The sequence below is a fragment of the Nonomuraea sp. NPDC048892 genome (genome assembly GCF_040649735.1).
Classification (GTDB): Bacteria; Actinomycetota; Actinomycetes; order Streptosporangiales; family Streptosporangiaceae; genus Nonomuraea; species Nonomuraea maheshkhaliensis.
The window spans coordinates 930,035-984,863 of record NZ_JBEZFZ010000001.1 but is presented as its reverse complement, the minus strand read 5'-3'; the positions used below and the strand labels follow the sequence as shown (position 1 = coordinate 984,863).

55 protein-coding genes and 1 pseudogene (1 of these 56 only partly in view) are annotated in these 54,829 nt (G+C 71.6%); 27 read left to right on the top strand and 29 right to left on the bottom strand.

The window, feature by feature from the left end:
• The 3 genes from AB0C28_RS04825 to AB0C28_RS04815 form a co-directional block, all read left to right on the top strand.
• Positions 1–448 carry the final stretch of a glycosyl hydrolase family 28-related protein gene (locus AB0C28_RS04825; protein ID WP_358073095.1) on the top strand. 1,358 nt of this gene lie to the left of the window's left edge, so only the last 448 of its 1,806 coding nucleotides appear in the window; the start codon falls outside the window, past its left edge; it ends in the stop codon at positions 446–448.
• A 48-nt stretch (positions 449–496) separates the two neighbouring features.
• On the top strand, positions 497–1,504 hold the full coding sequence (locus AB0C28_RS04820) for a GDSL-type esterase/lipase family protein (RefSeq protein ID WP_358073094.1): 1,008 nt from the start codon (positions 497–499) through the stop codon (positions 1,502–1,504).
• A gap of 577 nt (positions 1,505–2,081) precedes the next feature.
• Positions 2,082–2,753 (top strand): hypothetical protein, encoded by a 672-nt coding sequence (locus tag AB0C28_RS04815; RefSeq protein ID WP_357838401.1) that lies wholly within the window; start codon positions 2,082–2,084, stop codon positions 2,751–2,753.
• Between the two features lie 121 nt (positions 2,754–2,874).
• Here the strand turns inward: AB0C28_RS04815 and AB0C28_RS04810 are convergent, their stop codons facing one another.
• The 3 genes from AB0C28_RS04810 to AB0C28_RS04800 all read right to left on the bottom strand — a co-directional run bounded on the left by AB0C28_RS04810 (position 2,875) and on the right by AB0C28_RS04800 (position 5,920).
• On the bottom strand, positions 2,875–3,633 hold the full coding sequence (locus AB0C28_RS04810; protein WP_358073093.1) for a hypothetical protein: 759 nt from the start codon (positions 3,631–3,633) through the stop codon (positions 2,875–2,877).
• A 247-nt stretch (positions 3,634–3,880) separates the two neighbouring features.
• Positions 3,881–4,900 (bottom strand): NADPH:quinone reductase, encoded by a 1,020-nt coding sequence (locus AB0C28_RS04805; RefSeq protein ID WP_358073092.1) that lies wholly within the window; start codon positions 4,898–4,900, stop codon positions 3,881–3,883.
• 66 nt (positions 4,901–4,966) lie between these two features.
• Positions 4,967–5,920, bottom strand: coding sequence for an aldo/keto reductase (locus tag AB0C28_RS04800; RefSeq protein ID WP_358073091.1), 954 nt, complete (start codon positions 5,918–5,920; stop codon positions 4,967–4,969).
• 91 nt (positions 5,921–6,011) lie between these two features.
• Between AB0C28_RS04800 and AB0C28_RS04795 the strand changes: the two genes are divergently transcribed.
• Positions 6,012–6,614 carry a helix-turn-helix domain-containing protein gene (locus AB0C28_RS04795; protein WP_357838413.1) on the top strand — a complete coding sequence of 201 codons (603 nt, stop codon included), beginning with the start codon at positions 6,012–6,014 and terminating at the stop codon, positions 6,612–6,614.
• 44 nt (positions 6,615–6,658) lie between these two features.
• Here AB0C28_RS04795 and AB0C28_RS04790 read toward each other — a convergent pair whose 3' ends face one another.
• The 4 genes from AB0C28_RS04790 to AB0C28_RS04775 form a co-directional block, all read right to left on the bottom strand.
• The gene (locus AB0C28_RS04790) at positions 6,659–9,931 is read right to left on the bottom strand and encodes a BTAD domain-containing putative transcriptional regulator (RefSeq protein ID WP_358073090.1); all 3,273 of its coding nucleotides are present in this window, start codon (positions 9,929–9,931) and stop codon (positions 6,659–6,661) included.
• A 115-nt stretch (positions 9,932–10,046) separates the two neighbouring features.
• Positions 10,047–10,913 carry an NlpC/P60 family protein gene (locus AB0C28_RS04785; protein ID WP_357838418.1) on the bottom strand — a complete coding sequence of 289 codons (867 nt, stop codon included), beginning with the start codon at positions 10,911–10,913 and terminating at the stop codon, positions 10,047–10,049.
• Between the two features lie 265 nt (positions 10,914–11,178).
• Entirely contained in the window at positions 11,179–11,583 is a 405-nt protein-coding gene (locus AB0C28_RS04780; protein ID WP_346110801.1) for a hypothetical protein, read from the bottom strand.
• Entirely contained in the window at positions 11,580–12,719 is a 1,140-nt protein-coding gene (locus tag AB0C28_RS04775) for a molybdopterin-dependent oxidoreductase (protein WP_357838421.1), read from the bottom strand. The genes AB0C28_RS04780 and AB0C28_RS04775 overlap by 4 nt, the downstream gene beginning before the upstream one ends.
• Before the next feature lie 186 nt (positions 12,720–12,905).
• Between AB0C28_RS04775 and AB0C28_RS04770 the strand changes: the two genes are divergently transcribed.
• On the top strand, positions 12,906–14,723 hold the full coding sequence (locus AB0C28_RS04770; RefSeq protein WP_358073089.1) for an MOSC and FAD-binding oxidoreductase domain-containing protein: 1,818 nt from the start codon (positions 12,906–12,908) through the stop codon (positions 14,721–14,723).
• Here the strand turns inward: AB0C28_RS04770 and AB0C28_RS04765 are convergent, their stop codons facing one another.
• The 4 genes from AB0C28_RS04765 to AB0C28_RS04750 all read right to left on the bottom strand — a co-directional run bounded on the left by AB0C28_RS04765 (position 14,724) and on the right by AB0C28_RS04750 (position 17,096).
• Positions 14,724–15,239, bottom strand: a complete 516-nt coding sequence (locus AB0C28_RS04765; RefSeq protein ID WP_358073088.1) for a peroxiredoxin family protein — start codon at positions 15,237–15,239, stop codon at positions 14,724–14,726. It lies immediately after the preceding gene.
• Positions 15,240–15,312: 73 nt separating this feature from the next.
• A complete protein-coding gene (locus AB0C28_RS04760; protein WP_357838429.1) occupies positions 15,313–15,534 on the bottom strand; it encodes a hypothetical protein in 222 nt (73 codons plus the stop codon).
• The gene (locus AB0C28_RS04755; protein WP_358073087.1) at positions 15,531–16,190 is read right to left on the bottom strand and encodes a sigma-70 family RNA polymerase sigma factor; all 660 of its coding nucleotides are present in this window, start codon (positions 16,188–16,190) and stop codon (positions 15,531–15,533) included. The genes AB0C28_RS04760 and AB0C28_RS04755 overlap by 4 nt, the downstream gene beginning before the upstream one ends.
• Before the next feature lie 24 nt (positions 16,191–16,214).
• The gene (locus tag AB0C28_RS04750; RefSeq protein ID WP_357838435.1) at positions 16,215–17,096 is read right to left on the bottom strand and encodes an SDR family oxidoreductase; all 882 of its coding nucleotides are present in this window, start codon (positions 17,094–17,096) and stop codon (positions 16,215–16,217) included.
• Between the two features lie 86 nt (positions 17,097–17,182).
• Here AB0C28_RS04750 and AB0C28_RS04745 point away from each other — a divergent pair, with 86 nt between their 5' ends.
• On the top strand, positions 17,183–17,761 hold the full coding sequence (locus AB0C28_RS04745) for a helix-turn-helix domain-containing protein (RefSeq protein WP_357838438.1): 579 nt from the start codon (positions 17,183–17,185) through the stop codon (positions 17,759–17,761).
• Here the strand turns inward: AB0C28_RS04745 and AB0C28_RS04740 are convergent.
• The 5 genes from AB0C28_RS04740 to AB0C28_RS04720 form a co-directional block, all read right to left on the bottom strand.
• Positions 17,707–18,927, bottom strand: a complete 1,221-nt coding sequence (locus tag AB0C28_RS04740; RefSeq protein ID WP_357838440.1) for a histidine kinase — start codon at positions 18,925–18,927, stop codon at positions 17,707–17,709. The genes AB0C28_RS04745 and AB0C28_RS04740 overlap by 55 nt on opposite strands.
• Before the next feature lie 96 nt (positions 18,928–19,023).
• Positions 19,024–19,455: a DUF5980 family protein gene (locus tag AB0C28_RS04735; RefSeq protein ID WP_357838443.1), complete on the bottom strand. Its 432-nt coding sequence runs from the start codon at positions 19,453–19,455 to the stop codon at positions 19,024–19,026.
• Between the two features lie 103 nt (positions 19,456–19,558).
• Positions 19,559–20,464, bottom strand: a complete 906-nt coding sequence (locus tag AB0C28_RS04730; protein ID WP_358073086.1) for an alpha/beta hydrolase — start codon at positions 20,462–20,464, stop codon at positions 19,559–19,561.
• Positions 20,465–20,685: 221 nt separating this feature from the next.
• On the bottom strand, positions 20,686–21,009 hold the full coding sequence (locus AB0C28_RS04725; protein WP_357838448.1) for an STAS domain-containing protein: 324 nt from the start codon (positions 21,007–21,009) through the stop codon (positions 20,686–20,688).
• Positions 21,010–21,362: 353 nt separating this feature from the next.
• Positions 21,363–21,944, bottom strand: coding sequence for a hypothetical protein (locus AB0C28_RS04720; protein WP_357838451.1), 582 nt, complete (start codon positions 21,942–21,944; stop codon positions 21,363–21,365).
• A 266-nt stretch (positions 21,945–22,210) separates the two neighbouring features.
• Here AB0C28_RS04720 and AB0C28_RS04715 point away from each other — a divergent pair, with 266 nt between their 5' ends.
• Entirely contained in the window at positions 22,211–23,743 is a 1,533-nt protein-coding gene (locus AB0C28_RS04715; RefSeq protein ID WP_358073085.1) for a PQQ-dependent sugar dehydrogenase, read from the top strand.
• Here AB0C28_RS04715 and AB0C28_RS04710 read toward each other — a convergent pair.
• Positions 23,712–24,956 carry a serine/threonine-protein kinase gene (locus AB0C28_RS04710; RefSeq protein ID WP_358073084.1) on the bottom strand — a complete coding sequence of 415 codons (1,245 nt, stop codon included), beginning with the start codon at positions 24,954–24,956 and terminating at the stop codon, positions 23,712–23,714. The genes AB0C28_RS04715 and AB0C28_RS04710 overlap by 32 nt on opposite strands.
• A 252-nt stretch (positions 24,957–25,208) precedes the next feature.
• Here AB0C28_RS04710 and AB0C28_RS04705 point away from each other — a divergent pair, with 252 nt between their 5' ends.
• The 4 genes from AB0C28_RS04705 (at position 25,209) to AB0C28_RS04690 (ending at position 29,067) form a co-directional block, all read left to right on the top strand.
• Positions 25,209–26,114 carry a sugar ABC transporter permease gene (locus AB0C28_RS04705; protein ID WP_346108386.1) on the top strand — a complete coding sequence of 302 codons (906 nt, stop codon included), beginning with the start codon at positions 25,209–25,211 and terminating at the stop codon, positions 26,112–26,114.
• On the top strand, positions 26,111–26,953 hold the full coding sequence (locus tag AB0C28_RS04700; RefSeq protein WP_357838461.1) for a carbohydrate ABC transporter permease: 843 nt from the start codon (positions 26,111–26,113) through the stop codon (positions 26,951–26,953). The genes AB0C28_RS04705 and AB0C28_RS04700 overlap by 4 nt, the downstream gene beginning before the upstream one ends.
• A gap of 26 nt (positions 26,954–26,979) precedes the next feature.
• Positions 26,980–28,374 (top strand): ABC transporter substrate-binding protein, encoded by a 1,395-nt coding sequence (locus AB0C28_RS04695; RefSeq protein WP_357838463.1) that lies wholly within the window; start codon positions 26,980–26,982, stop codon positions 28,372–28,374.
• A gap of 144 nt (positions 28,375–28,518) precedes the next feature.
• Positions 28,519–29,067 carry a YciI family protein gene (locus AB0C28_RS04690; protein ID WP_358073083.1) on the top strand — a complete coding sequence of 183 codons (549 nt, stop codon included), beginning with the start codon at positions 28,519–28,521 and terminating at the stop codon, positions 29,065–29,067.
• A 96-nt stretch (positions 29,068–29,163) separates the two neighbouring features.
• Here the strand turns inward: AB0C28_RS04690 and AB0C28_RS04685 are convergent, their stop codons facing one another.
• A complete protein-coding gene (locus tag AB0C28_RS04685; RefSeq protein WP_358073082.1) occupies positions 29,164–29,931 on the bottom strand; it encodes an SDR family oxidoreductase in 768 nt (255 codons plus the stop codon).
• Between the two features lie 52 nt (positions 29,932–29,983).
• On the opposite strand from AB0C28_RS04685, the gene AB0C28_RS04680 reads away from it, so the two are divergent.
• From AB0C28_RS04680 to AB0C28_RS04665, 4 genes are all read left to right on the top strand, one after another.
• Complete coding sequence (locus AB0C28_RS04680; RefSeq protein WP_358073081.1) at positions 29,984–30,343, top strand: metalloregulator ArsR/SmtB family transcription factor; 360 nt, start codon at positions 29,984–29,986, stop codon at positions 30,341–30,343.
• 207 nt (positions 30,344–30,550) lie between these two features.
• A complete protein-coding gene (locus AB0C28_RS04675) occupies positions 30,551–31,306 on the top strand; it encodes an SDR family oxidoreductase (protein ID WP_357838475.1) in 756 nt (251 codons plus the stop codon).
• Between the two features lie 123 nt (positions 31,307–31,429).
• Positions 31,430–31,861, top strand: a complete 432-nt coding sequence (locus tag AB0C28_RS04670; protein WP_357838478.1) for a cupin domain-containing protein — start codon at positions 31,430–31,432, stop codon at positions 31,859–31,861.
• Between the two features lie 27 nt (positions 31,862–31,888).
• Positions 31,889–32,650 carry a methyltransferase domain-containing protein gene (locus AB0C28_RS04665; RefSeq protein WP_357838481.1) on the top strand — a complete coding sequence of 254 codons (762 nt, stop codon included), beginning with the start codon at positions 31,889–31,891 and terminating at the stop codon, positions 32,648–32,650.
• A 160-nt stretch (positions 32,651–32,810) separates the two neighbouring features.
• Here AB0C28_RS04665 and AB0C28_RS04660 read toward each other — a convergent pair whose 3' ends face one another.
• Together AB0C28_RS04660 and AB0C28_RS04655 are read right to left on the bottom strand one after the other, a co-directional pair.
• Positions 32,811–33,404, bottom strand: a complete 594-nt coding sequence (locus tag AB0C28_RS04660; protein WP_357838484.1) for a hypothetical protein — start codon at positions 33,402–33,404, stop codon at positions 32,811–32,813.
• Between the two features lie 71 nt (positions 33,405–33,475).
• A complete protein-coding gene (locus AB0C28_RS04655; RefSeq protein WP_357838487.1) occupies positions 33,476–34,264 on the bottom strand; it encodes an FHA domain-containing protein in 789 nt (262 codons plus the stop codon).
• A 194-nt stretch (positions 34,265–34,458) separates the two neighbouring features.
• Here AB0C28_RS04655 and AB0C28_RS04650 point away from each other — a divergent pair, with 194 nt between their 5' ends.
• The gene (locus AB0C28_RS04650) at positions 34,459–35,793 is read left to right on the top strand and encodes an acyltransferase (protein WP_358073080.1); all 1,335 of its coding nucleotides are present in this window, start codon (positions 34,459–34,461) and stop codon (positions 35,791–35,793) included.
• Here the strand turns inward: AB0C28_RS04650 and AB0C28_RS04645 are convergent.
• Entirely contained in the window at positions 35,693–36,769 is a 1,077-nt protein-coding gene (locus AB0C28_RS04645; protein WP_358073079.1) for a WYL domain-containing protein, read from the bottom strand. The two genes, AB0C28_RS04650 and AB0C28_RS04645, sit on opposite strands and share 101 nt — an antisense overlap.
• A gap of 106 nt (positions 36,770–36,875) precedes the next feature.
• Between AB0C28_RS04645 and AB0C28_RS04640 the strand changes: the two genes are divergently transcribed.
• Positions 36,876–37,298, top strand: coding sequence for a VOC family protein (locus tag AB0C28_RS04640; RefSeq protein ID WP_357838495.1), 423 nt, complete (start codon positions 36,876–36,878; stop codon positions 37,296–37,298).
• Positions 37,299–37,374: 76 nt separating this feature from the next.
• Positions 37,375–38,472, top strand: a complete 1,098-nt coding sequence (locus tag AB0C28_RS04635) for a winged helix DNA-binding domain-containing protein (protein ID WP_357838498.1) — start codon at positions 37,375–37,377, stop codon at positions 38,470–38,472.
• A 41-nt stretch (positions 38,473–38,513) separates the two neighbouring features.
• Here the strand turns inward: AB0C28_RS04635 and AB0C28_RS04630 are convergent, their stop codons facing one another.
• Together AB0C28_RS04630 and AB0C28_RS04625 are read right to left on the bottom strand one after the other, a co-directional pair.
• Positions 38,514–39,146 (bottom strand): pyridoxamine 5'-phosphate oxidase family protein, encoded by a 633-nt coding sequence (locus AB0C28_RS04630; RefSeq protein ID WP_358073078.1) that lies wholly within the window; start codon positions 39,144–39,146, stop codon positions 38,514–38,516.
• A 28-nt stretch (positions 39,147–39,174) separates the two neighbouring features.
• Positions 39,175–40,158 carry a helix-turn-helix domain-containing protein gene (locus AB0C28_RS04625; protein ID WP_357838504.1) on the bottom strand — a complete coding sequence of 328 codons (984 nt, stop codon included), beginning with the start codon at positions 40,156–40,158 and terminating at the stop codon, positions 39,175–39,177.
• A gap of 128 nt (positions 40,159–40,286) precedes the next feature.
• Here AB0C28_RS04625 and AB0C28_RS04620 point away from each other — a divergent pair, with 128 nt between their 5' ends.
• Positions 40,287–41,507, top strand: a complete 1,221-nt coding sequence (locus tag AB0C28_RS04620) for a hypothetical protein (protein WP_357838508.1) — start codon at positions 40,287–40,289, stop codon at positions 41,505–41,507.
• Between the two features lie 237 nt (positions 41,508–41,744).
• On the opposite strand, the pseudogene AB0C28_RS04615 reads toward AB0C28_RS04620, so the two are convergent.
• Positions 41,745–42,513, bottom strand: a pseudogene (locus AB0C28_RS04615) (transposase); the annotation flags it as partial.
• A gap of 37 nt (positions 42,514–42,550) precedes the next feature.
• Between AB0C28_RS04615 and AB0C28_RS04610 the strand changes: the two are divergent.
• Complete coding sequence (locus tag AB0C28_RS04610) at positions 42,551–42,700, top strand: Arc family DNA-binding protein (protein WP_358073077.1); 150 nt, start codon at positions 42,551–42,553, stop codon at positions 42,698–42,700.
• 337 nt (positions 42,701–43,037) lie between these two features.
• On the opposite strand, the gene AB0C28_RS04605 is transcribed toward AB0C28_RS04610, so the two are convergent.
• Positions 43,038–43,607, bottom strand: coding sequence for a CGNR zinc finger domain-containing protein (locus AB0C28_RS04605; RefSeq protein ID WP_358073183.1), 570 nt, complete (start codon positions 43,605–43,607; stop codon positions 43,038–43,040).
• A gap of 81 nt (positions 43,608–43,688) precedes the next feature.
• On the opposite strand from AB0C28_RS04605, the gene AB0C28_RS04600 reads away from it, so the two are divergent.
• Entirely contained in the window at positions 43,689–44,978 is a 1,290-nt protein-coding gene (locus AB0C28_RS04600) for an MFS transporter (protein ID WP_358073076.1), read from the top strand.
• A 39-nt stretch (positions 44,979–45,017) separates the two neighbouring features.
• Here AB0C28_RS04600 and AB0C28_RS04595 read toward each other — a convergent pair whose 3' ends face one another.
• The 3 genes from AB0C28_RS04595 to AB0C28_RS04585 all read right to left on the bottom strand — a co-directional run bounded on the left by AB0C28_RS04595 (position 45,018) and on the right by AB0C28_RS04585 (position 48,413).
• On the bottom strand, positions 45,018–46,859 hold the full coding sequence (locus AB0C28_RS04595; RefSeq protein ID WP_358073075.1) for a hypothetical protein: 1,842 nt from the start codon (positions 46,857–46,859) through the stop codon (positions 45,018–45,020).
• A gap of 81 nt (positions 46,860–46,940) precedes the next feature.
• On the bottom strand, positions 46,941–47,540 hold the full coding sequence (locus AB0C28_RS04590) for a TetR/AcrR family transcriptional regulator (protein WP_357838526.1): 600 nt from the start codon (positions 47,538–47,540) through the stop codon (positions 46,941–46,943).
• 33 nt (positions 47,541–47,573) lie between these two features.
• The gene (locus tag AB0C28_RS04585; RefSeq protein ID WP_358073074.1) at positions 47,574–48,413 is read right to left on the bottom strand and encodes an oxidoreductase; all 840 of its coding nucleotides are present in this window, start codon (positions 48,411–48,413) and stop codon (positions 47,574–47,576) included.
• Positions 48,414–48,512: 99 nt separating this feature from the next.
• Here AB0C28_RS04585 and AB0C28_RS04580 point away from each other — a divergent pair, with 99 nt between their 5' ends.
• The 6 genes from AB0C28_RS04580 (at position 48,513) to AB0C28_RS04555 (ending at position 53,586) form a co-directional block, all read left to right on the top strand.
• On the top strand, positions 48,513–49,085 hold the full coding sequence (locus AB0C28_RS04580; protein WP_357838532.1) for a TetR family transcriptional regulator: 573 nt from the start codon (positions 48,513–48,515) through the stop codon (positions 49,083–49,085).
• Positions 49,086–49,168: 83 nt separating this feature from the next.
• A complete protein-coding gene (locus AB0C28_RS04575; protein WP_358073073.1) occupies positions 49,169–50,266 on the top strand; it encodes an aldo/keto reductase in 1,098 nt (365 codons plus the stop codon).
• 83 nt (positions 50,267–50,349) lie between these two features.
• Positions 50,350–50,733, top strand: a complete 384-nt coding sequence (locus AB0C28_RS04570) for a YbaB/EbfC family nucleoid-associated protein (RefSeq protein ID WP_357838538.1) — start codon at positions 50,350–50,352, stop codon at positions 50,731–50,733.
• Positions 50,730–51,029, top strand: a complete 300-nt coding sequence (locus AB0C28_RS04565) for a hypothetical protein (RefSeq protein ID WP_358073072.1) — start codon at positions 50,730–50,732, stop codon at positions 51,027–51,029. The genes AB0C28_RS04570 and AB0C28_RS04565 overlap by 4 nt, the downstream gene beginning before the upstream one ends.
• Before the next feature lie 84 nt (positions 51,030–51,113).
• Entirely contained in the window at positions 51,114–52,904 is a 1,791-nt protein-coding gene (locus tag AB0C28_RS04560; RefSeq protein WP_358073071.1) for a hypothetical protein, read from the top strand.
• A 1-nt stretch (position 52,905) separates the two neighbouring features.
• Positions 52,906–53,586, top strand: a complete 681-nt coding sequence (locus AB0C28_RS04555) for a hypothetical protein (RefSeq protein WP_358073070.1) — start codon at positions 52,906–52,908, stop codon at positions 53,584–53,586.
• 13 nt (positions 53,587–53,599) lie between these two features.
• Here the strand turns inward: AB0C28_RS04555 and AB0C28_RS04550 are convergent, their stop codons facing one another.
• The gene (locus AB0C28_RS04550) at positions 53,600–54,661 is read right to left on the bottom strand and encodes a 3-deoxy-7-phosphoheptulonate synthase (protein WP_357838550.1); all 1,062 of its coding nucleotides are present in this window, start codon (positions 54,659–54,661) and stop codon (positions 53,600–53,602) included.
• Between the last annotated feature and the right edge of the window lie 168 nt (positions 54,662–54,829).

Genomic DNA, 54,829 nt, shown 5'->3' with positions numbered 1-54,829 from the left:
GGCGGCGGCGAAGGTGGTCAGCACCTCGACCGAGCCGGTCAAGGTGGGCACGGACCGGTACGGGTCGTTCGTCGTGGAGGGCAGCAACGCCAACCCGGGCGTCAAGGGCGGGGTGCGGGTGGTGCCGGTCAACCAGTCGGGATCGGCCGCCACCGAGCTGCTCTGCTCGACCACGTCCACGAACGAACTGGTGTCCATGGCCGCCAACGCCACCGGCCTGGTGCCGCCCGCCGACAACGCACGGGACCTGGGCAGCACCACGCAGCGGATGCGGACCGTCTACGCGCACCAGGTGGTCCTGGCCGAGCACACCCCGGACACCCTGCCGGACGCGGCCGGCCAGGCCGGGGGGATCGTCATGGTTCGCGACCCGAAGACCGGCAAGCGCGGCCTCGCGCTCTCCGACGGAGCCGCCTGGCGCAACGTCGTCCTCGGCCCCAAGGTCTGACCCGGCCCTCATGACACCGACCCCGGCCCTGATCCGCACTGGACTCGCATGGCGGTGATCCGGCTCATCCCCGGCGCCGGGCCGGCGGTCTGGCGGGGCGCTCTGGCCTGGACGGAGGAGGGCGGCGCCTGGCAGCCGTGGCGGCTGCCGCCGGACCGGATCGCCACCGCCCACGCACCCGTCCTGGTCACGCGGGCGCGGATGCCGGCCGGCGTGCGCGCGGTCGTCCGTACCGACGCGGCCGCGCTGGAGTTGCGCACCTACGCCGCGGCCGACGACGTGACGTCGCTCGACGTCACGGTGGACGGCATGCTCTGGCGGCGGACGGCGCTGGCGGCGGGGGCGGTGACGAGCCGCGTCGAACTGCCGCCCGGCGCCAAGGTCGTCGAGGTCTGGCTGCCCCAGTTCGGCGAGGTCAGGACGGGCCCCCTCGTCCTGCACGACGCGACGTACGCGACCGCGGCCGGGGACGAGGGGCCGCGCTGGGTCACGTACGGAAGCTCGATCACGCAGTGCCGCTCGGCGGCCGGACCGAGCGAGACCTGGCCCGCCCTGGTCGCGCGGCGCCTCGGCTGGGACCTGACCTGTCTCGGCTTCGCCGGCGAGTGCCACCTCGATCCCGTCGCGGCCAGAGCGATCGCGCGCACGCCGGCGGACCTGATCTCGCTGTGTCTCGGGGGCAACGTCCATGGCTTCGCGAGCATGAGCCTGCGGACGTTCACCGGCCAGGTGTCCGGATTTATCCAGACGATTCGCGACACACAACCACGGGTGCCGATCGCCGTGATCTCGCCGATGACCTCACCGCCTCGCGAACGGCTGGTCAACCCGGTGCATCTGACCCTCGACGACGTCCGCACCGCCGTCGCGGACGCCGTACGGACGTTGCGGCGGTGCGGCGAGACCCGGCTGCACCTCATCGACGGCCCGAGCGTCCTCGGCCCCGACGACGCCCACCTTCTGCTACCGGACGCCCTGCACCCGAACGCCGACGGCTACCGCCTCATGGCCGAGCGCCTCGCACCCCGCCTGGCGGCCGTCGCCGCTGCGCCGTAGCGCCTCGTTCGGCTGATCACCCGGCCGGCCGCAGCTCGACCGCCACCCCGGCCGCCACGCGAGGCGGCAAGGCGTAGAGCCACTTTGGCATGTATTACGCCGATAATTCACGGTATTCAAGTGTGCTGTCTGATATCGAGCCCGCTGTCCCCCTTGAAGATGCTGTGGCAGTAAAGGAGAAATGGGATTCTAGTTGCGACATCCGACCCAGAAGTGAATGATTCTCCCAGGCGACCCATCGGCCTCGCGGGAGTGGACCTGTCGGAGGAAGTGTGCAACGTCGTTATCCCATCGAATGGCCTTCGAATACCTCTATGGCCGAATTGAGCCCCACTCTCGGCCAGGAACTGCTCTCCCTCACCCCCGCCACGCTCCAGCCCGCCGGCAGGGTTCTGATCAGGCAGGGCGAACAGACCGACCGGCGCGTCTTCCTCCTGTCCCCGACCGGCACGAGGCCCGGCGCCCTGGCCAAGGTCACGACCGACCTTCGAAAACGTATGGATAGGTCTTGTCCGGCTGGATCATACGCCAGGGTTTCCTCATCAATTAAGCGGCAATTCCTTCCTGGAGAAAGCAAATGCCGACAAATCCGATAAACACCGGCAGATATCTGCTGCTGGCGACGGACATCGCCGGCTACGGCAGCGGGGACGCCCAGCGTCATCGCAGTATTCAGCGCACCTTGGTGGACATTCTGCACGAGGCGGCCGACGCGGCCGTGCTGCACAGGAAGTTGTGGACGACCCAGCCGTCCGGCGACGGAGAGCTCGCCATCCTCCCCACCTCCGAACCGGAGCACCGCCTCGTCGACGACTTCGTCAGGCACCTGCACCGGCTGCTGAACCAGTGCAACGCCACCAGGATCGAGGAGGCGCGGCTGCGGCTGCGGATGGCCGTGCACGAAGGCGTCGTCTCGCAGGCGGCCAACGGCTTCGCGGGACAGGCGGTCGTCCAGGTCAAGCGGCTGCTCTCGTGTAGTGCGCTGAGGCAGACGCTGGAGACCTCCGACACGTCCCTCGCGGTGATCGTCTCCGACGAGATCTACGACGGGACGATCAGTCAGGGCTACACCACCTACCACCTCGACGACTTCCGCCGGGTCCAGGTGCTGGAGAAGGAGTACCGGGGACATGCCTGGGTGCACGTGCCGCGCACGTTCGTGCAGAGCAAGGCGAGGCCCGTCTCCCTGCCGGACGGCGTCATCCCCGTGACGCCCGTGCCGGCCAACGGGAACGAAGGCGCGTCATGAACGATGAGTTGTGCCGGCCGGAGCCGGCGCGGGCTTAAGGGGATTAGGGGTCGCCGGCGCTGGTGACCATCAGGGGCCGCCGACGCTGGTGAGCGTCAGGGGCCGCCGACGCTGGTGAGCGTCACGGGTTGTCGGCGCTGGTGACCTTGAGTGTGGCCCCGAGGCCCGGAGCCGCCTTTCCGGCCAGTTCGCTCGCACGGGCCAGGTCGGCCTGCTTCGCGACCACGATGGCGGCGCGGTCGGGCATCAGCGAGGCGGCGGCGACGGCGTACCGGGCGGCCACCGCCTGGTAGGCGGCGATGGCCTCGGTGGGGCGGGCGCCGTTGAAGTCGGTGCCGACGGAGAGCGCGGGCCGGGCGGTGCGGCCCGTACCGACCTTCAGCGACACCACGTCCGACAGGGGCCGATGCCGTCCGCCGTCGGTGACCAGGTCCTCGAACAGCGTCATCGCGGCGGCGGCGTCGGTCGCGGTGAGCTCGATCCGCCAGCGGACGACCCCCTTCGTGGGCGCGTCGTGCAGGTCGCCGGTCAGCGTCCGGTCGTCGGTCGTCAGTGACCGCCACAACGACAGTGCCTCGTCAGCGCGGCGCCGGTCGGCGACGACGGTGAAGCTGACGGCGCCCGCCGTGATCCGGCCGGTGACGTTCCGGTGCTCGGCGACGTAGCGCCGCAGGTCGTTCGCCAGCGCGCTCACCCGGTCGGCCGGCGTGCCGTCCCTGAGGATCAGGGTGCCGGAGGCCGAGCCCGCGAACGGGAGCGTGTTGTTCCTGGTCGTGTCAATCTTGGTGACGTCCGGCGTTCCGGCCCAGTCCGCGTCGAAGTCCGCGGCGAGCGCGGTGCCCTTGTCGATGGCGCAGCCACTCGACAGGAGCAGGCCCACGACGACTGCGACGAGCGCGATGAGCGGGAGCCGGCGCCGCGGCCTGTCTCGTCGCAGAGTCTCTCCTTCAACGGGGAGCCGGCCGGGACGATCTCCAGCTCGTGAGGAGCACCGTAGCAGGGCCCGCGTCCGTCACATCGCGGAGGCCGCCCCATCGCGAGGCCGCCACCTCGCGGGACCGTCCCCGCGATGCCGTCCCACGCGGCCGTCACACGCGGCCGTCACGCGCGGCCGTCACGCGCGGCCGTCACGGGGCGATGTCCACCAGGACCTTGCCGACCGCGCCGCCCTCCACCGCCCGGTGCGCGTCGGCCGTACGGTCGAGCGGGAAGCGGACCAGCGGCAGGCCGTGCTCCTCACCGACAGGCAGGGCCCCGTCGCGGACGGCGGCGGCGACGTCCTCGGCGCCGGCGGTGAGCGCCTGCGTGCCGACCGTGTAGAGCACCAGGAACTGATAGCGCGTGTTCAGCATCATGTTCTGCCGCACGTCCAGGTTGACCGGCTTGTCACCGTCGTTGGCGTAGATCGCGATCGTGCCGCGGGTGGCCAGCACGGCCAGGTCCAGGTCCAGGTTCGCCCCCAGCGCCACCTCTGCGACGATGTCGACGCCGTCCGGGGCGAGCTCGCGGATCCGGGCGGCCGCGTCGCCCTCGCGGTAGTTGATCACGTGGTGGGCGCCGGCGGCGGTGGCCAGCCGGGCCTTCTCCGGGCCGCTGATCGTGCTGATCACGGTGGCGCCGGCCCAGCGGGCGAGCTGGATGGCCGCGTGCCCGACCGCTCCTGCCCCACCGGCGGCGAGCACCACCTTGCCGTCGAGCGCGCCGGGGCCCAGCCGGCGCGGCCCGTCCTCGGCGACGGTGAGCGCGCGGTGCGCGGTGAGGGCGGGGACGCCGAGCGAGGCGCCGAGGTCGAACCCGGCCGCGTCGGGCAGCGGCACCGCGTTGCCGGCGGGCACGACGGTGAACTCGGCGGCGGTGCCGGTGGGCCGCCCGACGGTGGCCATGAACAGCCAGACCCGCTGGCCGACCCGGCCCGGGTCGACCCCCTCGCCGACGGCGTCGATCACGCCGGCGCCGTCGAGGTGCGGGGTGACCTCGGGAAAGCTCTTCCTGTTGGTCGCGCCGGAGCGGCTCTTCCAGTCGGTCGGGTTGACCCCGGACACGGCGACCCGGACGCGGACCTCGCCGGGGCCGGGCTCGGGCACGTCACGCTCGACGAGCTGCAGAACGTCGGCGTCGCCGTGGTCGCGGTAGATGATGGCCTTCATATCGTCTTGTCCTTGCTCGCTCAGTGCTGATGTCTCGGCAACGATCTCTTACCCGCCCAACGCCGATCAGCCGAGCGGAACGTCGCTGGATCGCGACTCGACGGCATCGAGGGCGGCCATGGCCGCGGCGTCGAGGGTGATGTCGCCGACCGCCAGGTTGGCCTCCAGGTGGGCAGGGTCGCCGGTGCCGGGGATGAGCAGCACGTTCGGGGCGTGGTGCAGCAGCCAGGCGAGCCCGATCTGGGACGGCGTGACGCCGAGCGACTCGGCCACGGCGCGGACGGCCGGCTCGTCGGTGACCTTGGGCATGCCGGGGAAGCTCCCACCGAGCGGGAAGAACGGCACCCAGGCGATGCCCTCGGCCGCGCACAGCCGCAGCAGCTCCTCGTCGTCGCGGCAGACGAGGCTGTAGGCGTTCTGCACGCAGGCGAGGCCGGCGGGGATCGCCCGGCGCAACCCGTCGATGCCGACGCCACTCAGCCCGATCCCGCCGATCTTGCCCTCGTCGCGCATCGCGGTCATCTCGGCGAGCTGGTCGTCGAGGTCGGCCACCTGATCGCCCTCGGGCCGCAGCCCTGGGCCGGAGTCGAGGCGGCGCAGGTTCACGACGGGGATGTGGTCCACGCCGAGGGCGGTGAGGTTGTCCTCGACGCCGGCGCGCAGTTCCTTCGGCTGCTGGGCCAGCCGCAGCGGGACCGGGCCGCCGGGATTGGCGGTGGCGCCGACCTTGCTGACGATCATGACGTCGTCCTCCGGCCCGATCGCGGCGCGGAGGATCTCGTTGGCGTAGCCGTCGCCGTAGAACTGCGCGGTGTCGATGTGGTCCACGCCGCTGTCGATCGCCTGGCGCACGAGCGCCAGGGCCGCGTCACGGTCGCCGCGCAGGCGTTCGAGCTGCAGGGCGCCGTAGCCGATCCGCGACACGGTACGGCCGGCGAACGGAGCGGCGCCACCGGGCCGCGGCGCGGCGTCCCGCCCGCCGGGCGCATCGGGAGAAGCGGGAGAGCTGGTTGAAGGCATGGGAATCCCGTCCACGTAGAATGCCAGAGATAGCGGAGGACCCTCCGTTATCTTCGATCGACTATAGGGCAATACCGGAGGTTCCTCCACTTTGGCCGCGCTCGAACCCACGCCCACCCCGGCCGCACCCCAGCGCCCGCTGCGCGCCCACGCCCAGCGCAACCGCGACAAACTGGTCGCCGTCGCCCGCACCGCGTTCGCGGCGTCCGACGACAGCGTTCCGCTGGAGACCATCGCCCGTGAGGCGGGGGTCGGGATCGGCACCCTCTATCGCCACTTCCCCACCCGCGAGGCGCTCGTGGAGGCGGTCTACGCCGCCGAGCTCGACGAGCTCAGCGCGTGCGTCCCCGACCTGCTCGAACGGCTTCCGCCACTGCTCGCGCTGCGTGCCTGGATGGAGCGGTACGCGGCGTTCGCGGTGATGAAGCACGGCATGGCCGACGCGATTCGGGCCGGCCAGACCGCGGGCCGCATCCCGACCACCACCACCAGGGAACGCATCACCGCCGCCATCACGGCGTTCCTCACCGCGGGCGCCGCCACGGGCGCGCTGCGCGCGGACGTCGAGCCCGAACAGGTCACCATGATGATCCTCGGGATCTTCCTGGCCACGGCGGCCCTCGACACGCCCGAGCAGATCGGCCGGCTGCTCGACCTGCTCGTGGACGCCCTGCATCCCCAGCCGGCCCCGTGACCCCTCCCCGTGACCTCGGCCGAGCCTGAACACGGGGCGGGTGCTCACTGTTTCGAGGCGTCCAGCACGGCCAGGGCGCGGCGTTCGAGCAGGCGGAAACCGCACGAGCCCGCGATCGCCAGGGCCCGCTCGGCGATCCGCCGCGCCGACGCCGGATCGCCGTCCGAGAGCCGGGTGGTGGCCAGGCCGACCAGGGCCCGCGCCTCCACGAACGGGTAGGTGTCGCGCGCGATCGTCACGCAGCGCTCGAACCACTGGACGGCGGCCCGCACCTCACCCAGCGCGTGGTAGGCCTGGGCCGCGGTGGCCGCGGTCTGCGCCGTGGCCTTCCTGTCGTGCACCGCGATCGCCATGTCGTACGCCCGCCGCGCCACCTCCAGCGCGGTGGCCGCGTCCCCGCGTTGCAGGTGCAGCCGGCTCAGCTCGTCCAGGGTGGACAGCTCACCGCGCAGGTTGGCCCCCTTCCTGTACGCCGCCAGCACGCCGGTGAGCAGCTCGAAGGCGTGCCGCTCCGAGCCGAGCTGACGCAGCGCGCTGGCCAGGTTGCCCCGGTTCGCCAGCGCCGAGGTCTCCCTGCCCGTCGTCTCGTTGATCTCCAGTGCCGCGTTGAGCAGGTCGGCGGCGTCCACCAGCTGGCCCTGATGCAGCCGCAGCACCCCGAGCCCGTTGAACGCGACCGCGCGTACGTGACCGAGCGGGTCGTCCTCGGTCAGGTCGAGCGCGCGGCCCATCCACTTCTCCCCGTCGGCGAGCTTGCCCCGCTCCAGGTGGTGCCAGCCGATGTGGTGGGACAGGTACGCCGCGGCCGTCGTCCAGCCGGTGGCGGCCGCGAGCCGCTCACCGGCGAGCGAGTCCGCCAGCGCCTCCTCGTCGCGGCCGACCGACCACAGCGCCTGGCCGCGGCTGATCAGCATCGCGGTACGCGCGACGTCGTCCCCGGCCAGGACGGCCGCCTCCATGCCCGCCTCGGCCGCGGGCAACCAGCCGTCGATGTGCCGGCGGATCAGGAAGTAGCCGCGTAGCTGGTCGGTGATGCGCCAGGCCAGCGCGCGGTCGGCGGTCCCTGCGGTGTGCTTGACGACGGCGACGAGCGCGGGCAACTCGGCGTCCAGCCAGGTGAGGGCGTCGGTCTCGGTGGCGAAGACCGACTCCCGCGCCGTGTGCGTCTGGAGCCGGACGAGCTGCGGGTAGACCCACTCCATCGCGGCCGTCACCGCGTCGGCGTACCAGGTGTAAAGGCGCGAACGGGCGATCTCGCCCTCGGCGTCGTCGGCGAGCAGCCGCCGGGCGTACAGGCCGAGCAGGTCGTGCAGCCGGTAGCGGTCGGTCGCGTACTGCATCAGCATGTTCGCTTCGAGCAGGTCCTCCAGCAGGCGGTCGGCTTCGAGCGCCGGCAGGTCGAGGAGGGCGCCCGTGCTGTCGGCGCCGAAGTCGTCGGCGGGATGCAGGCCGCACAGCCGGAACGCGCGCTGGGCGGCGGCGCTCAGGTCGGCGTAACTGAGCTGGAAGCTGGTGAGCACGCTCGACTCGCCGGTGGACAGCTCGGTGAGCCTGCGGTTGTCGTCGTGCAGCCGGCGGGTCAGGTCGCCGATGGTCCACGCCTGCCGGGTGGCCAGCCGCGCGCTCGCGATGCGCAGCGCGAGCGGCAGCCGGGCGCACGCCTCGGCGAGCGCGCCGGCCGCGCCGGGATCGGCCTCGATCCGGTGCGCTCCCGCGGTCGCGGCGATCAGGGCGATCGATTCCTGCGGGCTGAGCGGTTCGAGGTGGACGGCGTTCGCGCCGGCCAGGCCGGGCATCCGGCGCCGGCTGGTCACGATCAGGTCGCTGCCGCCGGCTCCGGGCAGCAGCGGCAGCACCTGGCCGGCGTCGTGCGCGTTGTCCAGCAGCACCAGCATCCGCCGGTCGGCGAGCTCGCTCCTGAACACCGCGGCCGCCTCTGTCTCGTCGGTCCCGATCCGCCTGCCCGGCACGCCGAGCGCGCGCAGGAAGCGGCCGAGCACCCGCATCGGCTCCGGCCCGGTCGCGGTGGTGCCGCGCAGATCGGCGTACAACTGACCATCGGGATATTCCCCGCGTAATCGGTGCGCGGCGGCGAGCGCGAGCGCGGTCTTGCCGACTCCCGCTATGCCGTCGATCAGCACGATCCGGGGCGCGGCCGGTCCCGGATCCAGGTCCGACCTGGCGAGCGCGGCCTCGATCCCGGCCAGCTCGTCCGTCCTGCCGACGAAGTCGGGCGGCGCGGCGGGCGCCTGCTGGATCGCGGTGCGTCCCATCGCCCGCCGGGCCTGCCGTTCCTGCTGCCGCAGCACCGCGAGCTGGGCGTGCCTGAGCCGCTCTCCCGGATCGATGCCGAGCTGGTCGGCCAGTGCCGACCTGATCCGCTCGTACGCCGCCAGCGCCTCCGCCTGCCTGCCGGTCGCGGCCAGCGTCAGGATCAGCTCGGCGTGCAGCGGCTCGTCCAGCTCGTGCCGGAGTGCGAGCTGCCGCACCGGCCGCAGTGCCCGCTCCGGCCGGCCCAGGTCGCGGGCCAGGGTGGCGAATGCCTGGACGGTGGCGGCGTACTCGCCGGTCACCGCGGTGTAGAGCGGGCTCGCCGCCACCCGTTCCGCGTCGATCTCGCCGCGCCACAGGGCGACGGCCGCGGCGAGCCTGGCCAGCGCCTCCTCCGGCGCGTCGTACGCCGCCCGCGCCGTGAGGTCGCGGAACTCCAGCAGGTCGAGCTGATCGGCGGTGAGTGCGAGCCGGTACCCGTTCTGGCCGCCGAGGAGCACGCTCGCGGCGCCGGAACCGGAGTCCAGCAGCCGCCGCAACCTGGCGACGTGCGTGTGCAGCAGGCTGACCGCGCGCCGGCCCGTGCGACGCGCCGTTCGATGGCCGCCGCTGTGGGGCCACAGGAGCTCGATGAGCTCGTCCTGCCCGGCCACCGCGCCGGCGCCGAGGGCGAGCCGGGCGAGCAGCGTGCGTTGCAGGTCGGAGCCGAGCGGCGCCTGGACCTCGCCGTGCCAGACCTCGATCGGGCCGAGTACGCGGACGCGCAGCGGGCCGCCACGGGCCGGATCGGTTTCGTCGCGCCGGACGCGACGCGCCTCTGCGGCGGCGTGCAACTGCTCGGTGTCGGAGCCGCTCAGCCCGAGCGCGCCGGCGATGGCCTGGACGGAGTCCCGTTTCGGGCTTCTCGTCCTGCCCTGTTCCAGGTCGCGGATCGCGCCCGCGCTCACGCCCGCCCGCTCGGCGAGTTGCCGCTGGGTCAGCCCGGCACGGCGGCGATGGGCGCGCAACAGCCCGCCGAAGCTGGTCCGCGTCACTCGTGCCTGCACCGAGTGAGCAGAACGTCGATCCACGGCCTTGGGGGCACTGCACGATCTTAGGTCAGGAACCCGCCGAGGCCCAGAGTGCCTGGCTCGGCACACTGGGCTCGCGGCGGGAACGATGTCAGTCTGTGGGCACGGTCGCCACGCCGAGGATGCGGAAGGCCGCGACGCGGACGTTGCGCAGGCCGCCCTCGGGATGGACGGAAACCTTGGTGCCCGGTTCGAGCGCGTCGAGGACGTTGCCGTCCCCCTCCCAGAACGAGACGTGGCCGACGGCTTCATCGGTCGTCTTGTAGAAGATCAGGTCGCCGACCTTCAGGTCGGACCAGGCGACGGACTTGGCGTAGAACTTCGACGGGGACTGGTGGCTCTCCGCCCATCTCCACATGTCGACGGCACGGCGGACGGGCCAGCCGGGGAAGTTGCCGATCGGGTTGTAGGAGGCGTAGACGAGGCCCGAGCAGTCGTACCCGGGTTTGGCCGGCGTCCCCTCACCGCCGAGCACGTAGTCGACGCCGCGCTTCGCCATGGCGTTCTTGTGGCCGATCATGCTCCAGTTGTAGATCTCCCGCACCTCGACGCAGTTGGTGCCCTGGGCGGTGGTGCCGTTCTGGATCTGCACCCGCAGGTGGTTGATGTTGCCGATGGCCTCCGGGTTCCAGTCGGACTTCAGGCCCACGTCATGGGTGCCGTTGCCGCTGTTGAGGACGAAGTGCGCGTCACCGCTGGGGAACGTGAACGGCGCCGAGCTGTGGTCGGCGTCGTGAGCCTGGATCCGCAGCACCGGGGAGAAGTTGCTCGCCGTGCCGGTGTCGTCGACCCGCCAGCGGATGGTCACCTTGTCGCCGGCCTTCCAGTCGACCTGGAGGAAGCTGCTGGCGCCGTCGCACTCGGTGGTGAGCGTGCCGCTCGGGTTGCTCAGGCCGTCGGCGGAGGCGGAGGGCGCGTTCACGAAGACGGCGCTGGTGGTCGCGACTAAGAAGGCCACGACCGACGCGATGATTCCTGGTTTCACTGGTTTCCCTTCATGGCGGAAGTCGATGAACGACAGATCGGCGCGATTCACGAAGAGTCACTTGGGAGAACGTGAGCACAGTGACGTCACGCGGTGCCGTACGTGTACGGCTGTCCGGCCGCGGGTCCGGTCGAGGTCCAGATCTTGGGCGTCTTGACGAGAACGCTAGGGACCGCCGCTGGCGCGGCGCTGTCCGTACTCCGCCCGTACCGGACCTCGTGTCGTGGTCGGGACGGAGTCAGCGATCCGACTCGGGCGCGCGGCCCCCGCGCTTCCGTCGTGCCGCCCGCCACAACCGGGGAGCCAGTGCGGCGAGAGCGAGCACGCCCAGGACGAGCAGCAGGTTGCGGACGTAGTCGAGGGGGAGGATCGACGGGTTGTCCGCCCGCCGGCCCAGCGCCAGCACGGTCGGCAGGGTCGCGAGCGTCACCGTGCCGGCCACGATCGCGACCGCCCGCACCGCACCGCCCGCCCGGCGCACGGCCAAGCCGATCAGCAGGACCACGGGAACCAGGATCCCGTCATGCGCCACCACGACGCCGCCGAACCACAGCGCCCAGCCGATCGGACCGCTGTCCAGGAACAGGCCGGTGAACCCGAGGCCCACCAGCGCGGCGCCGGCCGCGTACAGGACCCACCTCATGCGACCCTCACCGTGCCGACCCACTTGGTCTGCATGACGCCGGGCCGGTTGGGCGCGATCAGCCGCACCGGGTAGCCGTGGTCGGCGTCCAGCGGGTGGCCGTTCAGTCGGAGTGCCAGGAGGGTCAGCGGGTCGTTCCAGTGCGGGGGGCGTACCTCGCTGGTGCGGTAGTAGCCGGTGCGTTCGAGCGACTCGATCGTCAGGAACGCGTCCGGCGCGGCGCCTGCCCGGGTGATCAGGTCGCGCAGGCGTACGCCCGTCCACTCGCACTCCACGCTCCAGCCCTCCACGCAGGCGATCGGCAGCCGTACCGTGTGCTGGGGCAGGGCGGCGAGGTCGGCGTAGGCGAGCGACAGCTCCGTGCGCACGGCTCCCGTCACCACCAGCCGGTACGCCGGATCGCCCGGCGCCACCCGCACCCCCGCCGCCGCGGCCGACCGGTTGACCGGCACACCCTGCGGCCCCGCGTCAGGATCGCGCGGCGCCAGCACCGCCAGCCCCTTCAGCGGGGTGACCGCCTCACCCACCGTGACCAGCGCCGCCACGCCGCACGCGGCGGCGACCGTGGTCAGGAAGCGGCGCCGGTCGGGGTCCTCCACGCGTACCCACAGATGCCGCCTGACCTTGGACCACTCGTTGACGGCGTGGATGACGAGCGCGCCGTAGACGATGAAGGCGGTCCAGTAGTGCGCCTGCACGAACCCGAACGGCCACGGGTAGGTGTAGGCGATGTTCAGCAGCCCCGTGACGAGCTGGAACAACGCGCCCGCGACCAGCAGCAGCACGAACAGCCGCTCGGCCGCGTGCCCCGCGGAGCGGAACGGCGGCCACTGCCAGAGCTTCGGGTAGACCGTCCACAACTTGGCCAGCAGCAGCGGGACCGTGGCGATGCCGCCGATGACGTGCAGGCCCTGCGTCACCCGGTAGAGGTTGACCGGCCGCGACGGCCACAGCAGCCACGTGGGCGGATGCTGGGTGAAGTGGCTGAAGAGGCCGGTCGCGAAGGCGACGGTGAAGCTGATCCCCAGCCACATCCCCAGCTTGGCCGCCACCCGTTCCGAACGCAGCCGGCTGGTGAACCTGCCGGCCAACGACTGGCCGAAGGTCACCGCGATGCTTGTCAGGCGCCTGCTCATGTCTCGAAGCCTGACACCGCCGAGCGCTCCGGTGGCCGTCCCGGGCGGTACCGTCCGCGGTCCGTAAGAAGTGCGGCGGGCGCGGGCCTCGGCCGCTGCGCGCGTGGCGGTCGCGGTCTCCGGGAAGCCGCTGGTTAGGGTGGAGGTGAACGGCGACCTGGGGTGGGCCACACCACGGCGAGGATCATGACGGCGAAGCTCTTGTCGGTGAACGTCGGGATGCCGAAGGACGTGTCCTGGCAGGGCAGGACTGTGCACACGGGCGTGTGGAAACATCCCGTCACCGGCCCGCGCCTGGTCAGGCGGCTCAACATCGACGGCGACGGCCAGGGCGACCTCCAGGGACACGGCGGCGAGCAGCGGGCCGTGCTCGTCTACCAGATCGAGTCGTACGCCCACTGGCAGGAGCACTTCGGCCGCTCCGACTTCGAGTACGGCCAGTTCGGGGAGAACTTCACCGTCGACGGGCTGCCCGACGACGAGGTGTGCGTCGGCGACCGGTACCGCATCGGAGAGGCGGAGTTCGAGGTCACCCAGCCTCGGGTCACCTGTTACCGGGTCGGCATGCGGCTCGGCGAGCCCGAACTGCCCGCCCTGCTCGTCTCCCACCATCGGCCGGGCTTCTACCTGCGGGTCATCACCGAGGGGGTGGTGCGGGCGGGGGACGCCATCGTCAAGACGCGGACCGGGCCGGGGGCGCTCAGCGTGGCCGACATCGACGCGTTGCTCTATCTTCCGGGGCGCGATCCGGACAAACTTCGCAGAGCGCTCGCCATTCCGGCGCTCAGTCCTGGGTGGCAGCAGTCGTTCCGCGATATGGCGGCTGCCGCTGGGACTGCTGAGGTTGGCGGGGCTGCTGAGGCCGGGCCGCGTGCGGAGGCTTGGCCGGGGTTCCGGCCGTTGCGGGTCACCGGGCTCGTGCACGAGACCCCGTCCGTGCTCTCCGTCGAGCTCGAAGCGGCCGACGGGGGCGCGCTGCCCGCCGCCGAGGCCGGTCAGTACCTCACCCTCCGGGTCGACGGGGCCGGCGATCCGCCGCCGGTACGCAGTTACTCGCTCTCCTCCGCGCCTGGCGCGTCCGCGTACCGGGTGAGTGTCAAACGCGAGGAGCACGGCCTGGTCAGCCGCTACCTGCACGCCGGGCTGCGGGTCGGCTCGGTGCTGGAGGTGGCGGCTCCGCGCGGCGACTTCGTGCTCGTCCCCGGGGACGGGCCGGTGGTGCTCGTCTCGGCCGGCGTCGGCGCGACCCCGGTCATGGCGATGCTGCACCGCCTGGCCGCCGAACGTACCGCGCGGCCCGTCTGGTGGATCCACGCGGCGCGCAACCGCAGCGAGCACCTCTTCGCCCACGAGGCGCACGCCCTGCTCCGCGACCTGCCCGAGGCCCACGAGCACATCTTCTACACGGCGAAGAACGGCGCGACCGGCGACGACTCGGATCGCGTGAGCGGCCCCGGCCCCAGCCCTGGCGACGGCAGCAGCGACGGCGGGGACGGGGTGCGGGCTGAGGTTCATCGGGGCCGGCCCGGTCTGGAGAGTGTGGCGGGGCTCGGGCTGCCCACCGATGCCGGCGCCTACCTGTGCGGCCCGGCCCCTTTCATGGACGCCATGCGCGCGACGCTCACCACGATCGGGCTGGCGGACGACAGGATCCACACCGAACTGTTCGGTGCGCTGGCCGCCATCAACCCCGGCCTCACGGCTCGCCCCGCGGTGGCGCCGCACCAGCCGCCGGGCGAGCCGGGCACCGGGCCGCTGATCACGTTCGCCCGCAGCGGCCTGTCGGTCCGCTGGTCACCACGCCACCGTTCCGTGCTCGATCTAGCGGACGCCTGCGACGTGCCGACGCGCTGGTCCTGCCGTACGGGGGTCTGCCACACCTGCACAACGCCGCTCCTGGCCGGGGACGTGTCCTACGCCCCCGACCCGCTGGAGCCACCGCCCACCGGCGAGGTCCTCATCTGCTGCGCCACACCGCGCCACGACCTGGTGCTCGACCTCTGATCAACCGGCCGCGTGCTCTCGTACGTACCGGATCAGGCCGGCGACGTCCTCGGGAACGAGGCGGCCGATGGCCCCGCTGGAGTACACGCTGACGAGAACCCTGCCGTCCGGGTCGAGCACGAAGCCGGTCGACTCCAGGTAGGTGGGGTCGGTGTGCACGAACGCGCCCGTCACCGCCGCGAAGGCGGCCGCGTCGGCGCTGTGCCCCACCGGGAACGTCAGGCCGTGCTTGCCGACCAGCTCCTTGGTGGTGGCTTCCTCGTCGACCGAGACCGCGACCACCTTGACGTCCAGCTCGGCGAGCTTGTCCAGCGACCGCTGGAACGCGCGGAGCTGGGCGTTGCAGTACGGGCACCACGAGCCCCGGTAGAAGAGCACCACGCCGAAGCCGCCGGCGAGAGCGTCGGGCAGTCGGAGCGTCTCGTCGCCGGGCAGCGACAGCGTGAGTGCCGGGAATGCGTCACCTGGGTGCAGCAGAGCCGCCGGAGCGGTCTTGCCGTTGAACGAATCGGTCATACCTGGTTCGCGGCGGCCACCGGCGAGGTCTTACCCCCATGTGACGCGCGCCACAGCGCCACCGCATCCGGGCTCAGGGCCCTTGGCCGGTGACCGCGGCCAGCAGGCCTTCGAAGTCGTCCGAGCACGGGCCGCACGCGCGCAGGTGGGCGGCGATGCCCGGATGATGCCGCTCGGCTCCGGCGTCCCGAGCCACCAGTTCGACGTACACGTGGAGCAGGGCCATCGCCTCCTCGCAGCCCACGTCGCGTGGATCGGTCTCCAGGAAGCGGTCCAGCTCGGCCCAGCCGTTCACGATCGCCTCACCATGTCGTGATCCATGTGACCGGCCGCGACGAGCGCGGCCCTGAGCTTGCGCCTGGCGTCGAACATCGTCTTGTAGATCGCGTTGCGGTTGGTGCCGAGCTCAACGACCAGGGCGTCCAGCGGCACCTCCGCGAGCACCAGCGCGACGAAGATCCGGCGTTGCCGTTCGGTCAGCTTCTCCTCGACGGCGCGGCGCAGCGCGGCGAGCAGGTCGCGCCATTCGGACTCCGCGGCCGGGTCGAGCCCGAACCGGTCGGGCAGCCGCTCCCAGTCCTCGGTATCGAAAGGTACGCGGGGGTTGCGCCAGAAATGTCGCCCGACCTTCGCCGACACCTCCAGGATGACGAACTTGTAGGCCCAGGTCGTGAACCTGCTCTCGCCCCGGAAGTCGCCGATCTTGCCGGTGATGGCCAGCAGCGCGTCGGCCGCGGCCTGGTGGGCGAGGTCATCGAACTCGGGGCCGGTGACGCCGAGCCGCGCGCTCCGCCTGCGGACCTCGTTCCTCGCGATGCGCAGGAGCAGCGCGTGCAGCCGCTCGACGGCCGCCTGCCGATTCGGCTCAGGGCCGAGCAGCGCGCGCACCCACCCGGCCGACTCGGGATCGAGCGCGGCGAGGTCGCCTGTCCGGTCGTGTGCCGTCGCCACCCTGCCATCGTATCGACCCGGTCCTCAGGGCTGGATCTGCTCCAGGTCCTCCAGCAGGCTGGGGTGCTTCGGCTCCCAGCCGAGCGTCTGCCGGGTGTGGGCGCTGGACGAGGGCTGGTCGGCGGCGAAGATCGGGGCGAGCGGGCCGTAGGTCTCCGGCGGCACCGACTCGACCGGCAGGCCCAGCCGGCGGCCGATGACCGCGGCGATGTCGCGTACCTGGTCGCCTTCGTCGGCGACGGCGTGCCAGGCCGTGCCGGCCGGCGCCGTCTCCAGGGCGAGCCGGAAGAGGACCGCCGCGTCGAGCGCGTGCACGGCCGGCCAGCGCTGGGTGCCGTCGCCCAGGTAGCCGGACACGCCGGCCTGCCGGGCGATGCCGGTGAGCAGGCCGGCGAACCCGCCCTGGCCCTGGTTGTGCACCGTACGCGGCAGGCGTACGGCCGTGCTGCGGACCCCGCGCTCGGCCAGGTCCAGGATCGCCGTGACCGCGCGACCGCGACCGCCGACCGGTCCTTCGGTCATCGCGGGGTCGGCCTCGGTGGAGGCGCGGCCCGGCGCGAGGGGCGTGCCCGAGGCGGCGACGAGGGGGCGGTCGCTGCCGACGAGCTCCTCCCCGAGGGCCGCGAGGGCGGCGCTCTCCTCGGCGACCGCCTTCACGAGGGCGTCGGCGCCGCTGAAGTCGTTGGCGAAGGCCAGGTGGATCACGCCGTCGGCCTGGGCGGCGCCGGCGCGCAGGACGTCCAGATCGGCGAGACCTCCGCGCAGCGGCTCGGCGCCGGCCTCCTTGGCGGCCCGCGCCGAGGCGTCGGAGCGGGCGAGGGCGAGGACGGTGTGGCCGTGGCCGAGCAGCTCGGCGACGACGGCGGAGCCGATCAGGCCGGTGCCGCCGGTGATGAAGACGCGCATGGAACACTCCCACAAGTGATGAGACTTTTGTCCCATCACTGTAGCAGGGTGATGGGACAAAGGTCTCATCACGCTACGATGGAGCCATGGGCCGATGGGAACCAGGTGCGCGTGAACGCCTCGTCGTGGCCGCCGTCGACCTGTTCACCGAGCAGGGATACGACGCCACCACGGTCGCGCAGATCGCCGAGCGCGCCGGAGTCACCAAGAGCACCTTCTTCCGCCACTTCCCCGACAAACGGGAGCTGCTGGTGGCCGGCCAGGAGACGCTGAGCCGGCTGCTGGCCGAGGGCATCGCCGAGGCGCCCGCCGACGCCGGCCCGCTGGAGGCGGTCGCCGCCGGTCTCCGGCGCGCGTCGAGCACGATGGGGCCGGCGAATCGCGAGTTCGCCCCCCGGCTGAAGGCGGCCATCGCCGCCAGCGGCGAACTGCAGGCACGTGACGCGCTCAAGACCGTCAGCCTCGCTGCCGCGATGACCACCGCGCTGGTCGCCCGGGGCGTACCCGATCCGATCGCGGCTCTCGCGGGCGAGCTGGGGGTGCTCGCGTTCAAGCGGGGTTACCAGGAATGGGCGGAGGGCGAGCGCGACGGCGATGACGACCTGGCCGGCTACGCCCTGGCCGCCCTGGACGAACTCCGCGCGGCCACCGCCTCACTGAGCTGACCGGACCGGCCGGCTTGCGCTGTTTGCGTGGGGACGTGAGCCCGTACGACGAAGCCGCCGTCCGCCTGCGGAGCCGCGCTGAACTCGCCGCCCAGGGCCTCGACCCGGTCGCGGAGGCCGGCCAGGCCGCGCCCGCTCCCGCCGGGAGAGCCGGACCGCGAGCCGGTGCCGTCGTTGGCGACCTCCGCCTCGATCACGTTCTCACCATGGCGGACACGAACCACGGTGGGGGCGCCGTGGGCGTATTTGAGGGCGTTCGTCAGCGACTCCTGCACCACCCGATAAATCACGAAATGCCCGCCACCGGATGGATCCGCGGCCTCGCCCTCCTCGACGAACTCCACCGGCTGCCCCGCCTGGCGCGTCTGCTCGACCAGGGCACGCAGGTCGCCGGAGGCCGGCGTCTCGTCACCTGAGTCATGGCCGGGATCGAGCACGTCGAGCATGTGCCGCAGGTCGGTGATGGCCCGCCGGCCGGTGTCGGTGACGGCGCTGAGGGTCGCGTCGAGGCGATCGGGCGCGGCGGTGAGATAGCGGGCGGCCTCGGCCTGTACGACGATCGCGGTCACGTGGTGGGTCACCACGTCGTGCAGTTCGCGGGCGATGCGGGTGCGTTCCGCGGCACGGGTGGCCTCGGCGACATGGCGGCGGCGCTCGGCCTCGGCCGCCCTGGTGTTGCGCAGCCAGGCGCCGACTCCCCACGCGAGCACCATCGACAGGTAGAACAGCGCGTGGTTGGCCGGCGTCTCCTGCCCGCCGGCCCGGTCGAGCGCGTACGCGAACCCCAGGTACGCCAGCGACAGCAGGACCATGACGACGCGCCGGCCCCGCCGCAGATGGGCGCCCACGCTGACGAGCGCGAAGGGCAGCGCGGTGCCCCCCAGCGAGTGGTAGGCGAAGACCTGGTCCAGGGCGAACCCGACCGACACCAGCGCGACGCAGACGATCGGCCACCGGCGGCGCACGGTCAGCGGCAGGCACTCCAGCGCGACCACCAGGATGGCCAGCGCGTCATAGGGCCGAGTGGGCAGGCCGCCGATCTGGGTGCCGTTGCCCTGGAACTCCGGCAGGAGCGGCACCATGGTCAGGAAGAGCGCCACCGGGAAATCTCGCACCGTGACGTCGCACCGCCGCCACAGATCCTTGACTCGCCGCGTATCGATCACCGGTCGAGCCTAGTAAAGAAGGGTTCGGACGGCATGGTTCATGCGAATTCCGGCACTCGGGGTGTGGCCCGGATCGCGGGCCACACCCCGATACTCCTAGCAGACCGTCTTCGAGGTGATCGTGATGGGGGTCGACTGGGTCTCCTTCCCGTCGTACGCGATCAGCGTCGGGGTGTAGACCCCGACCGGGAGCGGAGCGATCGAGATCTGCAGCCAGCCGTTGATCGTCGTCGCCCCGTTCTCGGGGTTGGGGTAGTTGGAACCGGGCGGGATCGCGTCGTCGCCCAGGGTGGTCGAGCCGGGAGGCAGGTTACGCAGCCCGACGCGGACCGTCTTCGACCACTTCCCGACGACCGCGGCCACGAAGTACGTGTTGGGATGGCCGAAGCTCGACGTGACGCACATCCGCTGCTCCAGGTCGCGCAGCTCCCAGGTGGACGCCGAGGCGGGGGTGCTGCCGGCCAGCGCCAGCACCAGCCCGGCCGTCGTGCCGACGGCGAGCTTGGCGACTCGGTGGATCCTTCTCACGGCTGCCTCCTTGACGCTTCGTGCGATGGGATGGCTTACGCGTGAATTATTGAGCTTTTGACGATCTATGTAAAGTTTCTCTTTCCGAGCGAAACTTTCGACGTCATCCGGCCAGCGCCGCGACGCTCTCGATGGCCTTGACGGCGATCTCGGGCTGGTCCACGTAGATGTAGTGCTCGCTCTTCTCGGCCGTGGTCAGCTTGCTGCTGGTCGACAGGGCGAGCCAGTCCCGCTGCCCCGCCGACCACGCCTTCTCCAGCAGCGGCCCGTACGTGGGCAGCGCGGCGAGGTACGGCTTGCCGTGCGTGAGCACCACGACCGGGATGTCCCCGGCGGACTCCACCTTGCCGTCGGGAACGGCGAGCTTCTCGGGGTTCTGCCCGGCGAAGATGGCCAGGTTCTGGGCCCGCAGTTCGGCCGCCGGGCCCTTGGCCGACTCGGGGATGGCCTTCTTGATGTCGGCGGTCATCGTGGACGGCGTCGCGTCCATCAGCACCAGACCCTTGATCCGGTCCTTGTGCTCGGGGGCGTACCTGGCCGCGATCAGCCCGCCCAGCGAGTGCCCCGCCAGCACGACCGGCGACTCGCCGGCGACCCGGTCGAGCACCCCGGTGAGCACCTTCCCGCTGCTCGCGAAGGTCTGCGGGCCGTCGGGCTGGTCGCTCGCCCCGGAGCCCAGCCGGTCGTAGGAGCAGACCCGGTTCTTGCCGCTCAGCGTCTTCTGCAGCGCCGCCAGCTTCTCCACCCCGTCACCGGCGCCGTGCAGCAGCACGATGACCGGCTCGCCCTCCGCCGCGTCGCCCGAGCACGACACGTTCACCTGCTTGCCCTCGACCTTGATCTTCTGAGTGCCGTTGATCGGGGCGGCGTCGGCCTTCTTCTCGGTCTGCTCGGTGCCGGCGAGGGGGTCCCAATCGTCCATCGCGTCGCTCTCGCAACCGGCGAGCCCCGCGCCGATCGCGGTGCAGCAGAGTGCGACGACAACGGACCGCTTGATCGTGCGGAGCATTCGAGTCCTCCAGGAAGAGCGGTGACACCGGGGCGGTTCACCCGGCGGCGGGATGCGGTCGAAGCGCCGCGGCCATGCCGCTACGCTACGGATCCGATCACCCCGGCAGCGTCACCACTCGGTGGACAATCGCCGGTAGCTCGCACGGGGGACAACCCGCGGGCCACCCGGTGTTCCTTCCACCCGGAGTTCCTCTTCGACCGCGGAGGGAGAGGGGCCGGTCAGGCCGCGCGGATGAAGTGGGGGGCCAGACCGGTGATGCGGAGCAGGCGGGTCATGAAGGGTGGGATGCCGGTCAGCGACAGGGTGACGCCCAGCGCGCGGGCCCTGGCCTGTACGCCGAGCAGCACGGCCAGCCCGCCGGCGCCGCAGAAGGTGACCCGGGACAGGTCGAGGACGAGCGTGCCGGTGGTGCGGCTCAGGGCGTCGAGCAGCCGCTGGCGTAGTTGGGCCGTGGTGAAGATGTCGATGTCACCCGACAGGTGGATCAGGGTGGGCTTGAGGGTGCTCGCTTCGTGCGGCTTCATGGCATTGGTGATGGTCATACGTCTCCTCTGCGGAACGACGGTGAAGGAAAAGTCGACGGGCGCGCGGCCGCCCGGCACCATGGCGGTGCTCTCGTGGCGGTCCTGGATCTGAGCCGAAGGAGGAGTGCGAGGACGAAGCTGTGCTGAGCGGTGCACACGGATCGGTTGTTGCGTCATGGTCGCTAGCCCCATCCAGGCCCGCCGAGATGGGGCCGCTGGTGTGGTTCGCCGGGGGCGACGCTGACTGGGTGCCGACGCTCGAATAGTCCTCGGTGCTTTGAGTCTACTTCATGGCCGTTCAGCAGCCTGTGTGGGCCGGTGCGGCGGGTCGGTGCGGCGGGTCGGTGTGGCGCGTTGGTGCGGCGGGCCGGTCAGGAGGCGATGACGGCGCGGATCTCCGTCACGGTGAACGCGTCCACGATGTGCCGGTTGCCGACCAGGAATCCGACCAGGCCGGCGATGGCCTCCGCGCTCGTGGCGGCCCGCGCCTGGCCGCTGAGCAGGTAGACGAGCGGGGTGGACGGCTGGTCGAGGGCGAAGTTGCGGCCGTGCCGGCGCACGTCCTTCAGCACCCTGATCGGCATCGGCCGCTCCGAGGTGAACCACACCGCGATCCGCCACAGCGGCAGCGCCGGGTCGGCGTCGGTCGAGGCCTCGTAGCAGGCGACGCAGCCCTTGCCCGCGTGGCGTCCGTGGGGGCAGGTCCAGTGGAGGGCGTCGGGGGCCGGCTGGCCGCGCGGGCTCAGCTTCGCCTCGCTCACGTGGGGGCGTACCCGCCGGGCCGGCTCCTCGGACGGGGGAACGGCAGGAATGGCGATGATCGGTGTCCCTTCGTCGAGGTGGAGGCGGGTATGGAGGTGCTCGGCCAGGATGCGGGCGTCGCGGTAGGTGAGGGCGGCTGCGGCCGGGGCGACGCCGGCGCGGTTGCCGACAGGCTGAAGATCCCAGTCCATCCACCATACGCCGCCCGCTCCCGCGCGCCTCTGTCCCACACGGGCGGTCGGCGAACCGATGCCGTCGTACGCGGGCCGGGGCATCCGGGCATGCGGCGAATGTACGTTTCATGGCTCGGCGCCGGGCGTACGCGCGTCGTCGCCGGTCAGCGGCCCGGAGCCGGCGCACCGGGCGGGCGCGGTGATCGCGGGCCTGGTTGGGACGCCGGGCGAGCCGCTACCGTCCGGTCTGCGGATCCCGACGATGCCCCGGTCTGGAGTTCGACATGCCAGGAAGACGCTGGGCGGCCCCCGTGCTGCTCGCCCTGTCCCTGCCACTTCTCGCCCCGCTCAACCCTCCGCCGGTCGCCGCGACGACCGGCTCGCCCGTCGCGCGCGCCGCCGCCACGGTGCCGCTGGAGGAGATCGACGCGACCACCACCCAGGTCGCGTTCGGGCTGCGCCGCCCCACCGCCATCGCCGCCCCCGACGACGGCACGCGGCGGCTGTTCATCACCGAGAAGCGCGGCACGGTACGCGTCTACCACCCGGACACCGGCCTGGCGCAGACGCCGATCATCGACATCACGGCCTCCGTCGACGAGTCCGGCAACGAACGGGGCCTGCTCGGCATCGCCCTCTCCCCCGACTTCGCCCAGAGCCAGGACCTGTACCTGGCCTACACCGCGCTCCCGGACGGCGCGGTCACCCTGGCCAGGTACCGGCTGGACGACGCCCGCCTCGAACCCCTGCTCGCCCAGGAGCACGCCGAGAACAGCAACCACAACGGCGGCCAGATCACCTTCGGCACCGACGGCCACCTCTACATGAGCATCGGCGACGGCGGCGGCGCCGGTGACCCGTTCGACAGCGGCCAGCGCCTGGACACGCTCCTGGGCAAGGTCATCCGGGTCGATGTCAGCAGAAGCTGCGGCGAGCTCGCCTACTGCGTGCCCGCCGACAACCCGTTCGCCGGCGTGGAGGGGGCGCGGGGGGAGATCTGGCTGTACGGCGGCCGCAACCCCTGGCGGTTCTCCGTCGATCCGGCCGACGGCTCGCTGTGGGTGGCCGACGTGGGCCAGGGCCGGTGGGAGGAGATCAACCACCTGCGGAAGGGACGGCAGGCGGGGGCGAACCTGGGCTGGTCCTGCTACGAAGGGCTGGAGGTGTTCGACCAGGCCCAGTGCCGTGCCGGGGCCGCGTACACCGCGCCCGTCTTCACCTACTCCCCGCACACCGGCGGCTGCGCGGTCATCGGCGGGCAGGTGTATCGCGGCAAGCAGTTCGCCGGCCTGGTCGGCGGCACCTACCTCGCCACCGACTACTGCTACTCGACCGTGTGGGCGCTGCGTGAGAACGGATCGGGCGGCTACGACCAGGCCGAGCTCGGCCAGACGCCCACGCAGGTCACCGCGTTCGGCGCCACGCCCGAGGGCGAGCTCTACGTCGTGAACGACCTGCCCGGCGGCCTGCACCGCGTCTCGTTCGAGCGCGCCGAGCCGACCTGCCGGATCGCGTACACCACGCGGACCTGGGGCGGCGGCATGACCGTCGACCTCACCGTCACCAACACCGGCGCCACCCCGATCGACGGCTGGACGCTGCGCTTCCCCCTCGCGCGGGGGCAGAGCGTCATCGGGGACTGGAACACCGACCTGACCCAGAGCGGGGACATGATCACCGCGGCCGACGCGGGCCACAACGGCTCGATCGCCCCGGGGAGCAGCGTCACCCTGGGCTACCTGGTCGCCCACACGGGCGACGCGTCGGCGCCGGCCCGGTTCTCGCTCAACCGGGACGCGTGCGCGGTCGTCCGCTGATCTCGCTCCGCCACCGGCTCAGCGGTCGTCCGCTGATCTCGCTCCGCCACCGGCTCAGCGGTCGTCCGCTGATCTCGCTCCGCCACCGGCTCAGCCGGCGGTCCAGGTGAACTTGTTCGACACCGTACTTGGTCGGCGCGCCCTTGGACGCGACGATCCGCAGCTCCCCTGGGGATGACGATGGCGAGGCGGGCTGGGTGACGGGTGGTGAGGCGGGCTGTGTGGCGGACAGCGGGGGTGCGGTCGCGGCCGGGGAGCCGGTGAGCCAGGCCGTCGCGGACGCGGCCAGCGCCAGGGCGACCGCCACCGCCACCAGCACCGGCCACCGGCGGGCGACCAGCGCCGGCCACCGGCGTAAGGCCGTGTCGCGCGCCTTGCGCCACAGCGGCGGCGGGTCGGCGACGTCACGGAGGGCGTCGCGGGCCTCGGCGGCGGCCGGGCGTCGCTCCGGCTCGCTGCGCAACATCGCCGCCAGCACCGGGCGTAACGGCCCCACGTCCACCGCCATCTCGATGACCCCGTGGTGCGCGGCCCGCCCGACGATGCGCGCGTCAACGGAACCGCCGCCGTCCGCCCGGCGCGAGGCCGCGGCGGAATCGCCGTCGTGGGCCCAGGGACGTGGGGGGTGGCCGGCGACCAGGGCGTACACGGTGGCGCCTAAAGAGAACACGTCGGAGGCCGCGCCCGGGCGCCCGCCGACGAGTTCGGGCCCGGCGTAGTCGGGCGTGTAGGAGATCGGCCGGTAGGGCGAGATCGTCTCCACGCCGCCGATCCGCCACACGGCGTCGAAGTCGGTGAGCTTCGCCGTGCCCTCGGCGTCGGTGACGATGTTGGCCGGTTTCACGTCGCAGTGGACCAGCCCCTTGCGGTGCAGCGCCGCCAGCGCGTCGGCGATCTGCGCGCCGATCCTGGCCGCCTCCCGAGGGGAGAACGTGCGCTCCGACAGGCTGCCGTTCGGCATGCGTTCGAGGACCAGCCACGTGCCCGCCCAGGCCCCGTCGTCGAGGGTCAGGACGTCGTGGACGGTGACGATGTGGGGGTGGGTGAGGGTGGCCAGGGCGCGGGTCTCGACCGAATCGGTGCGCTTGAGCACGACGGGGCGGCCAAGCTGCTCGTCGTGGGCGAACAGCACCCTGCCCCTGCCCTCGGCGACGGACGCCTCCTCCACCCGGAATCGCGCGCCGAGCCTGTCTGCGGGCTCTTCGTCCACCATCCGCCCCCCGCGGTCCGGGCGGCCGCGTCGTCACGTGCGGTAGGCCCGATGGTCCACGAGAGTAACAAGAACACCGCCCGGCCGCCCCCGGTCGCGGGCAGCGCACCAGGTCAGGAGGGGCATCGCGGATAACGTTCCGCGAACGTTCGCTGTGAAGTCACTGGTCAGACCTACCGCGAGCTGACCTGGGTAGGCAGAATCCAGCAAGCACGTTTGTGAATGGTCAGTGAACGAAAGTAGGACGGCACGACGATGGAAGCCCGCGCTACCAGGGAACGGGGACCGACGGGCGAACGCCGGTTAGCGCTGCTGTATCTGGCGCCCTCGCTGATCATATTCGCGATCTTCGTCTTCTACCCGCTGGGCAGGACCTTCTACCTGTCCACGATGGGCACCGACATCATCGGCCGGGCCAACAAGTTCGTCGGTCTCGACAACTTCACGGCCATGTTCGGCGACCCCGGATTCTTCAAGGCGCTGGGGACGACCGCGCTCTTCGTCCTGTTCACGGTGGTCCCCGCGATCGCCGGCGCTCTCGTGGTCGTGCTCTTGCTGGAGTCGCGGATCAGCGGGCAGCGCATGTTCAGGACGGTGTTCGCGCTGCCGTTCGCCTTCTCGGTGGCGACCGCGTCGGTGATCTTCGCGCTGATCTACAACCCGGCCGTGGGCATGGCCAACGGCGCGCTCAGCTACCTCGGCGTGGACCGGATCGGCTGGCTCACCGAGCCGGACCTGGCCCTGATCTCCATCTCGATCACCACGGTCTGGATGACGCTGGGCTACAACGTCCTCGTCCTCTCGGCGGGGGTCGGCGCGATCCCGGCGGAGGTGGTGGAGGCGGCCAGGCTCGACGGCGCCACCGGATGGCGGCTGCACAGCCGCATCACCATCCCGATGTTGTCGCCGCAGCTCTTCTTCCTCGTCGTGATCTCCACGATCCACGCGCTGCAGAGCTTCGGGCAGATCCACATCCTGACCAAGGGCGGCCCCGACGGCGCCACCTCCACGCTCGTCTACTGGATCTACGAGAAGGCCTTCAGCTACGGCTCATCCGACTTCGGCACGGCCAGCGCCGCGGCGATCGTCCTGCTGGTGATCGTGCTGGTCTGCACGGGCATCCAGTTCGGCGTGCTGGAAAGGAAGGTCCACTACCGATGAGCAGATCCGCCACCTCCTCGGTCACGAGCAAGATCATCGTCTATCTCGTGCTCATCGTGTGCGCCATCCCCGTGGTCTTCCCGCTGTACTACGCGTTCATCGGCGGCATCATGACGCCGGGCGACCTGTCCAGCTATCCGCCGAAGCTGCTGCCGACGGCGATCGACCTCGGCAACTTCACCTCGGCGCTCGACACGATCCCGCTGGGCAGGCAGTACCTCAACTCGGCGATCCAGACCGGCATCGTCACCATCTGCCAGCTCCTGTCGAGCGTCCTGGCCGCCTACGCGTTCGCGTTCCTGCGGATGTGGGCCAAGACGGCGATGTTCGCGCTGTTCATGGTGACGCTCATGGTGCCGTGGGAAGCGATCATCCTGCCCAACTACCTGCTGATCTCGGACCTGGGCCTGACCAAGGGGCCGCTGACGTACCTCGGTCTGACGCTGCCCTTCCTGGCGCACGCCTTCGGCACGTTCCTGCTGCGGCAGTCGTTCCTGCAGTTCCCGGTCGAGGTACGCGACGCCGCGGTGATGGACGGCTGCGGGCACCTGCGGTTCCTGTGGCGCATCCTGCTCCCGCTGTCGAAGCCGGCCATCGCGGCGGTCGGCGTCTACGTGTTCATGACCACGTGGAACCAGTACTTCTGGCCGCTGATCCTCGGCAACGACGACCGGTACAAGACGCTGCAGATCGGCGTGTCCATGCTGAACGACGCCGAGTCGTCCAGCCCCACGCTCATCCTGGCCGGAGTCACCCTCGCGTTGCTCCCCACCCTCGCTCTCGTGATCTTCGGACAGCGCTTCATCATCCGCGGGCTCACCGCGGGCGCGGTGAAATGATCGTGATTCAGAAACGGAGTTCCCCCATGGCACTACCCCGATCCCGGCGAACGCGCGGCGCACTGGCCGCGGTGGCCGCGCTGTCACTCACCTTGGCGGGCTGCGGCGGCGACGGCGGTTCCAGCGAGGGCGGCGAGGCCGCCACCGCACCGGGTGCCGACGCGATCACCGAACCGGTCGAGATCGAGTTCTGGCACTCCATGAAGGAGAAGAACGAGCTCGCCATCAAGGCCATGGTGGAGGACTTCAAGAAGGCCAACCCCAAGATCACCGTGAAGCCGGTGTTCAAGGGCGACTACGACCAGATGGTCGTGGCGTACAAGCAGGCCGTCCAGCAGGAGTCCACGCCGCCGCTGGTGCAGATCTACGACATCGGCTCGCGCTTCATGTACGACGCCCAGCAGGTCGTGCCGATGTACAAGTTCATCGAGGCCGACAAGTTCGACCAGAACGCGAACATCGAGCCCAACATCGCCAGCTACTACACGATCAAGGGCAAGCTCTGGTCGATGCCGTTCAACTCCTCGGCGCCGCTGCTCTACATGAACGCCGACGCCGTGAAGAAGGCCGGGCTCGACCCGGACAAGCCGCCGGCGACCCTCGACGAGATCGGCGAGTGGGCCAAGAAGCTCACCGTCAAGGAGGGCGGAACGGTCAAGCAGTACGGCTTCAACGCCGCGCTCTACGGCTGGTTCGTCGAGCAGCTGACCGCCCAGGACAACGCCGAATACTGCGACAACGGCAACGGCAGGAACGGCCTGGCCACCAAGGTCAACTTCGGCACCGGCGCCGGGCCCAAGTTCGCCCAGTGGCTGGGCACCCTGGTGAAGGAGGGCTACGCCACCAACACCGGCCGGCCCACCGACCAGGCCCAGAACGCGTTCAAGACCGGGACCGTGGCCCTGCACCTGGAGTCGACCTCCGCGCTCGGCGGCTACACCCAGGCCGCCGAGGGCAAGTTCGAGCTGAAGACCGCGCCGTTCCCCAAGCCGTCCGCCTCCTCCAACGGCGGCACGATCATCGGCGGCGCCTCCCTGTGGATCAACGCCGCCGGTCACAGCGACGCGGAGAAGCGGGCCGCCTGGGAGTTCGTGAAGTTCTCCAACACGCCCGAGCAGCAGGCGAAGTGGCACGCGGCGACGGGCTACGTGCCGGTCAACCCGCAGGCCAAGTCGAACGACAACCCCAACTTCCAGGTCGCGGTGACGCAGCTGCGCTCCCAGCAGCCGTCGGCGGCCACGTCGGGCTGCCTGCTCGGCATCATGCCCGAGGCCAGGAAGGCGGCCGAGGTCGGCCTGGAGCAGGCCGTGCCGGCGGGCGAGGGTCAGGAGCCGAAGACGTCGGCGGAGCAGGCGATGCAGACGGCGGCGACCGGCCTGCAGACGGCCATCCAGAAGTACAACGCCAACGTCGGGCAGTAACCCGGCTCTGGGGTAACGTGCGCGCGGGCGTCCTCGTACGAGGGCGCCCGCGCGTGTGGTTGTACGGGGCGGCTGGACGGGCCCGGCCAAGCGGGCTGCCCCGCGGATGACCCGGGTGGCCGGGCGGGTGGGAGACTGCGCGGCATGGAGTTCTTCTGCTACCACCGTGACCGGACTGGCTCGCTGCCCCTGCGTGAGGAACTGCTGGAAGCGCACTGGAGCTACATGGACCGGTACGCGAAGGAGCTGATCGCCCGGGGCCCGACCATGGCCGACGACGGTGAGACGCCCACCGGCAGCGTGCACGTCATCGACCTGCCCGATCCCGCCGCCGCCCGCGCGTTCGCCTTCGACGAGCCGAACTACCAGGCCGGCGCCTATCGGGACGTGCTGCTGCGACGGTGGCGCAACACGCTGGGCCGGACGATGTGGGACTTTCCCGGCGGCCGGGAGGGCGGCAACCGCTACCTGGTGCTCGGCCTCGGGGAGGGCGAGCCCGCCGACCTGGCTCTGCCGCCCGCCGAGGAGACGCTGATCGCCTACGGGCCGCTGTCGTCCGACGACGGCACCGCCTGGCTGGGCACGGCGGCGCTGGTCCTGGCCCCGGACGCGGACACGGCCCGCGCCGTCCTGACCGCCGACCGGTACGCGGAGGTGGAGGTGCACAACTGGCAGTTCGGCGGCCGCTCCTGAACCCTGCCGCAGGTCTGCGGCGACGCTGGGCCCGAAGCGAGCGCCCGGTTGCCGCAACGCACTGCCTTCGTGTGACCGGCGTGGCGACGTGCGGCGTCAGCCGGTGAGGTCGAGGCCGCCGTCCACGGTGAGGATCTGGCCGGTGATCCAGGTGGCATCGGGGTCGGCGAGGTGGGCGATCCAGGCGGCGACCTCCTCCGGCCGGCCGCGGCGGCCGAGCGGGATGCGGGCGGCCTCGTCCTGCTTGATCTGCTCCACGGTCGCCTCGGGCAGCCCGGCGGCGCTCAGGGCCTCGCTCTCCGTCGGCCCGGGGGCCACGGCGTTGACGCGGATGCCGTCGGGGGCCAGCTCCAGCGCCCAGCTCCGGGTCAGCTGCTCCACGGCGGCCTTGCTGGCGGCGTAGTGGGCGGCGCCTGGCAGGGGGCTATGGCCGTACGTGCTGGAGACGTTGACGATCGTGCCCCGGCTGCTCCGCAGGTGCGGCAGGGCGGCCTGGGCGAGCAGACTGGGCGCGACCACGTTGAGTGCCAGCAGGCCGGTGACGCGCTCGGCGTCGGTGTCGGCCAGTGACATGACGGCGGTCGCGCCGGCGTTGTTGACCAGCACGTCCAGCCGGCCCCAGCGATCGACGGCCGCCGCGACGACCTCCCGCGGCACGCCGTCGGCGGTGATGTCGGCGGGCAGGGCGACGATGCCGGGGTGACCCGCGGCGGTCTGCTCCAGTGCTTCGGCGCGGCGTCCGACGCCGAGGACGCGCGTTCCCGCGCGGGCCAGGGCGATGGCGGTGGCGCGGCCGATCCCGGAGCTGGCCCCCGTCACGATCGCGACGCGTTCCCGCTCATGGGCGATGGGCTGGGCGGTCATGTCACCTCCTTGTTCGATGTTCGTGAAACGTCGAACAAGCTACCATGGACAAATGAGACAGGTGCACCACCCCGAAGTCGGCGAGATCTCGCTCACCGCGGTCATGGGGGCGCTCAGCGATCCGATCCGGGTCGGGCTCGTGCGGGTGCTGGCCGATGGGTGCGAGCGCGGCTGGGGCGAGCTGCGGGCGCCGGTGGCCAAGTCGACGCTCAGCCATCATCTGCGCGTGCTGCGCGATGCCGGGCTGACCCGCACCCGTCAGGAGGGTACGCGCTGCTTCGTCACCTTACGCGTCCAGGACCTGCGCGAACGTTTCCCCGGCCTGCTCCGCGCGGTGCTGACCGCGGCCGACGAGCAGGACGTCGGACCCCAGGTGAGCACGCAGGACACCCCACGCCCCACCGTCGCCTGAACGCCCGGCCACCCGTCCGCGACCCCCCAAGACCTGCCGTCGTCTGAACAGCCGCACGCGCGTGACAACCCCACCACCCGTCGGCGGGCGGCCTTCATGGGCCGTCTTGCGAAGAATTTAACGGCGGCTGTCACAAGTGAGAAAGGCGTCCTGTCTTAGCTGGCGTCCGTAGGGCAAAGGATGCCCCGGCGGCAGAAAGGGGATGTCATGAAGGTCGTCGTGATCGGCGGAACCGGCCTCATCGGGTCGAAGCTGGTGGCCAAGCTGCGCGAGCACGGCCACGAGGCGGTGGCGGCGGCGCCGAGCACCGGCGTCAACACGCTCACGGGTGAAGGACTGGCCGAGGTGATGGCGGGCACGCAGGTCGTGGTCGACGTGTCGAACTCGCCGTCGTTCGAGCCGGCCGCGGTGATGGAGTTCTTCGAGACCTCCACCCGCAACCTGCTCGCCGCGGAGGCGGAGGCCGGGGTCGGCCACCACGTCGCCCTGTCGGTGGTGGGCACGGATCGGATGCCGGACAACGGCTACTTCGCGGCGAAGATCGCCCAGGAGCAGCTGATCCAGAAGTCGGGGATCCCGTACTCGCTCGTGCACGCGACGCAGTTCTTCGAGTTCGTCCGGGGCATCGCCGACGAGGCCACGCGGGACGACGTCGTACGGATCGCACCCGTGCTCTTCCAGCCCATCGCGGGCGACGACGTCGCCGCCGCGGTCGGCCGGGTCGCGGTGGGCCAGCCGCTGAACGGCCGGATGGAGATCGCCGGGCCCGACCTGTTCCGGATGGACGACTTCTTCCGCGAGACGCTGGCCGGCTGGGGCGACCCGCGCCAGGTGGTCACCGACCCGCACGCGCGTTACTTCGGCGCGGAGCTGAAGGAGCGGTCGCTGGTGCCGGAGGACGGCGCGGCGCTCGGCTCGATCCGCTACGCCGACTGGCCCGGCCGCGACGCCGACGGCCGCTGAAAGGCGCGGCGCGACCGCTCGCGCCGCGCCACCGGCCCTCCGGCCGCCGTACGAACCGACCGGTCCGTACGGCCTCCGCCACGAGCCCGACCTGCTCGTAGCGGCCCACGAAAGGTGAACCTCATGTCAGACAGAACATCGCAGACGAGTGAACCGCGCTCGACCGCCTGGCAGACGGCGCTGACCGTGCTGCAGGAGGCCGAACCCCCGTTCATCCCGGCCGGGGCGCACGCCATGACCATCGTCATCGAGTACCCGCCCGGCGATCCTGGCACGCCGCCGCACCGCCACACGGGGCCCGCGTTCGGCTACGTGCTGGAGGGCGAGATGCTGTTCGAGCTGGAAGGCCAGCCCGAGCGGGTGGTCAAGGCCGGAGAGGTGTTCTGGGAGCCGGGCGGCGACGTCATCCACTACCAGGACGGCAACAACCGCGACGACGTGCGGCTCCGGTTCACCGTCACCATGCTGTGCGAGCCGGGCAAGCCGATGCTCACCCTGGTCGACGAGGAGGAGCTGGCCCAGCGCACTGACCGCCGCGCTCCCCGTCCCGCCTGAGCGCCTGCCCGACGACACAGGAGGCGCGTGGTGATCGGATCGGCGATGTCCGCCGAGTTCGACGACGTCCCCGGCTGGACCGCCGAGGCCGTCGAACAGCTCGGTGAGCGGCACGCCATCCCCGCCGCCTGCCGCGGCAGCGCGAGCCCGGCCGCGCTGGCCTGGCTGGCCGAGGCGTGCGAGCTCGCGCCGGGGATCAGGCTGCTGGACGTGGGCGCGGGAGCCGGTGGCCCGGCCGCCTGGGCGGCGGAGCGGTTCGGGGTGACGCCGATCCTGCTGGAGCCGATGCCGGCCGCGGGCCGGGCCGCCGTCCGGCTGTTCGGGCTGCCGGTCGTCGCGGCCGACGGGCGGCGCATCCCGCTCCGTACGGCGTCGGTGGGCGCGGCCTGGTGCCTCGGAGTGCTGTGCACCGTGCGGGAGAAGGCGGCGATGCTCGCCGAGATCCGCCGGGTGCTCACGCCAGGGGCCTCCCTGGGTCTGCTGGTGGTGCTCGCCAGGGGCCCGCAGGTCCTGCCCGCGCCCGACGGCAACCACTTCCCCACCGGCGGGGAGCTGCTCGGGCTGCTGGCCGGGGCCGGGTTCGAGGTCGTCGAGCAGATCGACCAGCCCACCGACGCGCCGCTGTCCTGGACGCGGCGGGCCGAGCAGGTCGCCGAGGTGGTGGCCAGCCGCCACCGTACCGACCCCGCCTTCCGCCTGGCCGCTCACCAGGGCGAACGTTTCGCCCGGCTGTTCGCCTCCGGCCAGATCGCGGTACGCCTGATCCACGCGATCAGCCGTACCAGCTGACCCCCACACCCATGGAGAGAAGATGACCGTTCCGAAAGACGAGGACGCCGCTCGACGCGGTGGAGGAGCTGGAGGGCGAGCACGGCGGCCAAGGAGCCTGATCCTCCATGACCGGCGAGGGGTCTGATCCCTCCATGACGGCCGAGCAGCCCTTATCCCTCTACCCGACGATGAACGTGCCGATCACCCCGGTCGCGCTCAGCAGGCCGACCGCGGTGAGCACGGCCACCGCGATCCCGGCGCCGGCCAGCCACCGGCGCCGCTGCGTTCCCGCGTTCAGGCTCGTCAGCGCGAGCGCCGCCCACAGCAGGCCCTCGATCAGGAACCACGGCTCGTTGAACAGCAGATCCTGCAGGTCGGCCGTGCGCCGGTCGAGGCTGCGCCAGAACGGCAGCTCGATGTGCAGCAGCCCGGCCAGGCTCAACGCCCGTTGCACGCTGTCGACCAGGGCGTGCATGACGCATCCGACCGCCGCCACCCAGCAGAGGGCCAGCATGGCGCGCCGTCCGGAACGGCGCCGCCACAGCGGCAGTGCCGCCACCGGCAGTACGGCGGCGACGAGCAGGATTCCCGCTCCGACCGCGTTGATCGCCAGCCACTGTGCCTGCGAGACAGGCGTGCCGAACATGCCGGCGGTCCCGCCCAGCGCGTAGTAGGCCCGGTAGGCGCTGTAGAGCAGACCCCATACGGCCAGCGCGACGCTGATCCGTGCGCGCGTGGTCATCCCGCCGCTGATCCGTACGCGCGCGGTCATCGCTTCCCCTTCATCATCCCAACGTCAGCGACAAAGCGTACGCAATGCGTAGATTCGCCATCGCTGCCGGGTCACCTGGCGTGGTAGATGTGCAGGCGGTAACCGAGGGTGGGGACGGTCTCCAGGACGACCGGGTTGCCCGGTTCGGGCTCGACGCACTTGCGGACCGCGTACACGACCGCCGCGACGTCCGAGTTGTCGTATGTGCGGCCCACCGGCCAGTCCTCCCTCGGGCCCCACAGTGCGGTGATGAGCTCGGCGTGGTCGCAGGCGACCTCGTCGGAGGACTGGCTGCGACCCCGTCCGACCATGAAGCGCAGCAACTGGTGCCCCTTGGGGCGCAGCCCTTCGATGAGCGTCTCGGCGCCCGACGGGTCCACCCGGTACGCCCGGCTCGCCACCCAGTCGTAACGCAGCCGGGCCCTGGGCGCGGGCAGGTCGAGCCGCGCGGGGGTGGTGGTCGTGTACCACTGTCGGGCGGGCAGGGTGCGCTCGTCGGCGTCGATGTAGACGAGCCGCCAGTGCAGCGGGACGTCGCCGTCGGCCATGTCGCCGATGATCAGCAGGCGGTCCTGGTGGTGCAGCATCTGGCGGCCGCTCACCGGGCGCGGCCCGCCGGGGGTGTCGTCGCGCTCGATGAGGGTGCCGTTGCGGGCGTGGTCGGTCACCCACCAGCGGCCGTGCTCGTAGTCGAGGATGCAGTGCAACCGGCTGATCCAGCCCTGCGGGTCTGGTCCGAGCACGACGTCGGGGCGGTGGTCGGCCACCGCGCGGCCGATCGTGTACTGCGTGCCCGTCAGGTCGTATCGACGTGATTCGCCCAAGGGGGAGATCACTTCGAGTACGGCCGTTCGCGACATCGCTACCTCCGGTCCGGCGGGGAAGATCCGCGCTCGTCCCGATGTAGCCACAGCCGCCGGACACGTGTCAACCGGCCAGAATCGGCGGTTGACCAGTGAACTTGACAACACCTTCCGGCGGAGAAGGCATGCTCACTCATGCTGCCTGAACACACTCCAAGGTTTCGCTCAGGTTGACCACCTAGCCTGACACGATGCCCATCGACCTGGCCGCTCGCGGAGGCGGCGGTGAGCTGCGGATCGGACACCGGACGAGGACGGCCCAGGCGGCCCCGCCGGCCCGCCGGCAGACCTGGTTGGACGCCCTGCGCGGGCTGGCTGTGCTCGCCGTGCTCTTCGAACACCTGCTCGACCCCCTCTTCCCCGAGGTCCGCTCGGGCGCCAGCCCCTGGTTCGACTTCGGCCAGTACGGCGTCATGCTGTTCTTCATCATCAGCGGCTACGTGGTGCCCGCCTCGCTCGAACGGCGGGGCAGCGTCACCGGGTTCTGGATCGGCCGGGTGTTCCGCATCTACCCGCTGTGGCTGGTGGCCGCGGCCATCGGCACCGCGTTCGCGCTCGTCCCCGTTTACGCGGAGTTGCCCGCCCAACTGGGCGAGCATCCGGTCCTGGCCGGACTGGCGCACGTGACCATGCTCCAGGACTTCCTCCAGGTGGTCAGCGTCGTCAACGTGTTCTGGACGCTTTCGTACGAGATGGTGTTCTACCTGCTGGTGACGGCGATCTTCGTGATCGGGGCGCGGCGGGTGCGCACAACCGGGGTGCTCGCCGTCGCGGTCGCGGGCGTGCTCGTCGGCGGTCTGCTGCCGGCCGGCGCCCTGTCGCGCGCCTTCGGCTCCGACGTCGTCGTGCTGGTGGTGACCGGGGTGATGGTGGCGGGACTGGCCGCGGTCGTCGCCGGGGCTCATCGCGTACGGCTCTGCGGCGCGGCCACCGTGGCCGCCATGGCCGTCGTGCTGCTCGTCGTCAACAGCCGGATCGGCGCCTGGCAGAGCGTGGCCGTGGTCGCCACGATGTTCGCGGGAACGGCCCTCTACCGGCTGGACCAGGGGCAGGTCAGGCGGGGTGTGGCCGGGTGGGTGATCGGGCTCGTGCCGGTCGTGTCCGTCGGCGCGGCGGCGTGGTTCGGGCCCGGCTGGTCCATGGCCCACCAGCAGGCGGTGGCGTTCCGGTGGAGCTGGTCCACCGCCGTCGCCGCCGCGTGGCTGACGTTCCTGATCGGCCGCCGGCTGCGGTCGTCCGCGTGGCCGGCCCTCATCGTGCGCCTCGGGCTGATCAGCTACTCCGTCTATCTGCTGCATCCGCTGCTGATCCAGGTCCTGCGGCGGTCGATCCCCGATCCGGTGCCCGTGCCGCTCGGCTGGCGGATCACCTGGTTCTGGGTGCTGCTGGCGGCGGTGGTCGCCAGCGCCGTCGTCAGTCACCGCTTCATCGAGCTGCCCGGGCAGGGGGTGGGTCGTCGGCTGGCACGTTCCGACCGGCTGCGGCGCCTGCGTAGCGTCGTGCCAGGCGGGCGAACGCGTCCCTGAGCTCGGGCGGGCCGACCACCTCGATGTCGGCGTCGAACCTGCCGATGGCGGCGACCAGGGCGGGCCAGGACCACGAGCCCATGACGAGCCGGCAGCGGCCCGGGCCGAGCTCCTCGACGAGCCCGTCCCGGATGTAGCGGGACACTTCGGCCGCGGGCAGGCCGAGGATCACCTCCCCCTGGCACGGCCAGTCGCCGGTGCCGCCCGAGCCGCGGAACTTGCTGGTCACGTACGTGGCGACGTCGCCTCCCGGCAGCTCGCGCGGGGTGAAGCGGGGGCCCGAGGGGGTGCGGGGGGTGATGCGGTCGGCGCGGAAGGTGCGCCAGTCCGCGCGGTCGACGTCCCAGGCGATGAGGTACCAGCGCCCGCCCCAGGTGACGAGGTGATGCGGCTGCGCCCGGCGCGGCGGACGCGGCGGCTCCGGCGGGCCCGGCTCGCCACCGGCGGAGGCCGCGCCGGCGCGGGAGGCCGCGCCGGCGTCGGGGGGCGCGCCCGTGTAGTCGAAGCGCAGTTCCTCGCGGGCGTGGACGGCGGCGCTCAGCGTCATGAGCACGCCGCTGTCCACCTGGACGTCCGGCCGGGAGGTCGGCCGGTCGACGGCGGTGACCTGGAACGTGTCGATCCGGTGCCGCAGCCGGGCGGGCATGACCTGCCTGATGGTGTGCAGCGCGCGGGCCGCGGCCTCCTCGATGCCGGCGCCCGTTCCGGTGGCCAGTTGGAGCGCGATGGTCAGGGCGACGGCCTGCTCGTCGTCGAACAGCAGCGGGGGCAGCTCGGTGCCGGCCTCCAGCCGGTAGCCGCCGTCGGGGCCCTTGAAGGCCACGATGGGGTAGCCGAGCTCGCGCAGGCGGTCGACGTCGCGGCGCACGGTGCGCGGGCTGATGTCCAGCCGCTCGGCGAGCAGCGCCCCCGGCCAGTCCCGGCGGGTCTGGAGCAGGGAGAGCAGGGCCAGCAGGCGCGCTGAGGTTTTCGGCACGAAATTTATCCTGCCGCAAGTAGAGGCCACAACCTGGCCGCTACTCCTGTGAGCATTCATCTCGGGCGCCGCCCCGGGCGTCCACCGCAGAATCAGGAGTAGCGATATGTCGGTCAAATCCGTTCTTCATGTGAACTTCCGTGGCGAGGCCCGGGCGGCGCTGGAGTTCTACCGGTCGGTGTTCGGCGGTGACCTCGGCGTCGTCACGTACAAGGACGCGGGCACCGCCTCGGACCCCGCCGACGCCGACCACGTGATGTGGGGCCAGGTCGCCGGCGACAACGGCTTCCACGTGATGGCGTACGACGTGCCCGCGGGCATGCCGTACGAGCGGGGCGAGAACTCCTTCTTCGTCTCGCTGACGAGCGAGGACGCGGAGGAGATCACCGCGTACTGGGAGCGGCTCTCCGCCGGGGCGGAGGTCGTGCAGCCGCTGGAGCCCTCGCCGTGGGCGCCGCTCTACGGGATGCTCAAGGATCGTTTCGGCGTGGTCTGGGCGGTCAACGTCACGAGCACCTACCACGGCTGACCCGCCCGGACACCGGCCAGATATCGGAAGGAACCACCACCATGACCACACGGCTTCTCGACCTGCGGGCACGCGCATGACCGTCCTCGGCACCCGGGCGCTCAACCGCGCGACGCTCGCCCGGCAGTTACTGCTCGATCGCGCCGACCTGCCGGTCCTCGACGCCGTCGCGCACCTGTGCGGGCTGCAGGCGCAGGAGCCGCAGGAGCCGTTCGTCGGGCTCTGGTCGCGACTGCGCGCGTTCGACCCGGCGGCGCTCTCGGACCTGCTGACGGGACGCCGCGTGGTGCGCACTGTCCTCATGCGCCGTACGATGCACCTCCTCACGGCCGACGACGTCGTGGCCTGGCGGGCGCGGTACGAGGGCATGCTGCGCCAGCGGGTCCTCGGGACCTACCGCCGCGAGCTGACCGGGGTGGACCTCGACGAGCTGGCCGGCGCGGGCCTGGCGGTCATGGCCGACGGCGAGCCCCGCTCGATGGGCGAGCTGGCGCGGGCGGTGGCCGGGCGCTGGCCGGCGGCGGGGCCGCGCCCGCTGGGCGAGATGCTGACCGCCGCCCTCATCCCGATGGTGCAGTTGCCGCCGCGCGGGCTGTGGCGTACCAGGGCGGGGGTGCGTTATGTCCCGCTCTCCGCCTGGCTGGGACGTGAGCCGGCCCCGCCGGCCCAGGACGGCTCGGACCCGGTCGGGCAGGAGCTGGTGCGACGCTATCTGGCCGCGTACGGGCCCGCCGCCACGGCCGACCTGCGTGCCTGGTCCGGCTTGGCCGGGCTGCCGGCCGCGGTGGCCGCCGTACGCGAGGAGCTGGTCTCCTTCCGCGACGAGCGGGGCAGGGAGCTGCTCGACCTGCCCGACGCGCCGCGCCCCGACCCCGACACGCCCGCCCCGGTACGGTTCCTGCCCGCCTTCGACAACGCGATCCTCGGCTACCAGGACCGCGGCCGGATCATCGACGACGCCCACCGCAACCTGTCGGTCAGCGGCGCCCGCGTCGCGCTGGTCGACGGCCGGGTGGCCGCGACCTGGACCGTCGCGGACGACACCGTGACCGTCACCCCGCTGGGCCGACTCTCCCGTGAGGAGCGGGACGCGGTGGCCGAGGAGGGCCGGTCGATGGCGTCGTTCCTGTCCGACGGCGCCTCCGACCGTGTCCACGTCGCCGCCTCCCCCTGACCGCGCCCCTGACCGCGACCCTGATCGGCCCCTGATCGGCCTCAGTACCGGTTCTGTTCGGCGTCGCGGTCGAGCCCCTCGTCGAGCGCCTCGGCGGACAGTTCCTTGATGCCGAGGTGGTCCTTGGCGATGCGGCCGAGCGTGGGCAGGCTCTTGCGGTCGGGCCAGGTGTCCGGCTGCCACAGCGACGAGCGCAGGAACGCCTTGGCGCAGTGCATGTAGAGCTCTTCGACCTCGACGAGCAGCGCGAGCCGGGGCCGCTTGCCCTTGACCACCAGGTCGTCGAAGAACGGCGCGTCGGAGACGAGCGTGGCGCGCCCGTTCACCCGCAGGGTCTCGTTCATCCCCGGCACGATGAACAGCAGCCCCACCTGGGGGTTGGTGAGCACGTTGCGCAGGCCGTCGACGCGGTGGTTGCCGGGGCGGTCGGCGATCACCAGCCGGTGGTCGTCGAGGACCAGCACCGACCCGGCGGGGTCACCACGCGGCGAGACGTCGCAGGTGCCGTTCTCGTCGGCGGTGGCCAGCAGCAGGAAGGGCGAGTGGGCGATGATCGTGCGCGCGTGCTCGTCGATCCTGGCGATGTCCTTGTCCCAGATGGGCTGCGGGGGCGCCGCGACGATCTCCCGCAGCTCGGCCTCGGTCGTCACCGTACGGATCTCAGAAGCGCTCATCCCCCCAACATAAAAGACATGCCGGACATCAGGCCGAGCCGGGCCAGCCGCGGCGGGCGGCGAGCAGGCCGGCCTGGAAGCGGGTGCGCGCGCCGAGCAGGTCCATCAGCTCGCTGACCCGCCGGTGGATCGTGCGCAGGCTCACCCCGAGCTGCCGCGCCACCGCCTCGTCCTTGAGCCCCGCGGCGAGCAGGGTGAAGAGCTCGGGATCGGGCAGCTCGGGATGTCCGGTGGACGGGGCGGACGGCAGCGGCAGCGCCGCACGCCACAACATCTCGAAGAGCGCGACCAGGGCGTCGAGCAGCGTGGAGGAGTGCACGATGACCGCGCTGTCGGCGTGCGCGGGCTCGGTGGTGCTCAGCGGCAGGATCGCGCTCTTGCGGTCGGCGATGGCCAGCTTCATCGGCACCTCGGGGCTGATCCTGGCCTGCTCGCCGGCCGCCGCCGCCTCCTGGGCCAGGCGCAGCTTGCCGGGGACCTCCAGGGCGGAGACGTCGTAGATGCCGCGTACGAGTACGCCGTGCGCGAGCCGGTTCATCTCCTCGGCGTTCTGCTCGGTGGGGTTCTGCGCGTAAGGAGGACGGTCCAGCACCAGGAGCTCCTCGGTCGCGGTCTGCTGCAGCTGGGTGAAGCGCTGCACCACGGCCGCCTGGCCCTGGACGACCTCGACGAGCTCCTCCGGTGACTGGTTCTCCGTCCGCGGCGTCTCGGCGAGCAGCGCGATCGAGGCCAGCCGGGCCTGGGCCAGCCCTTCCTCCCTGCGTGAGATGAGGGCGGCCACCGCGACGTCGGGCCTGGTCGCCAGGAACCGGGCCGGGCGGCCCGCCATGCGGCTGACCAGCCCGAGCGCCTCCAGCCGGGTGAAGGCCCGGCGCAGGGCCACGGTGGTGCGGCCGGTGTGCTCGGCCAGCTCGGGCAGGGTCGCGCGCGGGCGGCGGAGCAGGTCTCGGTAGACGCGCTCGTCGTCGGCGTCGACGCCGACGGCCGAGAGTGCGTTGTCGTCGGCGTTCACGGTCTCTCGCTGTGTCCTCTTCATGAAATGTCACAAATCTGCCAGTGCATTGCCTAGCCTAGGCGATTCTCCGCCCGGTAGGACGGGACGACGGGATGTTCCCGTTTGAGCCTGTCATGGAGGCAGTCGTGCGAAAGATGATCACCTTGGGAGTCGCGGCCGCGTTCGCGGTCCTGTCGGCGGCGACTCCGGCCGCCGCCGACGACCCGGCGCTGCCGCCCGCCGCCACGGGAGACCCGGCGGTGCCAGCCGCGTCCGCTGAAGACCCGGCGGTGCCGGCCCCGGCCGCCGGAGACCCGGCGGCGGCGGGTCTTGACGGTTTCGGCCGCTGGCACCAGCCGCGTTGCGCGACGGTCACCGGCGACGGGACGGTGACCTTCACCCGTGACGAGGGCAGGACGCTCACGCCGACCAGCCAGACGCCGCGGCCCGTCGTCTACACCCGCGGGCTCGTCGCACTCGACCGTCCTGACCACTTGCTGGCCATGTCGAACAACGTGCTGCTGACCTCGAAGGACGCCGGTTGCACCTGGACGCGCGTGGGCGAGGTGCAGGGCGCCAACCTCACGCTGACGGCGGCCCGCGGCGGCCGGGCCTACGCCTGGGACCAGGACGGCAACCTGTCGCTGGTCACGCCCGACGGCATCACGCCACTCACCTCACCGGCGGACGAGGTCGCCGGGCTCGGCACCGACCCGCTGCGCGGCGACCGGCTGCGGGTGGCGGACGGCGACGGGCAGCTGCACGAATCGCGTGACGGCGGACGCAGCTGGAAGCCCGTGGGCAGGCGGGCCTTCCCCGAGAGCGAGCTGCTGATGATCTACACGGCGGCGTTCGACCCGTACAACCTGAACCACGTGCTGCTGGGCGCGGCGAGCGACGGCGCCCGCGTGACCTACGACGGCGGGCGGAGCTGGCGCGCCGCCACCGGCCTGAGCAAGACCGGCACCAGGGTCAACGTGTTCAGCGCGACGATCTCGCCCGCCGCGCCGAACGTCGTGTACGCCATGGGCCTCAACCTGGCGGAGAACGACGAGCACGCGCCGTCCGGCGGCCGGCACATCTACCGCTCGTTCGACGGCGGCCGCCGCTTCACCCCGGTCGTCGACCAGGGCGACGGGATCACCCTGCCCAACGGCCCGCTGCTCGCCGCGCACCCGACGAACCCGGGCGTGCTCTACTTCGCGTGGGGCACCGGCTGGTCCAACCTCGGCACCGACATCTACCGGTACGACGCGCTGCGCGGCCGGGTCACGACCAACCACAACCCCCACGACCGGGTCACCTCGATCGCGTTCAACCCGTCGAACCCGAGGGTGATGTACCTGGGTCTGGCCGAGGAGTCCTGAGGGCGGTCGGCGCGGACCTCCGGCTCACGTCGGCTTCTGGGCGTAGGTCAGGGTGAGCCGGGGGTAGTCGTCGGTGTCCGCGAGCTTGCGGATGAACTGCCCCTTGAAGTCGATGACCGGGATCGTCCCCTTCTGCTGCACCTTGGCGTAGCAGTAGAGGTGGGCGTCGTCGTACCAGCCGAGCAGGTCCTGGCACTCCGTCTTGAACTCGTGCAGGGTCTTCCCCACGACGTCCGAGCGGTCGATCTTGGCGAAGGTGCGGCCGTACCGCTTCGCCTTGTACTCCAGCATGTTCACGAACCGGGACCAGCCGGCATCGTGCACCGACTTGGCCAGCTTCGTACGCGCCATACCCCTCACGGCAAGGTTCTCCACGTACACCGCTTGGTTGTCGCGGATGATCTGTGTGGAGAGCTTGTGCGCGAAGTCCCGGCGCGTGCCGGCCACCTGGGCGTGAGCCTTGGCGACCTTCGGCTTGGCCTTGGCCCGCTTCGCCGAGCCCTTCTCCTTGCGGCTCAGCGCTTGCTGTGCCTTGCGTAGACGCCGCTCGGCGCGGCGCAGCAGGCGCGGGTTGTCCACCTTCCGGCCGTCCGACATGACCGCGAAGTGCGTCAGACCCAGGTCGATGCCCACCTCGGACGCCACTTCCGGCAGTGGCTCGCCGGCCGTCTCGACCACGAACGACGCGAAGTACCGTCCTGCGGCGTCGCTTCCCGGTGATCGAGGCGAAGAAGTTGCGACAGGCGAGGTTCAGGTCGGCGAGCGCCTGCTGAAGCACCGCGGCCGACACCTCGCCCAGCCAGGCGCGTTCCGGCGTCTTCTTCGCCTGCGTGATCACATGCTTGGACAGGTCCCCGTCCGAGATATACCGCAGCCCGTTCTCGCGGGCCTCTTGCCTTGCGCGCAGCCCGTCGTTGAACACCGTCCGCGCGCACCCGAACGCCCTGGCCAGCGCTTGACGCTGACCGGCGGCCGGGTAGAGGCGGAAGTTGTAACGGAGCTGCACCATCCGATCTTAACGCTGATGACACTACAGTGGTGTCATGATCCGGATCACGCTCAGACTCCCCGACGACGTACACGCCCGGCTGCTCGCCCAGGCCGAGACCGATCGCCGGTCCCTCAACTCCGAGATCGTGCACCTGATCGAGGTGGCGCTCAACACCGTAAGCGGAGACGCCGAATCGCCTTGACAGCGATTCGTCCACCCCTGCCCCCGCTGCGCGGAAGAGTCGGCTTCACCTCCGCCCTGAAGGGCGGAGCACTGCCGACGCCTTGGTAGCCACCGGTCGGGCAGTCGGCGAGCACGACGGCCCCGTTGGGCGATGACCGGGCAGAACGACACCTCGGGGCGCAATAACTTGATCGCCACCTGCTGGTCCGGCTCGGCCGCCGCCAGGTACACGACCCCCTGCCCGCCCTCTCCCAGCCTGCCCAGAAGCTCGTAGTCCGCGAGCCGCTTGGGGTCCTCTGGTTTGAGTGGTGCGTACGGCGACATGAACGTCAGACGGGCCGGCGGACCGGAGTGGGTCAGACCGGTGGGCGGGTGGCCGAGCGGGCGCGGAAGGCGGCCGCCTTCGTCCGGCTCTGGCAGGAGCGGGAGCAGAACTGGCGCACCGCGTTGCGGGAGGCGTCCACGTACACGCGATCGCACCCCTTGGCCTGGCACACGCCGAGCCGCCCGCCGAGGTCGCTGCCGATGGCCAGCGTCAGCGCGGAGGCGAAGCCCGCGCTCCACCCCACCGACAGCGTGTCGTCGGCCCCGTGGAAGTGGACCTGCCAGGGTTCGCGGGGTACCCGGTTGAGCTGGGGGCGCGCGCCCGTGCTGATGACGAGCGCGTTGACGATCTCGGCCGCCTCGTCGTCGCGTCGGCCGTCCATGGCCTCGAAGACGCGCCGGACCTTGAGCGTGGTGCCGGCCAGGTAGAGGGCCTCCTCCATCGAGACCGCCGGCTCCCCCGGCAGCACGGCGGCGATCGCCTCGGGCAGCGCGTCCGCCCTGGGGGCCGTGTAGGGCCGGCCGCGGTCGCCGCCGTCGGTCAGCACGTTCACGAGCCCTGCCGCGGTGTCGAGCAGGATCGCCACGTGACTATCGAACATCACTTGACCGGTCACTCCTAACGTCGTAAGGTCCGTGACCAACGTTAGCAGTTTCGTTAGTCACGCGAGAAGGAGTGCGGCATGCCGGCCCTGGGCCTCCCGCGTACCGTGTGGTGGCTCGTCCTGGCCCGGGCGATCAACCGGCTGGGCGCCTTCTCCCTGGGCTTCCTCACCGTGCTGATCACCACCGGCTTCGGAGCGGACACGGTGACCGCCGGCCTGGTCTCCGCCGCCTTCGGCGTGGCCACCATCCCGTCCCGGCTGCTCGGCGGCGTCCTGGCCGACCGGTTCGGCCGTCGCCGCACGATCGTGGCCGGGCTGGCCGGATGCGCGCTGGCGCAGGCGGGCATCGCGGTGTCCGGGTCCGTGGCGATGGTGGCCGTCTTCGCCGTCCTGCTCGGGCTGGTCTTCGAGATCTACGAGCCGCCGTCCCAGGCGATGATCGCCGACGCCGTACGGCCGGAGCGGCGGGCGCAGGCGTTCAGCCTGTTCAACACGGCGCTGGCGGTGGGCGGCATGGGAGCCGGGCTGATCGCGGCCGGGCTGGGGCGCTGGGACCTGCGCTGGCTCTTCGTCGTGGACGCCGTCACCTGCCTGGCCTGCGCCGTCGTGATCCACCTCGTCCTGCCCGCCGACCCGCCCGTCCGGCGCAGCGCCACCCCGCTCAAGCCCGAGGACGCGGGGACGCGGGCGGAAGCGGGCGCGGGCGTAGGTGCGGTGTGGCGGGATCGGTCGTTGCTGGTGCTGCTGGCGTCCGGGACGTTCTTCGCGCTGATCTACATGCAGGTCGTCATGGCATTGCCGCTGGCGCTCACCCGGCACGGCCTTGAGGCCGCCGACGCCGGGCTGCTGTCGGCGCTGTCGGCCGTCGTCATGGTGCTCTGCCAGCCGCTGCTGCGCCGGACGGCGGCGCTGTCCCACCACGCGGCGATGGCCTGCGGCTACCTGCTGCTCGCCGCCGGCCTCGCCGGTTACGCCGTTTCGGACGGCCTGCCCGGACATCTCGCCGCCACCGTGGTCTGGAGCGTCGGGGACGTGCTGATGTTCGGGCGCAGTTACGCGCTGGTAGCCGACATCGCGCCCGAGCACGCCCGCGGTCGCTACCTGTCGGTCTTCGGCACGTCCTGGGGCATCGCCACCGTCGTGGCCCCCCTGTGCAGCACCCAACTGCTCGACCGCGCCGGACCTGCGGGATTGTGGAGCGGCCTGGCGTTCACCTGCCTGCTCCTGGCCGTCGCCCAGCTCACGGTGATCAGGCCCCTGCTCGGCAGGCAGCCCGGCACAGCGGCGTCCCCTGAGGCCGATCCGGCGGCGCCTGAGACCGATCCGGCGGTGCCGCCCGTCGTACGCCTGCCGCCGCCGGAGGGATGAGGCGCCGGCCAGGCGTATCCCTGCGAAAGTGCGGGACCGCTACTCCTCCGCCGCGTCGCGGTAGCGGTCGGCGAGGGCTGCCGTCTGCTGGGCGGTGTAGGGATCGAAGGTGCGCAGCGCCTCCGCGCCCAGCCCGTCCAGCAGCCGCGCGGCCCGTTCCGGGTCGCCGTCGTGGCGGACGAACGCGCGGTCCGTGAACCGGATCGAGAGCCGGGCGGCGTCGAGCGCGGCGGTCCTGGTGATCGCCGCGACGACCGGGTCCGCCGTCCCCGCCTCGGCCTGGCGGCGCTCGCGTACCTCCTCCAATGCCTGCTTCGCCGAGCCGAGCGCGTCGCTGCCGCCGAGGGCGAACCACGCGCCGACGTCCGCCTGCCGCAGCACCTCGGCGTCACGTTCCTCGGCCGCGCCCAGCGGCGGCGCGACGCGGACGCGCAGCGGCTCACCCGAGACCAGCCACTGGACGGGCTCGCCCGCCGGATCGCGGCCCGGGATGGCGAGGACCGGGGTGATGTCGTACTCGCCGGGTTCGGCGAAGGTGAAGCCGGCCGAGCCGAAGGTGAGGTTGACGTTGTTGCTGAGTGACGCGCCGGGCGGCAGGGTGAGCGTGGCTTCTGCGTCCATGGCGGCCATGCACCGCTGGGCGATCGGGGTGAACGCGGCCGTCTCGTCCTGGGGAGCGCCACGGCGGCGTACCAGGAGCTCCAGCGGGCCCGCCTTCGGGTCCAGCACCCAGCGCTCGACCTGCAGATCCGTCGCGGTCCTGTTCTCCAGGGTGACCTTGAGAAACACGGGCTGCCCGAAGGCGAAGACCGGCCCCGCCTCGGGCGCGGTGAGCGCCAGCCGGTATCCGTCGAACGGGATCTCCGGCGCGTACGGCGAGTGCCCGCCGGCCCCGTCGGCCCAGTACCGCACCGAGTGGAACGGCTCGCCGCCCGGGATCAGCGACGTCAGCGGCCCGTGCCGGAGGAAGGCCAGCTCGTCGGCGTCGAAGGTGAACGCGAAGTTCCGCCAGTAGTGCGCCTCGTGCCCGCCGCCCAGGTAACGCCAGTCGTAGTTCATGAACGAGGTCGAGTCGGCCCGGCCCACGGTGCGCTCGAAGCGGTGGGCGAGGTTGAGCGCGTGACCCAGTTCGTGGACGATCGTCCTGATGATCCGCTGGTCCCTGGACGCCCCCGCGAAGCCGGAGGTGAAGACGGCCGCGCCCTGCCGCTGGAGCAGGCCGTCGGCGTCGAACATGACCCCGGCCAGCCCGGGGATGGCCGCCCGCGACAGCAGGAGCAGGTGCAGCTCCCACGCCCGGCCCCGGAGCGAGGCGTCGCCCGTGATGAGCATGAGGTCGCTCAGCATGGTGTAGAGCAGCGAGTCGTCCCAGGCGCCGGCGATCCCGGCGGGGATCGGGCTCTGCCGTCCGATCTCCTCGACCGCGAAGCCGGCGGCCCGCAGGCATCCGTTGACCGTGCGCTCGACGCCCTCGACGACCACCGGGCTCGGCGCGGGGATGCCCTGCTCCAGCTCGATCTCCAGGCCGAGCGGGCGCAGCGCGTCGTCCCGGTGCTCAACGGGGACGATCACGTCGGTCCGCGCGGGCAGCCCGTTCAGCGGGGCGTCGAGGACGAACGTGGCCGACACCGTGCCATCCGGCGCCGAGTCCAGGGCCAGCGAGCCCGTCGTCTTGTTCGCGGGGCTCGCCTGCCAGACGGCCGGCCACCTCCCGTCGTCGAGCGCCACCTTGGCCCCCGGCGCGGTGCGCGCCGACGCCAGGTAGCGCCGTCCCTCCGTGCGGAACACGTCCGCGCTGATCACGCCCGAGCCGTCCGCGTCCACCCGCAGCGTGACCGAGAGGTCGCCGCTCCGCCCCTCGTATCGTCCGTCCCTGATCATGGGACCCCTCCTCGACCGTCGAATACGCCGGTTTCCCCACGATGAGAGAGAGGGGCGGGACGGGCATGAGTACCCCCGTACTCAGGCTGCGGCCGAGCCTCGGAGATAGGCGATGGCCATGTCGAGCGCGGCCTCCAGGTGCGTGATCTCGCCGGTGGACAGCTGGAGCAGCACCCCGCCCTGGATGCAGGCCAGCACGGCAGCCGCCGCGCGGTCGGGGTCGAGGCCGGCGTCGATCTCGCCGGCGGCCTGCATGTGCCGTACGCCGGCGCCGATCTCCCCCTGCCACCGGTTCATCAGCTCGGAGACCACGGCCTGGGCGGCGGGCGTGGTGTTGCCCAGGTAGGACATGACCGTGTTGAGCGGACAATGGCGGCCCTGCCGACGGTAACGTTCGACGACCTTGTCCCGCCACTCCTGCCACGCCGGCCAGGAGGTGAGGTAGCCCAGCTGGGGCTGCTGGTCCTCCAGCACGCGGGCGGCCTCGAACCGGGCCACGGCCAGCAGCAGCTCCTCCCGCCCGTCGGGGAAGTAGTGGAACAGCTGGCTCTTGCTGGTCGCCGTCCTGCTCAGCACGTCGTCGAGGGTCGTGGCGGCCACGCCGAACTCGCGGATGTGGGCGGCCGCGCCTTCGAGGATGCGCTGCCTGGTCGCGGCGCCCTTGCGGGTCAGCGTGGGCATCGTTCCTCCCAAAACTGGACTTAGCGGTGCATACTACTCACCCGGCGGGAAGTCGGCCGAGCGGCTGACCTCGGCCCAGCGCTCGGCCTCGGCGGCGCGGGCCTTGGAGGAGGCTTCCGCCATGTCGACCGCCCCCGCGCCGAGCAGCAGGCGCAGCGGGGGTTCGTCCAGCTCGGCGAGGTCGGTGATGATCCGCGCGGCCCGGACCGGGTCGCCGCGCCAGGTCGCGACGGTGCTTTCGCGGTAGCGGTTCATCTCGCCGACCGTGGCCTCGTAGTCCTCGCCCACTGACAGGGCGGTCATGGATGAACCGCCCCAGTCCGTACGGAATCCGCCGGGTTCGATGATGGTGACCTTGACGCCCAGCGGCTTCAGCTCGGCGTTGAGCACCTCGGAGAAGCCTTCGACGGCGAACTTGGCGCTCTGGTAGGCGGCCAGGCCGGGCGATCCGCCGACGCGTCCGCCGATGGAGGAGAACTGGATGAAGTGCCCGGAGCGCTGCTCGCGCAGGGTCGGCAGGGCGGCCCTGGTCAGGTTGAGCACGCCGTAGAAGTTCGCCTCCATCTGGGCGCGGAACTCCTCGTCCGGCATCTCCTCGATGGAGGCGCTGGTGGCGTAGCCGGCGTTGTTGACGACGACGTCGAGCCGGCCGAACGCGTCGAGCGCCAGCCGCACGGCGGCCTCGGCCGCCGCGGCGTCGGTGACGTCGAGGGCCGTGGTGCGGACGCGGTCGCCGTACCGACGGACGAGGTCGTCGAGTTGCTCGGGGCGGCGGGCGGTGACGACGGCGCGCTGCCCGCCGTCGAGTACGGCCCGCGCGAGCGCCAGCCCGAAGCCGCGCGAGCCACCGGTGATGAGCCAGACCTTGCTCATGAGAGTTCCTGCTTCCCGTTGTAACTAAACAGTCATTTATATGCTGCGTCGGGCAGGACAAGTTGTCAAATAAACGGTTAGTTGCCATATGCTGAGTGCATGCAACCCCGGCCCGCCAAGATCCGCGACGCCGAGGCGACCAGGGCCCGCCTGCTCCAGGCGGCCACGGCGGAGTTCGCCGCCCACGGCATCGCCGGCGCCCGCGTCGATCGCATCGGCGCCGCCGCCAACGCCAACAAGGCGCTGATCTACACCCACTTCGGCAACAAGGAGCAGCTGTTCGACGCGGTCATGGACGCTCATGTGTCCCGCGTGCTCGACCAGGTGCCCTTCACCGCCGACGACCTGCCGGGCTACGCGGGCCGCCTGTTCGACTACCTGCTCGCCAACCCCGACCAGCTCCGCCTGGCCACCTGGCACCGCCTCGAACGCTCGGGCACCGGCCACGAGACCGAGGGGCTGCGCGCGTCGATGCGGCAGAAGACGGAGTCGATCGCGCACGCCCAGGCCGAGGGGCGCGTGCCGGCCGCCTTCACCCCCGAGGACCTACTGGCCTTCACCCTGGCCCTCACCAACGCCTGGATGCCGACCAGCCCCGTCGCCGCCACCGGCCAGGACGTGCGGCAGCACCGCGCCGCGGTCGTGGAGGCCGTCCGCCGTCTCGTCGCCTGACCGGCCATTTCTGGACTTGCTAGTCCATTTTCTGATGTGCAGGCTGAACGCACCACATCGGAAAGAGAGGCACCGTCATGTCCATGGACCGCTACTACCTGCTCGGACGCTCCGGGCTGCGGGTCAGCCCGCTGGCGCTGGGCACGATGAATTTCGGCACCGGCGGCTACCACGCCGCCTACGGCAAGACCGAGGAGGAGGCCCGTCCGATCTTCCGCCGCTACCTCGAAGCCGGCGGCAACCTCATCGACACCGCCGACTTCTACACGGCGGGCGAGAGCGAGACCATCCTCGGCCGGCTCATCGCCGAGGCCGGCGTGCGCGACCGGGTGGTGCTGACCACGAAGTACACCAACAGCGTCGATCCCGGCGATCCGAACGCGGGCGGCAACGGCCGCAAACACCTGATCAGGGCAGTCGAGGAGTCACTGCGCCGCCTGCGCACCGACCACATCGACCTGTTCCTGCTGCACACCTGGGACCGCATCACCCCGGTCGAGGAGGTCGTGCGCACCTTCGACGACCTCGTCAGGGCCGGGAAGATCCGCCACGCGGGCCTGTCGGATGTGCCCAGCTGGTACGCCGCCCGCGCCCAGACCTACGCCGAGGCCCACGCCCTCGAACCCATGGTCAGCCTGCAACTGCCCTACTCCCTCGTCGACAGGGAGATCGAGCGCGAACACGTCCCCATGGGGCAAGCGCTGGGGCTCGGCGTCACCGCGTGGAGCCCGCTCGCCGGCGGATTCCTCACCGGCAAGTACCGGCCCACCGACCGAGGGCTGGCCGGACCTGGCCGGCTCAGCGGCGAGGGGCCGGAGTGGTCCGAGCGGGAGTGGGGGATCCTGGCGGCGGTCGAGAGCGTGGCCGGGAAGCTGGGCGTGCCGATGGCCCAGGTCGCGCTCAACTGGGTCGCCACCCAGCCCGGCATCGCCGCGGCGATCGTCGGCGCGGGCAGCGCGGCGCAGCTCGACACCAACCTGGCCGCGCTCGACTTCGAGCTGCCCGCCGACCTGCGGGCCGAGCTCGACCAGGCGAGCGCGGAGCCGGCTCGTTCTGTCTATCGGATGTTCACCAGCGGCTACCAGAGCCTGCTGGTCAATCCGGGCGCCAAGGTCGGGGACAAGCCGGACGGCTACCTCCCTGCCGTACGCAACTGGGTGGAGCGCTCCACCGCGTCTTAACTTCCGTCGATTCACCTGTGTGAAAACTTTTCACCTTTATGTAATGTGGTGTCAATTTCCTTCAGGAGGCGGACGGTGCAGCGGTGACGGGTGTGTTCCGAGCGACGGTCGAGGAGCTCGCGGGGCGGGTCGATCAGCAGGTCAGGCGCGTGCGGGAGGCGTACGAGGAGATCAACGCGATCGAGTCCACGGCGACCTCCCCCGACGGCCTGATCCAGGTCACCGTGGGCCCGCAGGGCCAGGTTCGCTCCATCGACCTGAACGCGCGCGTCTACCGCAAGCTGTCCGCCAAAGAGCTGGCCGACGCGCTCATGCGGCAGATCGACCGTGCCACGGCCGACGTCACCGAGCGGCGCCGGCGGCTGATGGAGCCGCTCATGCCGGAGGGACTGCCCTACGACCAGGTCTTCGGCGAGAACGTCACGCTCGACGCGTTCCTGCCCTCGCCCGTGGACGCGGGCGCGTGAGCGGCTACCACGTCCAGCCCAGCACGCTGCGCGGCCAGACCCGCCGCTACCAGGAGCAGCGCACCCACGTGGAGCAGGTACGCGACACCCTGCGCGCCGCCTTCGCCCGCGACAGGAACACCCTCGGCACGGACGAGTACGGCGCCGAGCTGGCCAAGAAGCTGCCCGCGATCGAAGTGGCCGTCTTCACGGCGTTGCAGGACCTCATCACCGAGCTGGACGACACCTCCACCGGCCTGCACACCACCGCGAGCGCCTACGAGCTGGCCGAACAACCGCGGCAGCCGGGCTCCTGACGCGACCATGAGTTTCGACGGGATCCTCGTGCCCGACTGGTACGGCGAGCCCAGCACCAGCTCGACGAGCGGCTGCACCGTCCGGTGCTCGGGCAACTGGAGGCCAGGTTCCGGCCCTACATGCACACCTTCGCCCGCGACCCCTTTGGAACCGGCAACGTCGGCATGCTCTCGGAGCGGGGTGTCAGGGACGTGGCCGAGATCGTCAGCAGCCAGCTCAGCCGGCGCGAGCGTACGCACACGGAGATCCAGGAGCTCGGACTCAACACCACGCCCGGTCACTACGACCGGCTGAACGCGCCGCTGGGCCGGTTCGAGCGGGCGTTCGTGGAGGAGCAGCTCAACCGGCCGGTCGACGCCGACACGCCGCTGCCCTGGCGCGAGGGTGGAACGCTGCACGACACGACGAGCAGCCGGTGGGCGCGCAAGATCAGCGACGCCGGCTTCCCTGTGGTGGACGGCGTCTCGGGCACCACGGCGAAGATGCTCACCGCGGTCAAGTTCCTCGACCTGGGCCCGGTGACGACCGATCGGTTCCTGGGCGCGCTCATGAGCTGGATGCTGCCGGGCCAGGACCACTCGCTGTTCGAGATCGCCAGGGGCGCGCAGATCGCGGACGTCGGCGGGCTGCGGCTGGATCCGCGCTCCAGGCCGGGCGCGGTGGACTTCTACCGGAGCCTGCCCGGCCTGGACCTGGCCACGCTGCGGCGGGAGATCCTGCCCGACGGCATGTTCCCGCACGAGTCCCGCTACGCCGCGAACGCCAGGGACGTCGCCGGCTTCTCGGAGACCCAGCACCCGGTGGTGCGCGAGACCGTGGACCGCCTCTGGCCGCAACTGGAGAGCGGCCGGGTCGTCGATCCCGACCTGGCCGCCTGGCTCGACCTCTCGGGCGTCGACCCGGCCGACCCGGCCGCCGTACGAGCGCTGAGCGATCGGCTCTCGCCCGCGCACGTGATGGCGCTGACCGTCTACACCAGGCACAGCCACTACCTGATCAACAACGTGACGCGGACCCAGCTGTGGACCGGCGGGGTGTCGGAGCCGGTGGTCAGGAAGGGCATGGTGAGCAAGGTCCACACCCTCGTGGGCAACTACCTGGACAACCTCGCGGCCGGGGCCAAGGCCCTGCCGCTGCCGCTGGCTCTGCGCCCGCTCCTGCACCTGGGCGAGGGCCACCTGAAGTCGGACTCGCCGCTGCACCCGCTGAGCGACGCCTACGTCGACGCGGTCCGCCGTACGGACGAGGCGAAGGGACGCTTCGAGCAGGCACGGGAAGCGGGCGACAAGCAGGAGGCCAGGCGGGCCGGCGACGACCTCAGGGCGGCCCGCAAGGACGCGAAGGCGGCGTGGAAGGCGCTGGAAGAGCGCCTCGGCGGGGTCACGCCGCGTCTGTGGGACGAGATGCGCTGGCACGCCGACATGGTGCACGACGCGATGGCGCAGCTCCCGGGGGTGGGCTCGCCGGAGCAGCCGGTGCAGGCCTACCGCGGGGACTGGCTGACGCCGGTGCACTCGCCCATCTACGGCTCCAGGCTGCACCCGTACGGGGTGGCCCGCGAGTTCCTCAGCGTCAGCATGCTGCTGGAGGTGGCGATCAGGTTCATGGCCGAGAACCCGGCCGGCGACCGCAAGGTCCTCGTGGCCTATCAGCTCACCGGACAGCAGGCCAAGGACATCTCGATCTTCTCCTCCTTCTCCGAGGACCAGGAGGCCGTCTTCCCGCCGCACTCGCGTACGCACCGGGTCCACGCCCCCGAGCTGACCGCCCGGCTGCGCGTCGAGGCGGACGCGCTGGCGGCGGACATGGTCGCCCGTGGCGTCATCCCGGAGGCGCCGCGCTCGTATGAGATCATCGTGATGGAGGAGGGCTGACGTGAGCGCCCCATGGGCCGAGCTCGACGATCGGGGCCTGCGGCTCTACACCCGCTTGCACCGGATGCTGCTCCGGCTGGCCGGGCAGCTGCCCGACGAGCTGATCAGCCGGGCCCGCGCGCTGCTGGCCGAGGGCGACCTGGCCCGCCTGCCCGACGCGGTGACGATCGCCGCGGCCGAGGGCGGGGTGCCGTTGATGGCCGCGGAGGTCGAGCTGCTGCGCGAGGTCTTCACCGCGCTCGGCCTCGACGGCGAGCCGGCGGCGGCCGGCGAGGTCACGCTGACGACCACCACTCCCGGCACCGGTCACACTTTCTCCCCCGACTCGGCGACGCCCCCGCGCGTGCCCGCCGGGATCGACCTGTCCGGCGGCGTCCCCAACGAGCTGGAGGACGACCTTTTCGACCTCACCGACCAGCTCGTGGTGGACGCGCTGAGCGAACGCCCCGGCGTCGTCGCGGTACGGCGGGCCTGGTGCGACGACTCGCCACAACCGCGCCGGGTCTTCCTGGTGGAGGTGGATCCGGGCGTGCCGGCCTGGGAGGCGGCGCTGGAGGGCCAGACCGAGGCGGAGCAGCTCGGCGAGAACGATCCGCGGGTCGAGGTCTACTGGAGCGGCGACGACCTGCCTCCCTACCACCGGGCCGCGATCGAGGCCGCGGCCCTTCTGTGGCGTCGCTGACGCGTAAAGAGGGTCAGCCGGCGTTCGCGCGGCGGGCGCGTACGGCCTCGGCCAGGACGTCGAGCAGGCGCTCCGTCTCGTCCCAGCCCACGCAGGCGTCGGTGATGCTCTGCCCGTAGGTCAGGGTCTCGCGCGGGCCGGGCTCCTGCCGGCCGGGCACGATGAAGCTCTCCACCATCAGCCCGGCGATCCCGGTGTCGCCGTCGGCGATGCGGGCGGCCACCTCCCTGACGACCTCGGCCTGCCGGACGTGGTTCTTGCCGCTGTTGCCGTGGCTGGCGTCCACGACCAGCCGCTTCGGGCGATCCGCCTTGGCCAGCAGGGTGAGGGCGTCGCGGACCGAGCCGGCGTCGTAGTTGGGGCCGCCGCGACCGCCGCGCAGGATGATGTGGCAGTCGGGGTTGCCGGTGGTGCTGACCACCGCGGCGCGGCCGTCGTCGTCGATGCCGAAGAAGACCTGCGGGTGGGAGGAGGCCTGCACGCCGTCGATCGCCACCTGCACGTCGCCGTCCGTGGCGTTCTTGAACCCGACGGGCATCGACAGGCCCGAGGTCAGCTGCCGGTGCACCTGGCTCTCCGGCGTACGGGCGCCGATCGCGCCCCAGGTGACGGCGTCGGCGATGTACTGCGGGCTGGTGGGCTCAAGGAACTCGCAGCCGACCGGCAGGCCGAGGCTCAGCACGTCGAGCAGCACCGTACGGGCCGTGCGCAGGCCGCGCCGCACGTCGTGGCCGCCGTCGATGTCGGGGTCGTTGATGAGCCCCTTCCAGCCGATCGTGGTACGCGGCTTCTCGAAGTAGACGCGCATGACCACGACCAGGGCGTCGTCCATGTCCCTGGTGGCCTCGGACAGGCGGCGGGCGTAGTCGAGCGCCGCCTCCGGGTCGTGCACCGAGCACGGCCCGATGACGAGCAGCAGCCGGTCGTCAGCGCCGGTCAGCACCTCGCGGGCGGCGCGGCGGCTGGCGGCCACCAGCGCGGCGCGTTCCTCGCCCAGCGGCTGTTCCGTGCGCACCTCTGTCGGCGTCGGCAGCGCCTCGAACGAGGTGATGCGCAGATCGCTGGTTACGGTCATGGGTCGTGTCCCTCGTGCTCGACGGCGGTACGGCCCACGCCCAGATCTCCGGAACCGACCGCCTAAATGACGAAAAGCAGAGACGGGTCGTCTCTGCTTCGTGGCTCCGGATGATCAGTAAGTCAGCGCATGTGACTCTGGGCCCCACCCGGAGCCGGCACATAGCGC

Excerpts from the sequence above, each read along its gene's own strand:
- AB0C28_RS04780 (WP_346110801.1), bottom strand. The coding sequence starts at position 11,583 with ATGAGGTGGGTCCTGTACGCGGCCGGCGCCGCGCTGGTGGGCCTCGGG.
- AB0C28_RS04595 (WP_358073075.1), bottom strand. The coding sequence starts at position 46,859 with ATGATCAGGGACGGACGATACGAGGGGCGGAGCGGCGACCTCTCGGTC.
- AB0C28_RS04765 (WP_358073088.1), bottom strand. The coding sequence starts at position 15,239 with ATGACCGATTCGTTCAACGGCAAGACCGCTCCGGCGGCTCTGCTGCAC.
- AB0C28_RS04575 (WP_358073073.1), top strand. The coding sequence starts at position 49,169 with ATGGACCGCTACTACCTGCTCGGACGCTCCGGGCTGCGGGTCAGCCCG.
- AB0C28_RS04670 (WP_357838478.1), top strand. The coding sequence starts at position 31,430 with ATGTCAGACAGAACATCGCAGACGAGTGAACCGCGCTCGACCGCCTGG.
- AB0C28_RS04715 (WP_358073085.1), top strand. The coding sequence starts at position 22,211 with ATGCCAGGAAGACGCTGGGCGGCCCCCGTGCTGCTCGCCCTGTCCCTG.
- AB0C28_RS04585 (WP_358073074.1), bottom strand. The coding sequence starts at position 48,413 with ATGAGCAAGGTCTGGCTCATCACCGGTGGCTCGCGCGGCTTCGGGCTG.
- AB0C28_RS04710 (WP_358073084.1), bottom strand. The coding sequence starts at position 24,956 with ATGGTGGACGAAGAGCCCGCAGACAGGCTCGGCGCGCGATTCCGGGTG.
- AB0C28_RS04815 (WP_357838401.1), top strand. The coding sequence starts at position 2,082 with ATGCCGACAAATCCGATAAACACCGGCAGATATCTGCTGCTGGCGACG.
- AB0C28_RS04750 (WP_357838435.1), bottom strand. The coding sequence starts at position 17,096 with ATGCGCGTCTTCATCACCGGCGGCACCGGCCTGATCGGCTCCGCCGTC.
- AB0C28_RS04800 (WP_358073091.1), bottom strand. The coding sequence starts at position 5,920 with ATGCCTTCAACCAGCTCTCCCGCTTCTCCCGATGCGCCCGGCGGGCGG.
- AB0C28_RS04775 (WP_357838421.1), bottom strand. The coding sequence starts at position 12,719 with ATGAGCAGGCGCCTGACAAGCATCGCGGTGACCTTCGGCCAGTCGTTG.
- AB0C28_RS04705 (WP_346108386.1), top strand. The coding sequence starts at position 25,209 with ATGGAAGCCCGCGCTACCAGGGAACGGGGACCGACGGGCGAACGCCGG.
- AB0C28_RS04730 (WP_358073086.1), bottom strand. The coding sequence starts at position 20,464 with ATGCTCCGCACGATCAAGCGGTCCGTTGTCGTCGCACTCTGCTGCACC.
- AB0C28_RS04610 (WP_358073077.1), top strand. The coding sequence starts at position 42,551 with ATGATCCGGATCACGCTCAGACTCCCCGACGACGTACACGCCCGGCTG.
- AB0C28_RS04700 (WP_357838461.1), top strand. The coding sequence starts at position 26,111 with ATGAGCAGATCCGCCACCTCCTCGGTCACGAGCAAGATCATCGTCTAT.
- AB0C28_RS04590 (WP_357838526.1), bottom strand. The coding sequence starts at position 47,540 with ATGCCCACGCTGACCCGCAAGGGCGCCGCGACCAGGCAGCGCATCCTC.
- AB0C28_RS04820 (WP_358073094.1), top strand. The coding sequence starts at position 497 with ATGGCGGTGATCCGGCTCATCCCCGGCGCCGGGCCGGCGGTCTGGCGG.
- AB0C28_RS04695 (WP_357838463.1), top strand. The coding sequence starts at position 26,980 with ATGGCACTACCCCGATCCCGGCGAACGCGCGGCGCACTGGCCGCGGTG.
- AB0C28_RS04675 (WP_357838475.1), top strand. The coding sequence starts at position 30,551 with ATGAAGGTCGTCGTGATCGGCGGAACCGGCCTCATCGGGTCGAAGCTG.
- AB0C28_RS04720 (WP_357838451.1), bottom strand. The coding sequence starts at position 21,944 with ATGGACTGGGATCTTCAGCCTGTCGGCAACCGCGCCGGCGTCGCCCCG.
- AB0C28_RS04650 (WP_358073080.1), top strand. The coding sequence starts at position 34,459 with ATGCCCATCGACCTGGCCGCTCGCGGAGGCGGCGGTGAGCTGCGGATC.
- AB0C28_RS04660 (WP_357838484.1), bottom strand. The coding sequence starts at position 33,404 with ATGACCGCGCGCGTACGGATCAGCGGCGGGATGACCACGCGCGCACGG.
- AB0C28_RS04685 (WP_358073082.1), bottom strand. The coding sequence starts at position 29,931 with ATGACCGCCCAGCCCATCGCCCATGAGCGGGAACGCGTCGCGATCGTG.
- AB0C28_RS04600 (WP_358073076.1), top strand. The coding sequence starts at position 43,689 with ATGCCGGCCCTGGGCCTCCCGCGTACCGTGTGGTGGCTCGTCCTGGCC.
- AB0C28_RS04770 (WP_358073089.1), top strand. The coding sequence starts at position 12,906 with ATGACGGCGAAGCTCTTGTCGGTGAACGTCGGGATGCCGAAGGACGTG.
- AB0C28_RS04580 (WP_357838532.1), top strand. The coding sequence starts at position 48,513 with ATGCAACCCCGGCCCGCCAAGATCCGCGACGCCGAGGCGACCAGGGCC.
- AB0C28_RS04690 (WP_358073083.1), top strand. The coding sequence starts at position 28,519 with ATGGAGTTCTTCTGCTACCACCGTGACCGGACTGGCTCGCTGCCCCTG.
- AB0C28_RS04805 (WP_358073092.1), bottom strand. The coding sequence starts at position 4,900 with ATGAAGGCCATCATCTACCGCGACCACGGCGACGCCGACGTTCTGCAG.
- AB0C28_RS04550 (WP_357838550.1), bottom strand. The coding sequence starts at position 54,661 with ATGACCGTAACCAGCGATCTGCGCATCACCTCGTTCGAGGCGCTGCCG.
- AB0C28_RS04680 (WP_358073081.1), top strand. The coding sequence starts at position 29,984 with ATGAGACAGGTGCACCACCCCGAAGTCGGCGAGATCTCGCTCACCGCG.
- AB0C28_RS04725 (WP_357838448.1), bottom strand. The coding sequence starts at position 21,009 with ATGACCATCACCAATGCCATGAAGCCGCACGAAGCGAGCACCCTCAAG.
- AB0C28_RS04630 (WP_358073078.1), bottom strand. The coding sequence starts at position 39,146 with ATGAGCGCTTCTGAGATCCGTACGGTGACGACCGAGGCCGAGCTGCGG.
- AB0C28_RS04640 (WP_357838495.1), top strand. The coding sequence starts at position 36,876 with ATGTCGGTCAAATCCGTTCTTCATGTGAACTTCCGTGGCGAGGCCCGG.
- AB0C28_RS04635 (WP_357838498.1), top strand. The coding sequence starts at position 37,375 with ATGACCGTCCTCGGCACCCGGGCGCTCAACCGCGCGACGCTCGCCCGG.
- AB0C28_RS04655 (WP_357838487.1), bottom strand. The coding sequence starts at position 34,264 with ATGTCGCGAACGGCCGTACTCGAAGTGATCTCCCCCTTGGGCGAATCA.
- AB0C28_RS04745 (WP_357838438.1), top strand. The coding sequence starts at position 17,183 with ATGGGCCGATGGGAACCAGGTGCGCGTGAACGCCTCGTCGTGGCCGCC.
- AB0C28_RS04605 (WP_358073183.1), bottom strand. The coding sequence starts at position 43,607 with ATGTTCGATAGTCACGTGGCGATCCTGCTCGACACCGCGGCAGGGCTC.